Source organism: Shewanella sp. SM29 (assembly GCF_025654245.1).
GTDB classification, from domain to species: domain Bacteria; phylum Pseudomonadota; class Gammaproteobacteria; order Enterobacterales; family Shewanellaceae; genus Shewanella; species Shewanella oncorhynchi.
In genome coordinates this window covers 1-57,671 of record NZ_JAKKRN010000009.1, presented here as the reverse complement: position 1 = coordinate 57,671, position 57,671 = coordinate 1, and the positions used below count along the sequence as shown (strand labels likewise).

43 protein-coding genes, 1 tRNA gene and 6 pseudogenes (1 of these 50 running past the window's edge) are annotated in these 57,671 nt (G+C 44.1%); 25 read left to right on the top strand and 25 right to left on the bottom strand.

Going from position 1 to position 57,671, the window contains the following annotated elements; genetic code table 11:
- Nucleotides 1-411: the 5' portion of a GNAT family N-acetyltransferase gene (locus L5L77_RS08215; protein WP_105252433.1), read on the bottom strand. Its footprint begins 60 nt before the window's first position; the window shows 411 of its 471 coding nt (coding positions 1-411); it begins with the start codon at nt 409-411; its stop codon lies off the left edge, out of view.
- A 321-nt stretch (nt 412-732) separates the two neighbouring features.
- On the opposite strand from L5L77_RS08215, the gene L5L77_RS08210 reads away from it, so the two are divergent.
- Complete coding sequence (locus L5L77_RS08210; RefSeq protein WP_263222534.1) at nt 733-1,746, top strand: D-alanine--D-alanine ligase; 1,014 nt, start codon at nt 733-735, stop codon at nt 1,744-1,746.
- A 212-nt stretch (nt 1,747-1,958) separates the two neighbouring features.
- On the opposite strand, the gene L5L77_RS08205 is transcribed toward L5L77_RS08210, so the two are convergent.
- The 4 genes from L5L77_RS08205 to L5L77_RS08190 form a co-directional block, all read right to left on the bottom strand.
- The gene (locus tag L5L77_RS08205) at nt 1,959-4,223 is read right to left on the bottom strand and encodes an EAL domain-containing protein (RefSeq protein WP_263185563.1); all 2,265 of its coding nucleotides are present in this window, start codon (nt 4,221-4,223) and stop codon (nt 1,959-1,961) included.
- A gap of 148 nt (nt 4,224-4,371) precedes the next feature.
- On the bottom strand, nt 4,372-5,586 hold the full coding sequence (locus tag L5L77_RS08200; RefSeq protein ID WP_263185562.1) for an RsmB/NOP family class I SAM-dependent RNA methyltransferase: 1,215 nt from the start codon (nt 5,584-5,586) through the stop codon (nt 4,372-4,374).
- A gap of 143 nt (nt 5,587-5,729) precedes the next feature.
- On the bottom strand, nt 5,730-7,001 hold the full coding sequence (locus L5L77_RS08195; RefSeq protein WP_028760037.1) for a sugar MFS transporter: 1,272 nt from the start codon (nt 6,999-7,001) through the stop codon (nt 5,730-5,732).
- 141 nt (nt 7,002-7,142) lie between these two features.
- Nucleotides 7,143-8,765 (bottom strand): alpha-glucosidase family protein, encoded by a 1,623-nt coding sequence (locus L5L77_RS08190; RefSeq protein WP_263185561.1) that lies wholly within the window; start codon nt 8,763-8,765, stop codon nt 7,143-7,145.
- Between the two features lie 495 nt (nt 8,766-9,260).
- On the opposite strand from L5L77_RS08190, the gene L5L77_RS08185 reads away from it, so the two are divergent.
- The 5 genes from L5L77_RS08185 to L5L77_RS08165 all read left to right on the top strand — a co-directional run bounded on the left by L5L77_RS08185 (nt 9,261) and on the right by L5L77_RS08165 (nt 17,555).
- Nucleotides 9,261-12,080 (top strand): TonB-dependent receptor, encoded by a 2,820-nt coding sequence (locus L5L77_RS08185; protein WP_263185560.1) that lies wholly within the window; start codon nt 9,261-9,263, stop codon nt 12,078-12,080.
- A gap of 120 nt (nt 12,081-12,200) precedes the next feature.
- Nucleotides 12,201-14,465 (top strand): glycoside hydrolase family 13 protein, encoded by a 2,265-nt coding sequence (locus L5L77_RS08180; RefSeq protein WP_263222532.1) that lies wholly within the window; start codon nt 12,201-12,203, stop codon nt 14,463-14,465.
- Nucleotides 14,462-16,633: an alpha-amylase family protein gene (locus tag L5L77_RS08175; protein ID WP_263222530.1), complete on the top strand. Its 2,172-nt coding sequence runs from the start codon at nt 14,462-14,464 to the stop codon at nt 16,631-16,633. Before L5L77_RS08180 ends, L5L77_RS08175 begins: the two co-directional genes overlap by 4 nt.
- Nucleotides 16,634-16,776: 143 nt before the next feature.
- Nucleotides 16,777-17,160, top strand: a complete 384-nt coding sequence (locus L5L77_RS08170; protein ID WP_219233647.1) for a VOC family protein — start codon at nt 16,777-16,779, stop codon at nt 17,158-17,160.
- A gap of 185 nt (nt 17,161-17,345) precedes the next feature.
- Complete coding sequence (locus L5L77_RS08165; RefSeq protein ID WP_263185556.1) at nt 17,346-17,555, top strand: hypothetical protein; 210 nt, start codon at nt 17,346-17,348, stop codon at nt 17,553-17,555.
- 91 nt (nt 17,556-17,646) lie between these two features.
- Here L5L77_RS08165 and L5L77_RS08160 read toward each other — a convergent pair whose 3' ends face one another.
- Both L5L77_RS08160 and rhlP read right to left on the bottom strand, forming a co-directional pair.
- Nucleotides 17,647-18,273 (bottom strand): LysE family translocator, encoded by a 627-nt coding sequence (locus L5L77_RS08160; RefSeq protein WP_263222529.1) that lies wholly within the window; start codon nt 18,271-18,273, stop codon nt 17,647-17,649.
- A 225-nt stretch (nt 18,274-18,498) separates the two neighbouring features.
- Entirely contained in the window at nt 18,499-19,344 is an 846-nt protein-coding gene (gene rhlP, locus L5L77_RS08155; RefSeq protein WP_263185554.1) for a rhombotarget lipoprotein, read from the bottom strand.
- 180 nt (nt 19,345-19,524) lie between these two features.
- Between rhlP and L5L77_RS08150 the strand changes: the two genes are divergently transcribed.
- Complete coding sequence (locus L5L77_RS08150) at nt 19,525-19,707, top strand: hypothetical protein (RefSeq protein ID WP_263185553.1); 183 nt, start codon at nt 19,525-19,527, stop codon at nt 19,705-19,707.
- A 132-nt stretch (nt 19,708-19,839) separates the two neighbouring features.
- Here the strand turns inward: L5L77_RS08150 and def are convergent, their stop codons facing one another.
- On the bottom strand, nt 19,840-20,331 hold the full coding sequence (gene def / locus L5L77_RS08145; protein WP_011789520.1) for a peptide deformylase: 492 nt from the start codon (nt 20,329-20,331) through the stop codon (nt 19,840-19,842).
- A 545-nt stretch (nt 20,332-20,876) separates the two neighbouring features.
- Here def and L5L77_RS08140 point away from each other — a divergent pair.
- Both L5L77_RS08140 and L5L77_RS08135 read left to right on the top strand, forming a co-directional pair.
- On the top strand, nt 20,877-21,305 hold the full coding sequence (locus tag L5L77_RS08140) for an MGMT family protein (RefSeq protein ID WP_263185552.1): 429 nt from the start codon (nt 20,877-20,879) through the stop codon (nt 21,303-21,305).
- 215 nt (nt 21,306-21,520) lie between these two features.
- Nucleotides 21,521-22,312: a DUF3108 domain-containing protein gene (locus L5L77_RS08135; RefSeq protein ID WP_263185550.1), complete on the top strand. Its 792-nt coding sequence runs from the start codon at nt 21,521-21,523 to the stop codon at nt 22,310-22,312.
- Between the two features lie 305 nt (nt 22,313-22,617).
- On the opposite strand, the gene L5L77_RS08130 is transcribed toward L5L77_RS08135, so the two are convergent.
- On the bottom strand, nt 22,618-23,397 hold the full coding sequence (locus tag L5L77_RS08130; RefSeq protein ID WP_263191906.1) for a class II glutamine amidotransferase: 780 nt from the start codon (nt 23,395-23,397) through the stop codon (nt 22,618-22,620).
- 244 nt (nt 23,398-23,641) lie between these two features.
- On the opposite strand from L5L77_RS08130, the gene fadE reads away from it, so the two are divergent.
- Nucleotides 23,642-26,089: an acyl-CoA dehydrogenase FadE gene (gene fadE / locus L5L77_RS08125; protein ID WP_263185546.1), complete on the top strand. Its 2,448-nt coding sequence runs from the start codon at nt 23,642-23,644 to the stop codon at nt 26,087-26,089.
- 117 nt (nt 26,090-26,206) lie between these two features.
- On the opposite strand, the gene L5L77_RS08120 is transcribed toward fadE, so the two are convergent.
- Complete coding sequence (locus L5L77_RS08120) at nt 26,207-28,186, bottom strand: cation:proton antiporter (protein ID WP_263185544.1); 1,980 nt, start codon at nt 28,184-28,186, stop codon at nt 26,207-26,209.
- A gap of 508 nt (nt 28,187-28,694) precedes the next feature.
- Nucleotides 28,695-29,114, bottom strand: a complete 420-nt coding sequence (locus tag L5L77_RS08115; protein WP_028760076.1) for a PRC-barrel domain-containing protein — start codon at nt 29,112-29,114, stop codon at nt 28,695-28,697.
- Between the two features lie 285 nt (nt 29,115-29,399).
- Here L5L77_RS08115 and L5L77_RS08110 point away from each other — a divergent pair, with 285 nt between their 5' ends.
- Nucleotides 29,400-29,561, top strand: a complete 162-nt coding sequence (locus tag L5L77_RS08110; RefSeq protein WP_081729035.1) for a DUF3309 family protein — start codon at nt 29,400-29,402, stop codon at nt 29,559-29,561.
- Between the two features lie 39 nt (nt 29,562-29,600).
- Entirely contained in the window at nt 29,601-29,942 is a 342-nt protein-coding gene (locus tag L5L77_RS08105) for a BON domain-containing protein (protein WP_028760077.1), read from the top strand.
- Nucleotides 29,943-30,237: 295 nt separating this feature from the next.
- On the opposite strand, the pseudogene L5L77_RS08100 reads toward L5L77_RS08105, so the two are convergent.
- Both L5L77_RS08100 and L5L77_RS08095 read right to left on the bottom strand, forming a co-directional pair.
- A pseudogene (locus L5L77_RS08100) lies at nt 30,238-30,531 on the bottom strand (transposase); the annotation flags it as partial.
- 13 nt (nt 30,532-30,544) lie between these two features.
- A complete protein-coding gene (locus tag L5L77_RS08095; protein WP_263192002.1) occupies nt 30,545-31,786 on the bottom strand; it encodes an IS4 family transposase in 1,242 nt (413 codons plus the stop codon).
- 94 nt (nt 31,787-31,880) lie between these two features.
- Between L5L77_RS08095 and L5L77_RS08090 the strand changes: the two are divergent.
- A pseudogene (locus L5L77_RS08090) lies at nt 31,881-32,436 on the top strand (IS5 family transposase); the annotation flags it as partial.
- A 719-nt stretch (nt 32,437-33,155) separates the two neighbouring features.
- Complete coding sequence (locus tag L5L77_RS08085) at nt 33,156-35,411, top strand: nitric-oxide reductase large subunit (protein WP_263138401.1); 2,256 nt, start codon at nt 33,156-33,158, stop codon at nt 35,409-35,411.
- A 118-nt stretch (nt 35,412-35,529) separates the two neighbouring features.
- Here L5L77_RS08085 and L5L77_RS22785 read toward each other — a convergent pair whose 3' ends face one another.
- Nucleotides 35,530-35,778: an IS110 family transposase gene (locus L5L77_RS22785; protein ID WP_411569159.1), complete on the bottom strand. Its 249-nt coding sequence runs from the start codon at nt 35,776-35,778 to the stop codon at nt 35,530-35,532.
- A gap of 325 nt (nt 35,779-36,103) precedes the next feature.
- Here L5L77_RS22785 and L5L77_RS08080 point away from each other — a divergent pair.
- The 3 genes and pseudogenes from L5L77_RS08080 to L5L77_RS08070 form a co-directional block, all read left to right on the top strand.
- Nucleotides 36,104-36,187, top strand: a pseudogene (locus tag L5L77_RS08080) (MBL fold metallo-hydrolase); the annotation flags it as partial.
- Between the two features lie 146 nt (nt 36,188-36,333).
- A complete protein-coding gene (locus L5L77_RS08075) occupies nt 36,334-38,073 on the top strand; it encodes a methyl-accepting chemotaxis protein (protein WP_263138399.1) in 1,740 nt (579 codons plus the stop codon).
- A gap of 344 nt (nt 38,074-38,417) precedes the next feature.
- Nucleotides 38,418-38,775, top strand: a pseudogene (locus L5L77_RS08070) (IS3 family transposase); the annotation flags it as partial.
- 23 nt (nt 38,776-38,798) lie between these two features.
- On the opposite strand, the pseudogene L5L77_RS08065 reads toward L5L77_RS08070, so the two are convergent.
- The 5 genes and pseudogenes from L5L77_RS08065 to dnaQ all read right to left on the bottom strand — a co-directional run bounded on the left by L5L77_RS08065 (nt 38,799) and on the right by dnaQ (nt 42,995).
- A pseudogene (locus L5L77_RS08065) lies at nt 38,799-39,874 on the bottom strand (ISAs1 family transposase).
- Nucleotides 39,875-39,951: 77 nt separating this feature from the next.
- Nucleotides 39,952-40,251, bottom strand: a pseudogene (locus L5L77_RS08060) (helix-turn-helix domain-containing protein); the annotation flags it as partial.
- A gap of 163 nt (nt 40,252-40,414) precedes the next feature.
- A tRNA-Asp gene (locus L5L77_RS08055) sits at nt 40,415-40,491 on the bottom strand.
- Nucleotides 40,492-40,882: 391 nt separating this feature from the next.
- Nucleotides 40,883-42,256 carry a TIGR03503 family protein gene (locus L5L77_RS08050; protein ID WP_263186745.1) on the bottom strand — a complete coding sequence of 458 codons (1,374 nt, stop codon included), beginning with the start codon at nt 42,254-42,256 and terminating at the stop codon, nt 40,883-40,885.
- A 10-nt stretch (nt 42,257-42,266) separates the two neighbouring features.
- Nucleotides 42,267-42,995 (bottom strand): DNA polymerase III subunit epsilon, encoded by a 729-nt coding sequence (gene dnaQ, locus L5L77_RS08045; RefSeq protein WP_173496648.1) that lies wholly within the window; start codon nt 42,993-42,995, stop codon nt 42,267-42,269.
- 70 nt (nt 42,996-43,065) lie between these two features.
- Here dnaQ and rnhA point away from each other — a divergent pair, with 70 nt between their 5' ends.
- Nucleotides 43,066-43,536 carry a ribonuclease HI gene (rnhA, locus tag L5L77_RS08040; RefSeq protein WP_006081489.1) on the top strand — a complete coding sequence of 157 codons (471 nt, stop codon included), beginning with the start codon at nt 43,066-43,068 and terminating at the stop codon, nt 43,534-43,536.
- 161 nt (nt 43,537-43,697) lie between these two features.
- On the opposite strand, the gene L5L77_RS08035 is transcribed toward rnhA, so the two are convergent.
- Together L5L77_RS08035 and L5L77_RS08030 are read right to left on the bottom strand one after the other, a co-directional pair.
- On the bottom strand, nt 43,698-44,606 hold the full coding sequence (locus L5L77_RS08035) for a LysR substrate-binding domain-containing protein (protein WP_263186746.1): 909 nt from the start codon (nt 44,604-44,606) through the stop codon (nt 43,698-43,700).
- Between the two features lie 35 nt (nt 44,607-44,641).
- Complete coding sequence (locus L5L77_RS08030; protein WP_105252336.1) at nt 44,642-45,379, bottom strand: class I SAM-dependent methyltransferase; 738 nt, start codon at nt 45,377-45,379, stop codon at nt 44,642-44,644.
- 154 nt (nt 45,380-45,533) lie between these two features.
- Between L5L77_RS08030 and gloB the strand changes: the two genes are divergently transcribed.
- Together gloB and L5L77_RS08020 are read left to right on the top strand one after the other, a co-directional pair.
- Nucleotides 45,534-46,325, top strand: coding sequence for a hydroxyacylglutathione hydrolase (gene gloB / locus L5L77_RS08025; protein WP_263222527.1), 792 nt, complete (start codon nt 45,534-45,536; stop codon nt 46,323-46,325).
- 232 nt (nt 46,326-46,557) lie between these two features.
- Complete coding sequence (locus L5L77_RS08020) at nt 46,558-48,105, top strand: LysM peptidoglycan-binding domain-containing protein (RefSeq protein ID WP_263222526.1); 1,548 nt, start codon at nt 46,558-46,560, stop codon at nt 48,103-48,105.
- A gap of 124 nt (nt 48,106-48,229) precedes the next feature.
- Here the strand turns inward: L5L77_RS08020 and L5L77_RS08015 are convergent, their stop codons facing one another.
- The 3 genes from L5L77_RS08015 to L5L77_RS08005 are packed head-to-tail and all read right to left on the bottom strand — an operon-like array spanning nt 48,230 to nt 51,228.
- Nucleotides 48,230-48,850 carry a BsuPI-related putative proteinase inhibitor gene (locus L5L77_RS08015; RefSeq protein WP_263161005.1) on the bottom strand — a complete coding sequence of 207 codons (621 nt, stop codon included), beginning with the start codon at nt 48,848-48,850 and terminating at the stop codon, nt 48,230-48,232.
- A complete protein-coding gene (locus L5L77_RS08010) occupies nt 48,850-50,676 on the bottom strand; it encodes an AsmA family protein (protein WP_263186747.1) in 1,827 nt (608 codons plus the stop codon). Before L5L77_RS08010 ends, L5L77_RS08015 begins: the two co-directional genes overlap by 1 nt.
- Before the next feature lie 57 nt (nt 50,677-50,733).
- On the bottom strand, nt 50,734-51,228 hold the full coding sequence (locus tag L5L77_RS08005; protein WP_028760092.1) for a putative 4-hydroxy-4-methyl-2-oxoglutarate aldolase: 495 nt from the start codon (nt 51,226-51,228) through the stop codon (nt 50,734-50,736).
- 220 nt (nt 51,229-51,448) lie between these two features.
- Here L5L77_RS08005 and L5L77_RS08000 point away from each other — a divergent pair, with 220 nt between their 5' ends.
- The gene (locus L5L77_RS08000; protein WP_028760093.1) at nt 51,449-51,769 is read left to right on the top strand and encodes a hypothetical protein; all 321 of its coding nucleotides are present in this window, start codon (nt 51,449-51,451) and stop codon (nt 51,767-51,769) included.
- 251 nt (nt 51,770-52,020) lie between these two features.
- Here L5L77_RS08000 and L5L77_RS07995 read toward each other — a convergent pair whose 3' ends face one another.
- Nucleotides 52,021-53,793: a DUF885 domain-containing protein gene (locus L5L77_RS07995; protein ID WP_263186748.1), complete on the bottom strand. Its 1,773-nt coding sequence runs from the start codon at nt 53,791-53,793 to the stop codon at nt 52,021-52,023.
- Nucleotides 53,794-54,105: 312 nt separating this feature from the next.
- On the opposite strand from L5L77_RS07995, the gene L5L77_RS07990 reads away from it, so the two are divergent.
- The 4 genes from L5L77_RS07990 to L5L77_RS07975 form a co-directional block, all read left to right on the top strand.
- Nucleotides 54,106-55,509 (top strand): DEAD/DEAH box helicase, encoded by a 1,404-nt coding sequence (locus tag L5L77_RS07990; RefSeq protein WP_263186749.1) that lies wholly within the window; start codon nt 54,106-54,108, stop codon nt 55,507-55,509.
- A 61-nt stretch (nt 55,510-55,570) separates the two neighbouring features.
- Nucleotides 55,571-56,071 (top strand): peptidylprolyl isomerase, encoded by a 501-nt coding sequence (locus L5L77_RS07985; RefSeq protein WP_105252328.1) that lies wholly within the window; start codon nt 55,571-55,573, stop codon nt 56,069-56,071.
- Nucleotides 56,072-56,742: 671 nt separating this feature from the next.
- On the top strand, nt 56,743-57,429 hold the full coding sequence (locus L5L77_RS07980) for a DMT family transporter (RefSeq protein WP_263222525.1): 687 nt from the start codon (nt 56,743-56,745) through the stop codon (nt 57,427-57,429).
- Between the two features lie 69 nt (nt 57,430-57,498).
- A partial coding sequence (locus L5L77_RS07975; RefSeq protein WP_263148818.1) for a transposase occupies nt 57,499-57,671 on the top strand: 173 nt, incomplete at its 3' end.

Below are 57,671 nucleotides of genomic sequence, written 5' to 3'. Positions count from 1 at the left end.
ACTTTCATAGTATTGCTGTGTGGCAATGCGCTGCATCGATGTAGTGAGTTCGAGTAACTGGCAATTCTCTTGCTTTCCCCTCTCTTTCGCAAAGGCAATCAACTGAGAGCCAACGCCCTGACCCCGCATGTCGGCATCCACCACAATTGCGGTTATACGACAGATACGACTCAAGGCGGGGAAATAATCAAAGAACATTAAGGCCATCACAGCGACAACTTGCAGGTCCCCCTGCGCATTATGTTGCTCATACACCAGTAATTCATCACTGCGGCGCAAAGAGTCATGCTGATATTGGCTTAACGTCTGGGCTAAAGCGGCATGGGGCAAAGAATAACCGAGTTGCTCAAGTAATACCTGCACACTATCTGTATCCTGTAAGCGGGCTAACCGAATGTTTTTATTCACCATGAGATACCATGCTGTAATCTGCCTAAAGTCAATGTCACTCGTACTGGGTTGCACAGTTTAGATGACGGTGACGAAGCAATAGTCCAACGACATTGCCATCTCACGCCACAAAAATCAAAATAAACCCGACAAAGGCACAACCCAATATTTGCAATGCGATGTAATGCGTTAAAATTCACCACTTAATAGCCATCAGTCAGCAAAACCTTGCACTCATAGGGGCAAGAAAACTAAGATGACAGCGGCTGTACTATAGGATGATATTCGTATTGCCACAGGCCGATGTCATCCGATTTTGCTCACTTTGAGGAGTCACTCACAATGTCTAAGATCAACCTGCTTTTGCTGTGCGGCGGCGGAAGTGCCGAACACGATATTTCACTCATGTCGGCCAACTATTTTGAAACCTCACTGGCAAAATCCGAGCAGTTTTCCGTCTTGCGAGTCGAACTGGATAAATTTGGTCAATACCGCACCGCTGCGGGTGATGATTGTGAACTGACCAATAGCCGTGAAATTCGCTTCCGCGATGAGAGCAAAGCCCCATGGCCGGTCGATTATGTCATTCCCTGCATCCATGGCTATCCCGGCGAAACAGGTGACATTCAATCCTATTTTAACCTGATCCAACTGCCCTATTTCGGCTGTGAATCCGAAGCGAGCAGTAACTGCTTTAATAAGATCACCGCTAAAATGTGGTTCTCGGCCTTAGCTATTCCGAATACCCCGTATATTTTCCTAAACCAATTCGATGATGCAGCAATAGAGCAAACCCAAGCCGCATTAACACTATGGGGATCCATCTTCGTCAAAGCGGCCTCACAGGGTTCCTCTGTTGGTTGTTATAAAGTCGATGACAGCGATAAAGTCGCTGGCGTGCTTAAAGATGCTTTCGGCTATGCGCCCTATGTTATCGTTGAAAAAACCATTAAAGCCCGTGAGTTAGAAGTCGCAGTATACGAGTACAACGGTGAAGTGGAGGCGACAGTACCAGGTGAAATCATCTGTGATACCAACACCTTCTACACCTTCGATGAGAAATACGCCAAAAACAGTAAAGCACGCACCGATGTGGTGGCACAGCATGTGTCAGCTGAGATCAGTGAACAAATCCGCGCCTATGCAATCAAGGCATTTAAAGGCATGAAATTGCGTCACCTGTCGCGCATCGACTTTTTCTTAACCGCGGACAATGAAATTTTACTAAATGAAATCAATACCTTCCCAGGTTCTACGCCGATTTCTATGTTCCCCAAAATGCTGCAAAATCACGGTCATGACTTTACTGAATACTTGAGTCTAGTGATTAACAGCCAGATAACCGCTAAATCTTAGCGCTCACCCATCTGACTCAATGTGAACGCAGAGACTCAGTGCAACACCTGTTTTCAGTAATAAAAAGAGCGCCTCGGCGCTCTTTTTATTTATTATGTTTCAATGTGTTATATCTAAAACTTGAATTATTACCTTACATCTAAACCCAATATTAAAATCAGACTGTCACTGATTAAGCCGCCCTCACATCTAATCTAGGTCAAACATCAAGGTCAAACGTCAAAACCCTTATGCAGCTCAGCTTGCTTTGCCAACAGGGCAAAGAATGCAGCTTTGGGCATAGGCTTATAAAATAAATAGCCTTGAATTTCTTGAATATGATTCGCCATTACAAATTTAAGCTGGGACTCAGTTTCTACCCCTTCTGCCGTCACAGTTAAATCTAACGCATGGCTTAAACGCACTATGGCCTCCACCAACGCTTCGTGACGTTTGCCTTCATCTAATCTGTCGATAAAGCTCTTATCGATTTTAATTTGATCGATAGGGAAATTAGCTAAATAAGATAGAGATGAGTAACCCGTCCCAAAATCATCTAAGGAAATTTTAATCCCTTTAACTCGCAAACTATTAAGTACATCAATAAGATACGTATATTGCTTCATCAATAAAGATTCAGTGATCTCAAGGGTTAATCTGTCATAGGGGAAATCTGTCACCTCAAGTTGCTCAGTAATCGCAGCAAAGGACTCCACAAAGGCATCTTGTAGTTCATGGGACCAAAACTCAAAGGTCGAGACATTCACGGATAAATTAATGGGCCAATTTCGCTCCTGCATCTCTAAAATAGTCTGCATAGCACCAAGGCGAACATCTCGACCAATATCAACGATTAAACCACTGTTTTCAGCGATGGGAATAAATTCATCGGGTGGAATAAACGTTCCCTCATGCTGCCAGCGCAGCAGCACTTCAGCACGGACAATCAGGCCAGTGGTCGCATTGACTATAGGTTGGTAATAAAGCTCGAAGGTATGCTGATCTAATGCCTGCTTAAGCTGATTATGAAGGCTAGCAACACGCTCGGCATTTAGCTGCATTTGTTCAGTAAAAAAATGATATCGATTGCGACCATTTGCCTTAGAAATATACATGGCCTGATCGGCACAATTTAACAACTGTTCAAGATCGAGGGCATCTTCAGGAAAACGTGCAATCCCTATACTTACCGAGCTATAAACACCTTTTCCATCGGCTAGCACATAATGTTTTGCCACATTTTTGTTAATTGTATCTGCAATTTGTGCCAATTCTTTCTGGTTAACAACCCCGGGTAATAGCAAGGCAAACTCATCCCCTCCTAAGCGTGCAAACACCATAGTGTCATCGACACACTCGCTGATCTGTTTAACCACTTGCACTAACAGTGCATCACCTTTGTCATGGCCATGGGTGTCGTTGACTTGCTTAAAGTTATCTAAATCCATCAACATAAAACTAAAGCCGGGTGTCAAACTATCGGAGGTAATTAACGCTTGGATCTGCTTGAATAACGCATTGCGGTTAGCAAGTCCCGTAAGAGAGTCATTATTGGCCTGATACTTAATCAGCTGCGCCGCTTTCTTACGTTCACTAATGTCTGAAAATAGCCATGCAAAACAGGGTTGCTGACCATTGGACTCTCGGAAGGTCGTGACGATAAGGTCAAGATAAAACTCCTCACCATTTCCCCTAAGACCCACCAACTCACCCTGCCACATTCTGTCCTGAGCTAAATGCTCAAATAACCCCACTAATTCATTAAATTGGGATGATGCTAAAAAAATCTTAGGGTGAAAGTTAGCGATATCAGTATCTTGAGGGATAACTATATGTCTGAAAGCGGGATTAGCATAGAGAACTGCATCGTCAGAATTGGAAATAACCAGAGCAAGGGGTAACCGGTCAAAAATTTTCACAGCTAAATGCTGAAATTCCATTGCACGACTGCGTTCAATGGCTAAACTCGCCAGTCTTGCCGCCTCAGAAATGAGCTCCAAATCCTGCTCTGTTGGGGATTTTATCGTGTCATAATACATGGCAAATGTGCCTAGCACTTTGCCATGAGTATCTTTGATAGGTTCTGACCAACAAGATTTAAGACCTGCACGTAATGGCAGTTCTTTATAATTAACCCAGTAAGGATGTTGAGCGATATCTTCAACGATGACACGCTGCGCATAATAGGCTGCCGTGCCACAAGAACCCACATTGGGGCCAATTTCGACACCATTAATGGCTTGATTGTAACTGTCGGGTAAATTGGGGGCGGCACCTAATAACAGACGTTTACCGTCAGCACTGAGCAGTAACACAGACCCTCTGGTTCCTACTTTTTGAGCTTCGATTTTTAAGACTAAGGCGTGCAAGATTTCATGTAGCGGTGCGCCATTGAGCAGCATAGAAAGAATACTGCTATAACAAGCTATGCTGACATTGTGGGCGAGTTTAACGTCTGCATGATCGAGCAGATCTGGAAGGTTAACGCCGTACGCCATAATTTCCTTAAGAGCAAAGTTGCAATATAAATACTGATTAACAATGTTAAATATTTATAACTTATAAGAAATTCTAGGCATTAATGTTAATTAAGTAAACCCTTTACCTGCGCAGTAAAAGGTTTACTTTAGTCTAAAAAGCAATGCTTTATTCTTGAATACGTTCAAGTTTGGCAAGGTAAAAGCCATCAAAGCCGCTATCGGCTGGGCTGATACTTTCATCCTCAATCAGGCGAAAGTTGGGGTTCTCGGCTAAAAACGCATCCACTTGACCGCGGTTCTCGCAAGGGAAGATAGAACAAGTCGCATAGACGACTATGCCACCGACTTTGACCATGCGGCTGTAACTGCTCAAAATGTGTTTTTGCAGTTCCATTAACACGGGTAAACGCTCTACGGTATCACGCCATTTTGCATCGGGATTACGCTTTAATACACCCAAACCAGAGCAAGGCACATCAAGCAATACCCTATCGGCACTGAGCTTTAAGCGTTTAATGGTTTTACTGCTGGCGATAACACGGGTTTCGACATTGTGTGCCCCATTACGACGGGCACGCTCCTTAAGTTTGTCGAGTTTCCATTGCTCCACATCCATGGCCAACAAGCGTCCTTTGCCCTGCATTTGCGCAGCTATGTGTAAGGTTTTACCGCCCGCACCCGCGCAAGCATCGATCACTTTCATGCCAGGTTTAGCATCAAGCGCCGCCGCCACGCGCTGAGAGCCCGCATCCTGCTGCTCGAATAAACCATCTTTAAAGCTTTGTGTACGGAACAAGGCTGAATCGGAGGTCACTTCAAGGGCTGAATCGACCCCATCAACACAGAGCGTGCTCACAAACTCGGCGGCAAGCTTAGCGGCCAGTTCATCACGAGTCACCTTAAGGCCGTTAGCGCGTAAAAAACGTTTCGGCGCAGTACTTAACGCGGCGCGCTCTTTTTCCCAAGACTGACCTAGTTGCTCACGGCCCATAACATCGAGCCACTCAGGGCAACCGTCCCATAACACAGGCTTAGTTTTCGCTTGCTCGATACGCTCAGCTAAACGCGCCTCATCAACTTGCAACGAATATTGCATTTTAGGCAATTCAAGCCCGTGGAATAAATGCCAGGCATTAAGCAATTTAGAGCCAAAACGCTCCATCTCATCTGGACTAATTTCCGCCAGATAACAATATAAATTTAAACGACGTAGAATATCACCCGTCGTTAATGCGATACGCGCCTGCTCGGCGGGTACCAATTGCAACCCAGAAAAATGCTGAGAATAGGCCCGATCTAAGGGTTTTCCTTGGCTCAGTACCATAGTTAAGATACTGATCACTAATTCGTTCGAGCTGGCAGAAAGCGGAGAATTCAACATTTAAAAGGTCACCATGAATGATAAAACCGGAGGATCATAGGAGGTCAGGCCCTAATACGCAAGCGCGCTGGCGCCGAGTTAAGGTTAAAGCCATAAAAAAAGCGATCCTAAGATCGCTTTTTTGCCACAGTCAGTTTAATCCATTACATTTTTGAGCCTTTAGCCCCGTAGAACAGGATAAACCCATAACAAATCACGGGCAGAATAAAGGCGAGCTGAACGCCAAGATTATCCGCTAACATGCCCTGGAATAAAGGCAAAATCGCGCCGCCCACAATCGCCAAACACAGAATGCCACTGCCCTGTGAAGTGTGTGGACCTAAATCACGAAGTGCTAAGCTGAAGATCGTTGGGAACATAATCGAGTTAAATAACCCCACCCCAAGGATTGCCCACATAGCAATGCTGCCACTGGTTGTCATCGCTGCAACCACAAGTAGTGCCGCCATAAAAGCATTAAATGCAAGCACTGAGCCCGCTGGTACTTTTTGCATCACCACAGAGCCAATGAAACGTCCCACCATAGCGCCGCCCCAATAATAGGCGATGTAATGGGCGGCTTCGGCTTCTGGCATACCCGCTATATGGCTTTCACCTAAGAAGCTAACTAAAAAGCTACCGATAGACACTTCTGCGCCTACATACACGAAAATACCCACAGCACCGAGCACTAAGTGCTTGCTTTGCAAGGCACTGGTTTTACCAAGATGGGTTTGAACTTCACCTTGAACACTTTCATCATGCTCACGGATCACAGGTAAATCTAACTTCGCAAAAATCAGCGCTAAAATTGCCAAGGCGCCAGAAAGTAACAGGTATGGCAGTTTAACCACTTCTGCTTCAGCGCTCGCTTGGGCTAAATCGCCTGATACTGAACTGGCAACAGAAAGAATTAACATAGCACCAAAAAACGGTGCAACCGTTGTGCCTAAGGCGTTGAACGCTTGCGTTAAGTTCAAACGACTCGACGCAGTTTCGCTACTGCCTAAGGCATTGACATAAGGATTGGCTGCCACTTGCAGGATTGTGATGCCGGATGCCAAAACAAATAATGCACCGAGGAACAAGTTGTAAGTAGCGAGGGCCGCCGCAGGATAAAACAGCGCACAACCAATACTTGCAATCACGAGACCAGTAACAATTCCCTTTTGATAACCAAGCTTTTTCACTAAGTTACCCGCTGGGATTGAGACTAGAAAATAAGCACCGAAGAAACAAAACTGGATCAACATGGCTTGAGTATAATTCAGTGAAAACACCGCTTTAAGATGCGGGATCAGAATATCGTTCAAGCAGGTGATAAAACCCCACATAAAAAACAGTGAAGTCAATGAGATCAAGGCAAAACGATAACTGCCCGACCCATTTTCGCCAGTGCTGCTCGTGTAGCTACCGGTATTAATTGATGACGCCATAGTTATTCTCTCTGTATGTTTTTATTATCAGGAACTAATTAAGGTTACATTCCCCATGGTGCCCGTGGGCGGGTTTATATCAAACTGTGGGCTTGGGATCCCGTATCTATAACACTTCAACCGAATAAAAATGAATCATTTTCACTTTAACACTGCATAAAAGCTGGTAAATGCCGAAAACTTCAGCTGATTGTGTTCTATTTGTGCGGTTTTAAGGCCGTGTCCCGTCAGCGACTCACTGATTTCAAATGCAGAGAAATCAAACTCGACCTCGGTATCACCTAAATTGAATCCCACGAGCACTTTTATATCGCCTAAGGTGCGAACAAAGGCCAAAATGGGCTCCTTTGTATCAACAAATTTAATATCACCTTCAACTAACACTGGGTGTAACTTACGCCAAGCCAGAAAACGTCGATAACCATTGAGCATAGAATCAGCATCAGATTCTTGTAGATCCACAGCTAACGCTTGGTGCGCAGGTGCAATTGGCAGCCAAGGAGAAACATCACTAAAACCACTAAAGTCAGCGCCTTGCTGCCACGGCATTGGCGTACGGCAACCATCACGCCCCTTAAACATAGGCCAAAATGTTTTGCCAAAGGGATCTTGCAGCTCATGATATTCAATTGGCGCCTCAGTTAGACCGAGTTCTTCACCTTGATAACTACATATACTGCCGCGCAGCGAACTTAGCATGGCATTGAGCATTTTGACCATGTCTGAATTCTGCTTACCTTGCCCCCAACGACTCGCTACGCGCTGCACATCATGATTGCCGATAGCCCAACATGGCCAGCCATCACCTATGCTCGCTTCCAAAGCCTCTACGGTTTGGCGAATATAACTTGCGCTGTAATCATCAGTCAGCAGCTCAAAACTGTAGGCCATATGCAGGCGATCTTCGCCCTTAGTGTAGGCAGCCATTACAGCCAAAGAATCTTCGGCAGAGACTTCGCCTAAGGTCACCGCTCCTGGATAGCAATTGATGAGCTTTCGTAAATCTTCAATAAAAGCGATGGTTTGCGGACGGTCATTATTGTAGTAATGGTATTGATATGCGTAAGGGTTATCTTCACTGAAACCACGGCCCTGACGTTTATCCTTAGGTTTTGCCGGATTATCCCTGAGCAGTTCATCGTGATAACAAAAGGTAATGGCATCTAAGCGGAAGCCATCTACCCCCTTTTTAAGCCAAAATTCAACGTTATCCAGCACAGCTTGGCGCACTTCGGGATGATGGAAATTAATATCGGGCTGACTACGCAGGAAGTTATGTAAATAGTATTGCTGTCTGCGCGGTTCCCACTCCCAAGCACAACCGCCAAAAATCGCGAGCCAGTTGTTAGGCGCTGTACCGTCTTCCTTAGGATCGGCCCACACATACCAATCCGCCTTGGGATTCGTACGGTTTTCGCGGCTCTCGATAAACCACGCATGTTGGTCCGAGGTATGACTTAATACTTGATCAATAATGACCTTAATGCCTAAGCCGTGAGCTTTTTCAATCAATTCATCGAAATCATGCATAGTGCCAAAAAGATGGTCAACTTCGCGGTAATCACTGATGTCGTAGCCAAAATCTGCCATAGGAGATTTAAAGAAAGGTGAAATCCAGATGGCATCGACATTGAGACTCGCAATGTAATCCAGCTTTATGATAATGCCGCGTAAATCCCCGACGCCGTCACCATTAGTATCTAAAAGGCTACGCGGATAAATTTGGTAAATCACAGCACCACGCCACCACGTTAACTCACTCATTGTTGCCCCTTTATCATTATTCTACAGCGAACTTTCCCTAACACACTCAAGCAAACAGTTATCGTTTTGTTACTGCAGAGTAAAGTCATCGCGGCTTATTTTGTGTTACCGAGCATACGTGAAGAGGGAAATAAGGTTCAATACACCTGCATACGTATGCAGAAGATGCAGCCAATAGTCACATGGCATCACAATGAAATTTACTTTTTAGTAACAGTCACTTGATTACAAAATAAAATCATTTTATTCCCTGAGTTCACCCTCTATCACAGTCTATTCTTAACTCTGCTAGGCATTGAATACGTATGCACTCTGTTGTTCAGCTAAGAAACTCGGGAGTAGTATCTTCACCGTTGCATAACAATTTGGTCATAAACGCAGCACTTATGCAGTCAATTAAGCGCCCATATACCAAAAAAAGGCCGCAAACATAACGCGGTGATAACGATAAAACGCTCTACAAAGCGATAAAGCGACTCCAAGGGGAAGAGAGATATGATGCGATTTAAACCCAGTTTGCTAACCTTAGCGCTCATCGCCGCAGGTGCCAGTATGCACTCCTATGCGGCAGATGAAGTGACCACAGATAAGGAAGCAAAAGCAAAAGAAGCTGCTATTGAGGTTATTGAAGTTAAAGGCTTTAGAACCAGTGTAATCAAATCACTAAATGATAAACGCTTTGGAGATACCGTCTCTGAATCGATTTCGGCAGATGATCTTGGCGCCCTTCCCGATCAGTCAATCGCTGATGCACTGACTCGCTTACCAGGCGTGACCGCAGTGCGCACTGGTGGACAAGCAAGCGGCCTCAATATTCGAGGTCTTGATGGTGATTTCGTCTTTGCAACACTTAATGGACACGAACAAGTGACAACGGGCGGTAAACGCGCGATTGAGTTTGACCAATATCCATCCGAATTAATTAGTCAAGCCGCCGTCTATAAAACACCAAAAGCCTCGCTGATTGAAGGTGGCGTCGCTGGTACGGTAGAATTAAAAACCGCAGATCCCTTAAAAAGCGACAAAGACCAATCATTTAATATCAATGCTCGCGGCAGTTTTAATGACAGAGCGGATGAGATTTCCGATGCCGATCAATATGGCAACCGTCTTAGCTTTGCCTATCAAGGCAAATTCCTTGAAGATACACTCGGTGTGGCACTAGGCTATGCCCATTTGTACCAACCTTATGTTGCCAGTCAATTCATTGGTTTACGTTTCAACGACGATAAAAAAGATGTCAATGGCGACGGTGCTGCCGAATCAATCAGTGAAGGTTTTGAGTTACAGCAAAAAGGCGGTGATGATACACGTGATGGTTATATGGCGGCTATCCATTGGCAACCAACAGACAATCTCAGTGTAAAAAGTGATTTATTCCATTCAAAATTCACTTCCGAAAACTTTGCCCGAGGCTTTCGCGTTAAGTCATTAAAAAACGGTACTATTAGTGATGCGGTTGTCGAAAATGGTTCTATGACAGGCGGAACGGTATCAACTGATGGTACTGATAACTTTGCCGTTTTTGTTATCAATGATAACGACTCAAAATATTCAGAACTGACATCAGGCTCAGTCAATATTGAGTGGAACAATGGCGGCGCATTAACTGTCGCAGGTGATGTGAGCTATTCAAAAGCCGATGGTGAGTTCGTCAACGGCGGTACTCGTGCCGTTTTATATGATGATATAGGTAATGAAGTACGCTCAGCCGAATCAATTAATTATCAACTACATGGTTTAAGCCCAGCCGATGTCAGTTTTTCAAACGACTATACCAATACCGCGACCTTGGGTTTAAAAGAAGTGGGTATGTGGCCATACGATCAACAAAATGATCTTGTCGCCTACAAGTTAGACTTTAACTATGCATTAGATTCTGGTTTCTTAACTTCAGTTGATTTTGGTCTGCGCTACTCAGAACGTGAATTCAACGCCCAGCGCTCTCAAGCAGGCTACGGCTTCGAATTTGACACTAACCCCGCCAATCAACCAGTGTTGGTGTTAAATGATGACATGACAAATATAGTCAATTTCGGTGGTGAACTTTCAGGCTACCCCAGCTTCCTATCGATCGATTTCGACAAGGCTGTGGAGCTGGTCAACAATCAATTGGCAGCGACGGGTCAAGGCCCATTTAATCCGACGGCTAACTGGTCGGATAACTGGACCATGATCCAAAGCGGTGCCGTTAATGAAGATATACTGGCAGGATATGTACAGGGCAATCTAGAGTTTGATCTGGGTGATGTCAAAGTAACAGGTAACCTAGGGCTGCGAGTGGTTCACACGGATCAGAACAGCACAGGTCTGCAACAAATCGGCTTCGGTTTGGGCGAGCCTATCGCGGACGAAAAGGGTGTTATCAGCACTGACTATATCCGCAATGAAATCGGTCAGACCTACACAGACTACTTACCATCACTCAACCTCAACTTCCACTTGACGTCAAATGATCAACTGCGTTTCGCCGCAGCCTCTGTGATGGCTCGTCCACCGATCAATAAGCTGAAGTCAGGACGAGGCAACTGGTATTCCGACGAAAACAAAGGCTATAAGACATACAATGCCTGGGGTAACACCAGCCCTTTGCTTGATCCTTTCTATGCCGATCAATTCGATCTGTCTTACGAGCATTATTTCGAAGACAGTGAAGGCGCCGTGGTGATAGCTCTGTTCTATAAAGACATCAAGTCTTTCATCAACGATTTCACTATCACTGAATTTGATTTTGAATCTGAAGGTTTTATTGTCCCAGATACAGTAGTTGATAATGGCGTCACTTATCCTGTTAATAAAAATTTGGGTCAATATCAAACTGCAATCAACAACGACAATGGCGGCTACATTCGTGGTGTTGAGTTAGGTTATACCCAAATATTTGATTTCTTGCCCTCGCCACTCAGCGGTCTTGGCTTCACTGGCAGCTACTCGTATTCAGACAGTGAAGTGGAATTTACCACAGATTTAAGTGGTTCAAACTTAACCATTCCATTACCAGGTTTATCAGAAAGCGTACTCAACACCACCTTGTTCTATACTCTGGATGGTTTCGATACTCGCGTAAGCATGAGATATCGTAGTAGCTATGTTTCAGAACAAGTGGCAGTTGAATCACAACTCGCCTTCTTCGATGCCGAAACGATTGTGGATTATCAAGCTTCATACGCACTGGAGAATGGACTTAAGTTCTTATTCCAAATTAATAACTTAACTGATGAACCGAACAAAACCTATTTTGGTGAAGAACATCAAACAGGAACAATCCAATACTTCGGTAGACAGTACTTCCTAGGGTTAAGTTACTCTTTATAAACTACCCCAAATAAAGCCTGCTTCAATTAAGAAGCAGGCTTTTGCTTATGCAGATTTCAGTATTTCTAACATTCATCATGCCAGCACGTTTTACTTATTTATCTTTAAAAGGCTTACATTATGATCCGTCAAAACCTAATGATAGTGCTTTATTTATGTTTGGTTTGCTCTTCATCTAATACGGCCTATGCAAACACCTTTAAGCAAGATATATCGACGGACGTTAAGCTTGAACCCGCGTTTTGGTGGGCGGGGATGCAGAACCCTGAGTTACAGCTGATGCTGTATAGCCGCGAACTTCCAAGCTTACCGCAGCAGATTAAGGTTGATATACAAGGAAAAGGCATCACACTTAAAAGCCTTGAGCACACTGATAACCCTCACTATCTGTTTATCAATTTAGATCTGAGCCAAGCTGCGCCGCAAACCTTTGAGCTGGTGATTTCCAGCACTGATTTGGCTTCAAAAACCAACGCTTCAAAAACCAACACGCCTCTTTATCGCCTGCCCTATACGTTGCAAGCGCGTGCTGAGGGCAGCCGTGAACGCCAAGGATTTAGCAATAAGGATGTGATTTACCTTATCACCCCAGATAGATTCGCCAATGGCGACACGAGCAATGACAATCAGGCCGATATGCTAGAGCAAGTCGCGGCTAACTCTCCTAGCAATTCCAGCAACCCCTATTATCCCGATGCTCGCCATGGCGGCGATATAGCAGGGATCAGCCAGCACTTAGATTATCTGGCAAAACTTGGCGTGACTCAGTTATGGATCAATCCACTGCTTGAGAATAATCAAGCCCAGTATTCATACCACGGTTACTCAATTACCAATTTATACCGCGTCGATCCCCGCTTTGGCAGCAACAAGGATTATAAAGCCTTAGTCGCTAAGGCTAATAAGCTTGGCCTAGGGGTGATTAAAGATGTTGTGGTGAATCATATCGGCTCTAACCATTGGTGGCTCAACGATTTACCCAGCCATGACTGGCTGAACGATGCCACAAAAACGCAGCTAAAGAATCAAGAATCCAAGCCTAATTTGACTCAGTCTGCCGATGCTAAATCCAGCGCTATTAAATCCAGCGTTACCAGCCCCCGTTTCACCAGCCATAGGCGCACGACAGTGCAAGATCCCTACGCGGCAGCGCAAGATCATATTGATTTTGTCGACGGCTGGTTTACCGACACTATGCCAGATCTAAATCAAAGCAATCCAAAACTGGCAACCTATCTTATCCAAAACAGTATTTGGTGGGTCGAGTACGCAGGACTTTCGGGGATACGTGAAGATACTTACTCCTACGCCGACAAAGGGTTTCTCGCTAAATGGTCTAAGGCCGTAATGGCTGAGTACCCAAATTTTAATATTGTTGGCGAAGAATGGACCGCAAACCCCATCACAGTGTCCTATTGGCAAAAGGGCAAAATCAATGCCGATGGCTATACCTCAGATTTACCCAGTTTGATGGACTTCCCGCTATATGAAAAATTGATTGCCAGCCTTAATGAGCCAGAAAGCTGGGATACGGGTTTTATCAAGCTTTACGAGATGTTAGCCAACGATGTTGTGTATGCAGAACCTAGTAAGCTAGTGCTATTTGAAGGCAATCACGACACCAATCGTATCTTCAGTTTAGTGAAAGAAAATATAGACTTATACAAGATGGCCCTCACCTATGTGCTGACCGCCAAACGCATTCCGCAGCTGTTCTACGGTACAGAAGTGTTGATGACAAGCCCAACCGAGGGCCGTCACGATGGCGTTGTACGCAGTGATTTTCCCGGCGGGTTTGCCAACAATGCCACTAACGCCTTTACCGGCCAAGGACTGAGTGAACCTCAACGACAAGCGCAGCAATTTATCCGTACCCTACTGAATTACCGTAAACAATCCCTTGCGCTGCAATCGGGCGAACTACTGCACTTTGTGCCGCAGGATGGCATCTATGTGCAATTTCGCTGCTTATTGAATGACCCATTATCAGCTGACCTAAATGCTAAAGAGCTTAAGTCACTAACTCAACACGATTCTCAAACCCAACACAATGCCTGTACTCAGCCCTTAGCCGATAAAGTCATGGTGATTTACAATAAAAATGACAAAGCAGTCACGCTAGATGTAAACCGCTTTGCCAGTGTACTTGGCGATAACCGCGCCGCTACAGATATCATCAGTGGCAACACAGTTTCACTCAATCAAGCGCTAGCATTGCCCCACGCAGGTGTCACTATCCTTGAGCTTAAAGCCAGACCGCAGCTAAATACTGGCTTACCTAGCCGTCAAACCTCTAATCATATGAGTTACTCAGCTAGCGATTTAACTCAGGCTCAAACAACTCACCCAATCAAAAACTCAACCCTAAAAGGAATTCAGTCTTGAGCTTTTTATCACCTATCTATTCCAGAGTTATTCAGTACCCCCAAGCGGCGAAATTTCCCATAGTGGCTTTACTTATAACCCAAGCAGCGAAAGCCCCGCAGCGCCGACAGTCATCACTCAGCTTATGTTTAAACGCTCTATTCAGTGCCTCTTTATTAACTGCCTCGCTTTATAGCTTCTCGATCAATGCAAATACATCAACGCAGACGCTTGATAATGAGTTACTACCAAAGTCTGAGAGTGAGGTTATGACGCTTAAACCTGTGGTGTATCAAATCTTTACTCGCCTTTATGGCAATAAAAATCCAACCAACAAACCTTGGGGCACGATTGCCGACAATGGCGTCGGCAAGTTTAATGATATCAATGATATTGCACTCAATAGTATCAAGGACCTAGGCGTTACCCATGTGTGGTACACGGGCGTTCCCCACCATGCATTGATTGGTGATTACAGCGCGATTGGCGTGAGTGCTGATGATCCCGATGTGGTCAAAGGACGCGCGGGCTCACCCTACGCAGTCAAAGATTACTACAACGTCAACCCAGATCTGGCGGTCAATCCCGCCAACCGTTTAGTCGAGTTCGAAGCGCTCATTGCCCGTACCCATCAACACGGCTTAAAGGTGATTATCGATATCGTGCCAAACCATGTGGCGCGCCATTATCAATCCGTTAGTAAACCCCAAGGCGTGCGTGATTTTGGCGAAGATGATGATACCAGTCTGGAGTATGCCAAAAATAACAACTTCTATTATGTCGTTGATAAAGTTGATGTTAATAAGGGCTCGGAGGGGGCAAAGGGAAAAGCGCATGCCTTTGAAGTGCCAAGCTTACCCGCAGGACTTAAACCGCTGGGCGGAGAAGCTCACCCCTTAAGTGACGGCAAATTCAACGAATTTCCCGCAAAATGGACTGGTAATGGCTCACGCTTAGCCAAGCCCGATGCCAATGATTGGTACGAAACAGTCAAAATCAATTACGGCGTACGCCCCGATGGCACCTATGACTTCCCTCGCCTGCCAGCCAATTTCGCCACTTTAACGCAGGCGCAGCATTACGCTTTTTGGCAACAACACTTAGCCGAGCTCCCGAGCTCTTGGATTAAATTCAATCAGATTGCGCAATACTGGCTAGCGAAAGGGGTCGATGGCTTTCGCTATGATATGGCCGAAATGGTGCCAGTGGAGTTTTGGAGCTATCTCAACAGCCAGATAAAACACACAAATCCCGATGCCTTTATCTTGGCCGAGGTCTATAACCCTAACTTGTACCGAGATTATATCCAACTTGGCAAAATGGATTATCTGTACGATAAGGTAGATCTTTACGACACCCTAAAAGCCGTGATGGCAGGAAAAACCAGCACAGCTAATATCGCGGCAGATCAGGAAAAAGTGCAGGATATTGAATCTCACATGCTGCACTTTTTAGAAAACCACGACGAGCAACGTATTGGTAATGCGGCATTTTTAGCATCGCTACACACAAATAAGCCCACGGCAACCCAAGCCGTGAATCCACACTATGCCCTACCCGCTATGGTAGTGTCGGCAACGATAGGCACTTCACCGACGTTAGTGTATTTTGGCCAAGAAGTGGGAGAAGCCGCCATCGACAACCCAGGATTTGGTCATGCATCACGCACCAGTATTTTTGACTATGTTGGCGTCCCCGCCCATCAGCGCTGGATGAACAATGGCAAGTTTGATGGTGGACAATCAACCGTAAAGGAAGCCACTTTGCGGGCTTATTATCAAAAATTACTGAACCTAAGCACAGGTAAAAATGTACCTGCACTTTTAGGAGAATATTACTCACTCGATGCCGCCAACCGCAGCGCACAAACCGCCACAATGGATACTCATGGCAGTGCAACGGGTTATGATGACAGCACTTTTGCCTTTGTGCGCTTTGAGGAAAATACAGCCAATAAAACGGGCCAAAAACTGATTATTGTGAATAACTTTAATCAAACCCAAGCAAAGCCATTATCCCTTAAGCTGCCAAAGCCACTTATCGACCAATGGCAGTTAACGGATGGGACCTATCCACTTAAGGATTTGCTGGAAGACAACAAAGCGCAGTTGGTTGTCAAACAAGGGGAAGGACAAGTTCAGATGCAACTTGCACCGCTGTCTTCAGCCATATTCGAGCTGGAAGATTAAACGAGCAAAAAGCCTAGGTGAGCTAAAAAGTGAAATCGACCGATAGCGTCATGTTAAACTGTGACGCTATCTTTTTTTAACCGTTATACTCTCAAACCTTTCTATCTTATTTGATCACCCTTTAAAAATCACAAAGGAAAGCGATGTTACTCGGCATTCACCATGCTGCGATTATTTGCAGCGACTATCAAAAGTCCAAACACTTTTATGTAAACATTCTTGGCCTTACCGTGCTTGCAGAGCATTTCCGTGAGGCACGTAAGTCCTATAAACTTGATTTACAACTGGCCGATAAGAGTCAAATTGAGTTATTTTCATTCGATAATCCACCCAAACGACCAAGCTATCCCGAAGCCTGTGGACTTAGGCATCTCGCCTTTCGCGTAGCATCGATTGAAACCGCCATCGAACATCTTCATAGCCATCACATTACCGTTGAACCCGTCCGCATTGACGAATACACAGGCAGAAAATTCACCTTCTTTAGCGATCCCGACGGCTTACCCTTAGAGTTATATGAGCTATAGCACGAGTGAAATAAGGCAACATCGCAGCAATAAGATGCATAAAGCTTAATTACGCTACGGGATAGTCAGCATTAGACTCAATAAAACGACGCAGCCGTTTAACCAATAGTTTAAGTAATCGATTGACCGGTTTGACGCTGCGATAAGGTCAAAGCCTACCTAGGCTAACCATTTAGGAACTCAAGATGTTTGATAATCCAGCATTATTACTATGGAGTTTAGTCTTTAGCCTCTTTGGTCTTGGCTTTTTCACCTATGGCAAACGCCAAGCGGCCCCCATCCCTTTAGCCGTTGGCCTCACCCTGATGATTTATCCCTATTTTGTCACCAATCTCGCGTTACTTATCGCCATCGGCATCGCCCTGATCGCACTGCCGTATTTTGTGAAGTTGTAACAAGCGATCTTTGTCATAGCTAGATTGAAAAGCTCATATCTATCAGAGCAAAGAGGACTTATGTCTTACTCGACAAAATGACCTTATTCCACTATCTATCACTGGTCATGACTTTACTGGCCAAGCCAATAAGCAACACACCTGATATCCCCTCTAAGGCTCTCGAATAACGCAGGGAATTGGGGCGACTAAATACCCAGCTTCCTGCCGACGCATAAAGGATGTTACACAAGGTCGCTAACAAACTGAAAATAAGACCAAGGGTTAACAGCTGAATTGACGTTGAACCCGCTAACGGGTCAATAAACTGCGGCAAAAAAGAGAGGAAAAATAAAGCGACTTTAGGATTAAGTACACTAACGACAATGCCTTGGAAAACTACGTTGCCGTTTGGTTTGATATTGTTATCAACCACAATTTTATTATTGCCACGCCACATTGATATTAACGCTTGAATGCCTAAATACACTAGATACGCGGCCCCTAACCACTTCACAATACTAAAAGCCAACGCTGAACTGAGAATGATGGCAGATAATCCCAAGCTAGCAGCAAGCGTGTGAACAAAATAACCCACACCTAAACCCATCGCAGCTTTAAGCCCACTGATCATTTTCCCTTTCATTGTGTTAGATACAATGTAGATGACATCGGGTCCAGGGATAAGATTGATAGCAAGGCAAGCAACTGCAAACAGTAATAGTGAATTTAAATCCATTTAATTTTTCTCCTTGTTAAACGCGTAATCTATCGCGCCGCTTAAGTGGTGTCCGACGCAATACCGTAGCCTCTGTAAACCACTTTAAAAAAATCAAAACGTTAACTACAAGTAAATTGGTAACCAGAACCTGTGCTCAACTTTATATACTTTTTGCTCACGTCTTGATTCAAAGCAAACTTCAATTTGCTCATCCTTAACGATCTTAATTTGCGCTTAATTTTTTTATTCACGGCAAATCGTTAAACGGCGCATCGCAAAAATGCCCAATAGTGAAAGTATTAATAAAGATAAGCTGCCACCGCCGCTGTAACCTTGTTTATGTTCTATGGTGGCGACGTGCTCTTCCTTAACCCGAGTTTTAAAACGGGCAAGCTCGTCATCTAAATTGACTATCATGTCGTTCACCGCAAGATCAAAGCCCTCGTAGGATTTCTCTCTTAGGGTTGTCGTCACGCCAACAGCGGTTGAACTTTCAGTTAACTGATTAATGCCTGGCGCCCTAAATAGCATCTTCTGGCTACGCATATCGAAAACGGCTGTATCAACAAAGGTTTGAATCGCATTTTCATTGCCGGGGATTAAATACATGCCCACGATAGTCCAATAAAGGATGGCGGATTTGTTCTCGTGGCTTTGCATCAATTGATCGTAAGAAACCAATGCCATCACATCGACATCATGCAGGCGAGCAACCTGCTGCAAGGTTTCAAAACCTTTACCATTTTTAAGATAGGTACTTGGGATCACTTCGATACGATCGATATAGTCATATTTAACAAAGGATTTTTTCACCTTATCAAGTAATGCCATCTGAGTTCGGCTATCAATTGCATCGCCTTGCCAATGGGACGAAGGCAAGAAAGCGATGCCGACGGTAATAGGTAAACGCAGCACAGGTAAGGATGGCTGCTGGGCTTGGCGACTCTTCTCATCAGGGTATAAATATTCAACTAAGCTACTTGATACCGCATTTTTCTCAGTAGTATTACCGTTAAAAAATGCACTACAACCACCCAGTGAAAGCATTGCGAATGAGGCTATACCACAGGCTATTACCTTAAGTTTCATTTGTTTCCCTACCGTATCCATACACTTGCTGTTAATGATGAAAACTGAACCTACAATAATACCAATCACATTAAATATCTAATCAGTTCAGAGCCTCACAGACATCTCAATCCAAGGCGCATTGACGCAGAAATGGTCATTCCCTTTTAAGTCAATGCAACACCGGAGTGGGATGCCTGTGTGGCTCCCGAAGGGCGGGTTTCAACGCCCTTTATACTGCGTTTAAGGCTTTCGACAGAGCACCACTATGCCTTCAAGCCTTCGCCTTGTCTAAAGCGCGTTGAACTCCCGCTGAATGAACAGATATTTAATACGATTGGTATAATGCAGATTTTGGGTTACCTTATCCACTCATCAGAGTAAAAACAAGCTGTTATGTTAACATATCACAGCATTAATCTTCTTTGATTAGATTTTAAATACAAAAAAGCCGCACTATAAATGCGGCTAGTCAATAGGTACAACCACCTTCTAAAATACAACTTAAGTCAAAAGTTAAGCGTATTTACGCACTTTTTTAAGGGCAATTTGTTGTTTTAGCATGGATAAATGTTCGATAAATACTTTGCCATGCAAATGGTCGATTTCGTGCTGCAACACTATGGCTAAAAACTCATCAGTCTCGATTTCGATAGCCTTGCCAGTTCTGTCTAAGGCTGTCACTTTAACCTTTTCAAAACGTGACACTTTAGCGCGATAACCGGGGATAGACAGACAACCTTCTTCACCGACGAATTCACCTGACTTTTCAACAATCTCAGGGTTAATCAGCACTAAAGGCTGATCGCGACCGTCAGATAAATCGATCACGATAATTGCATCTGTACTGCCGACTTGAGTTGCCGCTAAACCTATACCATCGTCAGTGTGATACATGGTTTCGATTAAATCATCGATAAATCCCTGAACAGCTTCAATATCTTTTACAGGTTGCGCTTTACGTTTAAGGCGCTCATCGGGAATAGTTAGAATATCGAGTACAGCCATGCCAGTTATCTTCTCTCATCGAGTCAAAAAAATTGGCGCTATTATGGACTATTTGACCATTTACACAATATTTAAGCTAAAAACAGTTTAAATATTTTGTTAGTAATCGAGCTAGCCGATAAAAATATCGAGAAGTGCTTAATCCTTTAAATACCAAATACTCTCACATCTTCCGCTAAGCCAGGCTTTACCGTTACACTAGCGTGAACTCATCAAGCAAAAGTTTTTGAGCGTGATTCTTTGTGAGTCATACCAATCGTATTAAATATCTGTTCATTCAGCGAGAATTCAACGCGCTTTAGACAAGGCGAAGGCTTGAAGGCATAGTGGTGCTCTGTCGAAAGCCTTAAACGCAGTATAAAGGGCGTTGAAACCCGCCCTTTGGGAGCCTCACAGGTATCCCACTCCGGTGTTGCATTGACTTAAAAGAGAATAACCATTTCTGCGTCAATGCGCCTGAGATTTAAATACCTGTGAGGCTTTGAACTGATTAGATATTTAATGTGATTGGTATCAATACCATTAAGCTGAGGGTTAACAATTCAATGGCATCGTTTCCTAAAGAAAAATCACCACTGTATCAATACCTTGAACAAGATAAACAGAGTGTAGCGAAAAAACAGCCCCAAGCAGTGGACTTGTCTCCTATGGCGAAAATCTGGCATATCGTCGCCATGATCCCGCAGGGTAAAGTCAGCAGCTATGGCAAAATTGCCGATTATGCAGGATTACCGGGACGAGCGCGTTATGTGTCAAAAGCGCTGAAAGCAGCTCCCGAACATTTGTCACTCCCTTGGCATAGGGTACTCAATAGTCAAGGCAAAATATCCTTCGAGAAAAATTCAACCTTCTTTCAAGAACAGATGGAATTATTAAGAATTGAAGGGATAACAGTGAACTGCGGCAAAATTAATTTGTCTGAATACGAGTGGCGCCCGGATCTGGTGACTTTAGTCATGGCAATGCCATTTTAGTTTAATATATTGATCCATAAACTATTTACATCTCTATTTACAGAAACGTCGTCCTCGGCTATAACCTGCTTACAGTCGATCCGATAATTGATTTATGCTCAACTGATTGACCCAGAACTGTGTAAGTAAGCATGCTACTCGACACTTTTTTATCAACCACTACCGACAATTCTGTAGTGATACAAGGTGAAAACCTGCGACCCAAGGAGCATTCTTTGCGTACCATTCCCACATTATTAGTGAGTTTTACCGTCCTCACTCAAAGTATGTTTGCCATGGCAGCGCCAACGCCGCTAACACCGCAGACGGCCGAATACCAAGTCAACTATGGAGACATTGAATTAGGAAAAGCCAAATACACGCTACCCAATCCCGAAGATGGCGTGTTTAAGTATCGTTTTGATAGCGATCTCAGCCTGTTATTGTTAACCGATGTGCGCCACATCTTGAGTGAATTTACTCAACATGATACGCAGCTCAGTCCTTTGCGTTACTTACAACAACGCCAAGGTGTCGGGCCTAATTACACGGAGCAAACCGCATTCGCCAAAGCTCAAGGCTTTATTCATACCCGTTACAAAGATGAAAAAGGCAAGTTTCCCTATGATGATAAAATCTTTGATCCTCTTATGGTGCAGTTGCAATTTAGGCTAGATATGATGGCGGGCAAAGAAGTGCTCGACTATAAGATGGTCAAGGACAACGAAGTCGATGAATACAAGTTTCATGTGATCGGTAAAGAACGAATGAACATCGACAGCGGCAGTTACGACACAGTCAAAATTGAAGTCGTGCGTGACAATAAAAAACGTCAAACCTTCTTCTGGATGGCGCCTGACTTAGCGTATTTGCCCGTGAGGTTAACTCACTTTGAAAAAGGCAGTAAGCAGCTCGATATTAAGTTACTTAAATATCACTTCGATGAAGTGCCGCACCAAGCAACCATACCTGCAGACATTGCAGAAAAACCGCTAGTGCCTAAACTGCTCGGCACGACTGAAGGTTAATCGGTAAGGCATTGAGTTAAGATGTATAAACTTAACCCAATGATACAAAGCCTTAGCTTCACAATACTGAACTAAAGCCAAACTCATATCGAATAAAGCCCAACCGAACTATATTTAACTGAACTATATCTAACTGAACTTAGGGCCTACCTCTAAGTTCAGTTAATGTTCATGGCTAATGGTTCATCACTGATTGCTAGAAGGTATGTTAGATACTGACTCGAACTTTTTAATAAAGTGACCTGAACAAAACAAAGTCAACCGTAAATCCGCTTGCCCTCATTATTTAGCTCAGTGGTATCACATCAGAGATCGATTAACAGCTCACCCAATCTGAACAGCTTCCAGTTACCCGGCTGCATAACGCGCCACTGTTCATTCTCGGTCAATGGGCGAGTCGCAATCACAGTCACCACATCATGGGCGGTAGTTTCCTTATCAAAATCAATCACCACATCGGTATCAATAAGTTTCGCTTTACCAAACGGCGCGCGGCGAGTGATGTAACATAAGTTATTACTGCAATAGCTCATCAAATGCTCGCCATCGCTCAATATCATGTTGAACACACCTAAGGTACGGATTTGCTCGGCCAACGTTGCGACGTAATGGAAAACTGCCAACATATCTTCAGGTTTAGTACCGCCAAACTTCTGGGCGACTTGTTCCAAAATCCAACAGAAAGCAAGTTCGCTATCGGTATCGCCTACGGGTTGATAGCGCGAGACATGAAACTTGGGCAGATAGTCCGTCAATTGACCATTGTGGGCATAGGTCCAATAACGTCCCCATAATTCGCGGGTAAAAGGATGAGTGTTCTCTAAAGACACACAGCCGCGATTCGCTTGGCGAATATGGCTTATCACCACCTCACTTTTAATCGGGTAGGATTTGATCAATTTTGCAATATGCGATTCGCTACTCGGGCAAGCATCTTTAAAAGTACGGCTACCTTTCCCCTCGTAAAAAGTAATACCCCAGCCGTCCACGTGGGGACCAGTTACACCACCACGTTGTGCTAATCCCGTAAAACTAAACACAATATCGGTCGGCACATTGGCGCTCATCGCCAGTAACTCGCACATATTTCTCGCCTATCATCAATCAAAAAAACTACTTATTGGCATTGTAACTAGTTGATGACATTTGTGGAATGATCAAAGCTGACAAATAATTTAAACAATTGTTTGAAAAATACTTGTATTAAAATTCTCTTAGGTTTAACTTTTATGCGACACAGGTCTGACCACAAACTATAATTGTGATCGCAATCAATAAAACACTCTATGACCTGTGGTTGGCACTCGGTCATATTTAAGGAGAATTACAGTGACTACCCTACTTTGGATCATCGCCATGATCTTAGTGCTAGGAGCCCTAGCTTACCTTCGGGTATCTTTGCTCACTGCCACTATTACAGCCGCTGTTGTGATGACAGCAGGATGGACACTCGATGTTGTCGGCCCTATCTCTTGGATCGTTTTCCTCGTGATCGCGCTGCCGTTAAATATCAGTGCATTTAGACAAAATGTGATCAGTCGTCCACTGATGAAGGTATATCGCGGCATCATGCCGGAAATGTCTTCAACAGAGAAAGAAGCGATTGAAGCCGGCACCACTTGGTGGGAAGCGGATCTGTTTGCGGGTAACCCGAACTGGAAAAAACTCCATAACTACCCAGTTGCGCGTTTAAGTGCAGACGAACAGGCCTTCCTCGATGGCCCTGTTGAAGAAGTGTGCCGCATGGTGAATCAACACCAAGTGTCACATCAACTTGCCGATCTGCCTGCCGACGTATGGCAATATCTGAAAGATCACGGTTTCTTCGCCATGATCATTAAGAAAAAATACGGCGGTTTAGAATATTCAGCTTATGCCCAATCTCGCGTGTTACAAAAACTGGCGGGCTTAAGTAGTGAATTGGCTTCAACTGTTGGCGTACCTAACTCTTTAGGCCCTGGAGAGCTGCTGCAACATTACGGCACGCCAGAACAACAAAACCATTATTTACCGCGTTTAGCCAAAGGCTTAGAAGTCCCCTGTTTTGCACTGACCAGCCCAGAAGCCGGTAGCGATGCAGGCTCGATTCCTGACTTTGGTATTGTGTGTAAAGGCCAATGGGAAGGTGAAGAAGTTCTGGGGATGAAACTGACCTGGAACAAGCGTTACATCACTTTAGCCCCTGTCGCGACAGTATTAGGCTTAGCCTTTAAACTGCGCGATCCAGAGCATCTCCTTGGCGATAAAGAAGAACTCGGCATTACTTGTGCTTTGATCCCTACCGATGTGGAAGGAGTAGAAACGGGTCGTCGTCACTTCCCGCTCAACTGCATGTTCCAAAACGGTCCGACTCGCGGCAACGAAGTATTCGTGCCATTAAGCTTCATCATTGGCGGCCCGAAAATGGCTGGTCAAGGCTGGCGCATGCTGGTGGAATGTTTATCAGTGGGTCGTGGTATCACTCTGCCATCAAACTCAGCTGGCGGCGTGAAAACCGCGGCACTAGCAACAGGGGCTTATGCTCGCATTCGTCGTCAGTTCAAATTGCCTATCGGCAAGCTTGAAGGTATCGAAGAGCCAATGGCACGCATCGGCGGTAACGCTTATCTGATGGATGCGGTAACCACGTTGACCACTACAGGTATCGACTTAGGTGAAAAACCGTCGGTTATCTCTGCGATTGTGAAATATCACCTGACAGACAGAATGCAGAAATGCGTTATCGATGCCATGGATATTCACGGCGGTAAAGGCGTGTGTCTTGGCCCCAATAACTATTTAGGCCGTGGCTACCAAGCTGCGCCTATCGCAATTACTGTTGAAGGTGCAAACATCCTCACCCGTTCTATGATCATCTACGGCCAAGGCGCAATTCGTTGCCATCCGTATGTACTCGCAGAAATGGAGTCAGCGTTTGATACTGAATCGGGTCAAGGTTTAGCTAACTTTGATGCGGCTATCTTTGGTCACATTGGTTTTGCGACCAGTAACTTCATCCGTAGCTTCTGGTTAGGTCTGACATCAAGCCGTTTCTCTAACGCGCCTTATTCAGATAAAACCAAACGTTATTATCAACAGATGAACCGTTTCAGTGCCAACCTTGCCCTGCTTTCTGACTTAGCCATGGCAACCTTGGGCGGCAACCTTAAACGTAAAGAACGTATCTCTGCCCGTTTAGGTGACTTACTGAGCCAACTGTATCTGGCATCCGCCACACTGAAACGCTATGAAGATGAAGGCCGTCAAACCGACGACTTACCATTAGTACAATGGGCAGTTGAAGATGCGCTGTACAAGCTGCAAGCTTCTTTAGACGATTTACTGGATAACTTCCCTATGGGCCTTGGCGGCGCATTACGTGTGGTGATGTTCCCATTCGGTCGTCCACTGAAACGCCCAAGCGATGTGTTAGATCATAAAGTTGCTAAGATCATGCAAACACCGTGTGAAAGCCGTAACCGTTTAGGTAAAGGCCAGTTCTGGACTAACTCTGAGCACAATGCTGTGGGTATCCAAGAACAAACACTACTTGACATCATCGCGTCTGAACCACTACATGACAAAGTCTGTAAAGCCAGTGGTAAACGTCTACCATTTATGTGGTTAGATAAAGTTGCCGCCGAAGGTAAAGCCTTAAGTGTGTTAAGCGATGCCGAAGTGCAATTACTGGAAAGAGCAGAAATTGGTCGTATGAAGTCAATCAACGTTGATGACTTTGACCCAGCAGAACTGCGTCCAGAAGTAGTTTCAACCACTTCACAGGAACGTGCTGCGTAATCCACTCAGTAAGATTTAAACCACAAAAAGGAGGCTAATTAGCCTCCTTTTTTATTACCTATAACCAATCACACGACTCAAGTTATTAGGCAGTATTAAACGCAATAGCAGCCTAGGTTAATTCTTTACTAAGGTCTCATCTACAGCTTGTAGTGCATCAGCGGTATTATCTTCAATAGCCACCTCAGCTTGAGCCTTTTCAAGCTTTAATTGCTCGGCCTCCTCTTCCGCTTTTACCTTTGCTAAAGCAGATTCTGCTGCTTTTTCTTGGGCTTCCCGCTCTGCAATCGCTTGCTGCACTTTGGCTTCTTCTAAAGCTTCAATTGGCAATAGACTGATAAGCTCAATGCCATTCGGAAATACGGTATCATTACCCGAAACAACGACGACCTTACCTTCTTTTGTCAGGTAAACCAGTGGTATTGCCGTCTCACCGTAACGTTTACGAAAATGTTCAAAGCTGAAGTTTTCGGTTAAATTCGTTACTTTAAGTTGAGCGCCTTTCGCCATTAGGCTGGCTATCTTGGCATACGACACTGCATCACCAAACAAACATAAACGTTGCTTATAACTTTCAGAGAGCTGGTGGCGTGCACTGCCTACTTCGGTATTATTAAGACCAAAAACTTTTTTAGCACCAAAAAAGTCTTGGAAATGAAAGCTCACTAACGGGTTTAACTGTCGGTAAGGTGAAATAATCAACACGCGGCCAATTCCAGTTAAATCCATATAGGTTTCAGCATGTTCCGAAACAGGATTACCAAAATACACTGGAATATTATCCATACGCGCGAGCCTAATGTTATCCCAGTTATTATCAGCCAGTAGCACTTTGACATCTTTGGCTTTTAAAATTTTCGCTAACTCTCTGGAAAATTTAGAGGCGCCAAAGATCAATAAACCTTGGGCAGAATCGGCTTTAACACCAAGAAATCGTGCCCAACGTCCCGCAGTCAAACTTTGGATCACTACAGTGCCGATAATAATTAAGAACACTAAGGGCACAATTGCATCTGCGCCCTGCACATTGTTGGCTTCTAACTTGATTGCAAATAAAGAAGATACCGCCGCGGCCACAATACCTCGAGGGGCAATCCAGCATAAAAACCACTTATCCGCTTTCGACAGAGATGTGCCGATACCAGAAACCCAAATACTCAGCGGTCGTGCCAATAACATGGTCACAGCTAAAACCCCCAGTCCACCCCAACCTAAGCCGAGCATGGCATTAGAATCTAATCGCGCCGCCAGTAAAATAAACAGTGCAGAAATCAACAGTACGGTTAATGTTTCTTTAAATTCAAGGATTTCAGCAATATCCACACCACGCATATTCGCAAGCCAAATGCCCATAACCGTCACAGTCAATAAGCCCGATTCTTCTTGTAATAGGTTCGAGCCGACAAAGATACCCAGCATTAAGGTCAAAACGGCGGTATTACGCAGATAGTGTGGCAATAGGTTGTGTCTTAAGATTTGTCCCGTTAGATAACCCGCCACTGCGCCAAGTCCTAATCCGAGGGACAACATAGAGCCTAAGGCATAGAGCACATGCGTCGTTTGATCGCTGGCAACGGTTATGTATTCAAAGACTAACACTGCGAGCAGCGCGCCTATTGGATCAATCACTATGCCTTCCCAACGCAAAATACTCGCTAGCTGGGATTTAGGACGCACACTTCTGAGCATTGGCACGATAACCGTAGGCCCAGTCACTACCACTAGCGCCCCAAAGAGCAATGCAATTTCCCAACTAAAATCCAGTAAATAAAAGGTGGCCGTACTGATACAGGCCCAAGTGATCACGGTACCGATAGTCACAAGATGCGTCACCATACGACCATGATCTTTGATTTCTTTGAAGTTAAGAGTCAAAGCACCTTCAAATAAAATCACGGCAACCCCGAGGGAAATTATCGGGAAAAGCAAATCACCAAAAATCGCATCAGGATTGAGGAATCCAAGCCCAGGGCCTAAAGTGAGCCCACATAGTAACAAGGGTAAAATCGCTGGTAACCGCAGTTTCCAGCCAAGCCATTGACAAAATAACGATAGCACTCCAATTAGCGCTAGCATGCCAGTAATGTGTTCAACCATATAAATCCTTTAGATAACTGAGCTAAATACTAATGAGCTTAGCTTTAATGACGCAGATGACAACAGCATGAACAGTAAGCTGAAATTATCTATTCGATATATCCACTGTTAAATATGACTCTTCCCTCATCACCTATGGAGAAAAAATCAAGAAAACGGAGCAATCTAGCGACATCAAGTAAAATAAGCTGTAGTACAAATCCGAAAACATCAGATTTACCTTAAATAGGGATTTAAACTTAAAATAGAAAAACAAAAAAGCCTTATCTTTCGACAAGGCTTTAATCATTTGATGAAGCGAAGACATTGATCAGCGATACACGCTGGTGACTTTCGATAATACGCTAGCTCAAACTTTTATCGTTACTAGGTTACAACCATGGCAATAAGTAAATCCCTAACAACTAAAATGCGTATGGGCCTACTCACTTGATAGACACAACCACACTTATACATATTTACCGAATCCAAATAATAACGCAGGGGATAAATCCCCTGCTTAACACCATTAATCCCTACGGCTACCGTAGTAATCGTGCAGTTCGTTTTCCCATTCAACATCTTTCATATTGGGCCAATGGCCTTTGTCAAAACCCGGCGCCGTTTTGAGTCGCTCTAATGATATATCCATGACAAAACATTTTTGCTCATGATTAAGTGTCAGCATCTTCCAAGGCACTGCAAACAGCTTTTCTCCAAAACCAAAATAAGTACTGAACGACAGTACCGCATACCCGACGTGGCCCGTTTCCACTTCAAGCATAATTTCTTTGATATCCCCTAAGGTTTCACCAGAATTATTAACAACATTATTGCCGATCAGTGTTTCAGCGCCCATCAGATATGGGCCGGGTCCTTGTGCCAATGATGGAGAAGCGAACTGTGGATTGTTGTAAATACCGTAAACATCGCGATCATGATAATTCATTTTGTTGACCTCTTTATTAGCGCAGCCCATGAAACTGGACAACGGAATAAGTGAAATACCAAACGTTGGTTTCGAATTGAACATGTCCGTCATTGGACATAAGTTAGAGTATGCATCTCTACAATCACTCGCTCTGTTCGGCATACCGCTTATCAGGTAATGCGAATATAAACACATCGACTCGTCAGATCCCTGTAAGTGCGCCAGCGTACCGACATCCCATTTGCTAGGGCACAGACTCATGTTACCCAGTGCAAAATTGCCCCGGTATCAGGAAGATTAGCCATGTCAATTGCGACTATTTTATTGATTATTTTAATTTTGTTATTTCTCGGCATGCTCCCCACTTGGCCCCATAGCCGAAACTGGGGTTATCGTCCTGGTGGACTTATAGGCATAGTGCTACTGGTGCTGATTATATTGCTGTTAACGGGACGCGTTAGCTAATGCGCCCCATTTTTACTCTTTATCAAAAAGGATAATCTGATGAGAACAATTAAAATGTTAAGTATCTTCCTGCTGGCTCTAGGCTTAGTCGCCGTGGCCAGTTGCAGTTCTGCATACAACAAAGAAGGTACTGGCGAGTATTTAGACGACAGTGTGGTCACCACCAAAGTGAAAGCTGCCATTTTAGGTGATAAAAACTTAAGTGTGGCCGAGATTAATGTTGAAACCTTTAAAGGCGTGGTCCAGCTCAGCGGGTTTGTTAAATCGCGTGAAGATATCAATACTGCGGTAAAACTAACAAGCAAAGTCCCCGGCGTTATTTCAGTCAAAAACGATATGCAACTAAAATCTGGCGCACCTTCACCGCAACTAAAAAACTAGTCATTTAATCTCCATCATTCCGCAGCCCCGTTCTGATGCTGCGGCCCTTCTTTTTGCAGCAGATTTTCTGGTGCCAAGTCAATGCCACCACAGGTTGAACCGCTATGCCCACTCAACACCAAGACACATTAGCCCCACAAATTCAGAACCGATTAATCCGTCATCTGCCAGTGGTGGAACAAGCAGATTTATTATCGCAAGCTGAATTAGTCCAACTTAACTTTGCCGACTTACTGTGCAAGCCTGGCGAGTCATATCAATATGTCTATTTTCCCTTAACGGCTTTTATTTCTTTGTCGTGTTTCAAGCTACCAAAGAAACGCTCAACAACGGCATTATCCCAACACGCACCCACATCACCCATGCTGGCTCGGATACCATAGCTCAATAGCAACCAACCGAATTGCTTACTGGTATATTGCGAGCCTCGGTCACTGTGAAATACCAACCCTCGCGCAGGTTGTCGCAGGTTGTAGGCTTTCATTAATGCCTTGAATATCAAATCCGTGGTCATGCGTTTGTCTATGTACCACCCAATCCTGCGTGAATATAAATCCATCACCACAGCCAAATACATCCAGCCTTCACCTTATGCCGTTCACTTAAGAGTGAACGGCATTTTTCTTTGGTCTAACCGGAAACTTGTTTTTGCTCATTTTAAGGACTCTTGGATATGCCCTTTCCCGTTTACCATCCAATTTAAATTGCCGTGCATTTCGTTCTATATCCAATACGTCTCTCGGGACATTCCCCGGCGTTTGTGATGGCAGTTGCGTCAACTTAAAGATGATATAACTCGCCGCATCCCTAAAACTCAGTTGATTAGGATGGACCGATGGCAAGCTTTTAGCCATCAGCAACATCTTATATCTAATGAGATTGTAGGCCAGTAGCACGCCCCACAGCTCTTGAGTCACCAGCTCCGGTAGTTGACTGCGTAGCGTAAAACGACTCTCCAACAGATGTTGTTTCATCTCTCTGTAGCCCAGTTCGATTTCCCATCGATGGGCATATAAGTCGACGATGTCTTCGCTGGGGTAACGCATCGGGTCAGTCAACGAGGTCAAAATGGTAACTGACTTACCTTTCACTGTCTTAGTGAGTAAACGCGCTTCAAGGGTATCTGGGATCTGCGGCCATTTCTTTCTGGCTTGAGGCATGGTGGTGAGTTTCACCCACTGGTCATGTTTTCCCAGCGTTCGCACCACCTCATATTGAGTGCCTTTCTTCAATGGTAACAACCAGTGGCTGTCAGGTTGCGCTTGCTGCCAAGCATGTAACAGGCCTAGCGAGTAAAATCCTCGGTCAAATAGGGTTAGGCTGTGATTGGGAATGCTAGGAATGAGTTGAGATGCTAAGTTCATTTCATTTTCGGCAACCGAATCAAAGGCGCTGTTGACCAACAAATGGCTGCTTAACTCCATCAAGCAAACCATGCGAATTTGCGGATAAGCCGCTTCGCCTGAAGCGTTTGCGGTACGCGCAAAGGCGGCTTGATTTTGGACACTATCGGGTGTCCGCCACACTACACCGTCAACACCATACAAGTTAAGACCGCACCAATGAGGGTGTTCAGCTCTCGCGTGCCAGGTATTGGCGCTGCGACTAAACACTTCTCGAATAACCTCACTGCCCAATCGTTTACGCGCCTGAGTCACGGCGCTGCGTGCAACATAATCAATCTCTTGCGGCAAAACAATGTCGAGTTTGTTGATGAGTGACCGCACAGACTCCCCTCGGAACAAAGCCATTCCGATAACGGCCCAAATCATCGCGTCCATCGGCAATTTACGCCGTCTTAATGTCTCAAAATGAAGTGTCCGATGGGAGATGTGCAGATGAATTCTTCAGCCTTATTTAGGAAAGTCTGCATCTTTTTTTTAAAATGCAAACTTTCGTTACGAATTTATAAGAAGGAGTATCTTATTCCTTTGTAGTGCCACAGGGCTAAAAGTCTTCGGTAAAGGGGAATAGAAAACGCGCAAGCATGGCAGCGAAAAACGCCGCACGTGGCGCAAGTTGCACTCAGCCATAGATGCAAGCACTCACAAAGTTGTTACAGCTAAAGTCAGTCTTGTGTCAGTTGGCGATAATGAAGTACTGCCGACTTTGCTCAATCCTTTACGGCGAAAGATAATGCAGGTATCGGCAGATGGGGCTTATGATACAAAAGGTTGTTATCAATTACTGCGACGTAAAGGCTGCAAAACTACCATCCTACCTCGCTCGAATGCGGGGTTATGGGGAAAAAGAGCATACACGCAATGAAGCTGTTGATGCACTGAAAGCGGATCAGCTTAAACAATGGAAAATCGATAACGGCTATCACCAACACTCTCTAGCAGAGACCACCATGGGCCGATATAAACAGTTGAATAGTCCAATGCTAAGTTTAAGTGATTACAATGGGCAAGTTGTAGAGGCATTGGCTGGTGTGAAGGCAATGAACAACGTCATTAGACTGGGTATGCCCGTTCGCCAGCAAGTTACTTAATCGGCCAGAAGCCTTGAAATGATTTAATCAACAACGCCGTTCAATACTGACTTGTAGCATTAAGCCTGATCATTGCTTCGGACATGTTAAAGAATTGAGCAACATTTTGGCAGTTTATGCTATGGTGTAAAAATGGGCATATGAATGGTAACTGAGGTACTTTTATATTCAAAGCTAATTAACAGTCAGGCTTTGTGTGACCGACGTCAATCATTCACATACCAATGATATTGAAAATGGGCTAGCAGGATGAATATGGAATGTATGGAGTGAAAGTCACCGCCGTACTCGTTTAAAAAACGCAATTTAGGCTTCTGTACGGCTTTGTTTCCTAATAGTGAAATCCAATGTTTGTCGGGTTTAAATCAAAATAATATTCTGATTACAGATAAACGACTGACGATGAAACAAGGGTTTTATGCGCCATACTGGCGATCAGGAAGCACTCTGTAGTTATTTCTGCTTTTAGGAAACAAAGCCCTTCTGTACCCATAAGTAATGCTGAGTGGATAGACATGAATAAACCTTCTATCCGCTGTCTTTTTGTTAAAGTAATTTCCACATTAATTTCAAATAAAATTAACTCGAAAGTTTAAATGCATAAATCACTGCAACATCTATAGTTAACTTAAAGACGTGAGTACTGATACTTATACTTATACTTATGTAGAGTGCAATATTATTTTAAACAATACATGCGTATTCGCAGGAGAAATATTATGGGTGAGTATAGAAAGTTGTGGTGGACCTTATTAAGTGTCTTCGCCGTGACATTTTCGATATTAGGTTATTTTGGCACTGAAATATACCGAAGTGCCCCGCCAATTCCCGCATCATTTGTCTCGGCAAATGGAAATGTTTTAACAACCGAAGAACAAATATTGGATGGACAAACGGCTTGGCAATCTGTTGGGGGCATGCAATTGGGCTCAGTATGGGGGCATGGGGCGTACCAAGCACCGGATTGGACAGCTGATTGGCTACATCGAGAACTTCTTGTTTGGTTGGATTTAGCTGCCAATGATGAATTTCATCGTCCATATGCTGAACTCACTGGTCAGCAGCAAAATATGTTGCGTTACGAGCTCAAGCATGAATACAGAACGAATACATATGACGTTGAAATGAACACAGTAACGTTATCGCCAAGGCGTATTAAAGCAATTGAACAAACCGGCGCTTACTATAGTGCACTTTTTGGTGGGGCACCTGAACTGCAAAAAACACGCGAAAGCTATGCGATGAAAGAAGTTACGCTGCCCAATCCTGAGCGACGAGCACGCTTATCGGAGTTCTTTTTTTGGACCGCTTGGGCGGCTGCCACTGAGCGTACCGACGGAAAGGCAACGTACACGAATAACTGGCCTCATGAGCCATTAATCGACAATGAACCTACCACTGAGAATATCGTTTGGTCCATCATCAGTGTGGTTATTTTAGTCGCTGGCATCGGTGCACTTGTTTGGGCATGGGCTTTTTTACGTAAAGAAGATGGCGAGCCTGTCGCTCCAGAGCATGATCCTATCTTGTCGTTTAGCTTAACGGCATCACAAAAAGCCTTAGCTAAGTATCTATTACTCATTGTGTCTTTATTTACATTTCAAGTGTTTATTGGTGGATTTACCGCACATTACACGATCGAAGGGCAAAGTTTCTACGGTATCAAAACCTCAGAGTGGTTTCCTTATAGTTTAGTCCGTACTTGGCATATTCAATCTGCACTGTTCTGGATTGCATCTGGGTTTCTTGCTGCTGGGCTGTTTCTTGCACCTGTGATTAATGGCGGCAAAGACCCTAAATTCCAGAAAATGGGTGTTGATATATTATTCTGGGCATTAGTTATTGTTGTTGTTGGTTCGTTCATCGGTAATTATTTAGCAATTGCACAAATCATGCCTGCGAACTTGAGTTTCTGGCTAGGACACCAAGGTTATGAATACGTTGATTTAGGTCGTATTTGGCAAATTGGTAAATTTACTGGGATCGTTTTATGGTTAGTGTTAATGATGCGATGTATTACCCCAGCATTACAGCAAAAAGGCGATAAAAACCTTTTAGTATTATTTATGCTGTCGGTGATTGCGATAGGTTTATTTTACGGTGCTGGATTCTTCTATGGTGAACGTACTCACATTTCTGTTATGGAATACTGGCGATGGTGGATTGTTCATTTATGGGTAGAGGGCTTCTTTGAAGTATTTGCAACAACTGCATTGGCATTTATCTTCTTTAACATGGGATTAGTTACCAAACGCATGGCAACAGTTGCTTCGTTAGCATCAGCCTCATTATTTCTGTTAGGAGGCATCCCTGGAACGTTTCACCACTTATATTTTTCGGGTACAACAACCCCAGTAATGGCTGTAGGTGCAACGTTTAGTGCACTTGAAGTTGTACCTCTAATCGTGCTCGGTTACGAAGCGTGGGAACACTATAAATTAAAGAATAGAGCTCCTTGGATGGCAAATGTTAAATGGCCGATCATGTATTTTGTTGCTGTTGCTTTTTGGAACATGTTGGGTGCCGGTGTATTAGGTTTTATGATCAACCCACCTATTTCTCTATATTACATTCAAGGTCTTAACACGACGGCAACGCATGCACATGCTGCACTGTTTGGTGTGTATGGTTTCTTAGCACTTGGCTTTACATTACTGATATTGAGGTATATTCGACCACACTTGATACTTAATGAACGTTTAATGAAAACATCATTTTGGTGGATGAATATCGGCTTAGCCTTAATGTTATTTACCAGCCTTTTACCTGTTGGCATTATCCAATTTATTGCCAGCGCATCTGAAGGTCTTTGGTATGCGCGTAGCGAAGCACTACTACAGAGCGATACACTGGTAACATTACGCTGGATACGTACAATCGGTGATGTCGTATTCATTGTTGGGGCACTAGCAGTCACTTTGCAGGTCTTTAAAGGCGTATTTAGCGCTTCTGGTAAAGAGGTACATTTGAAATAAAGTGAGATATGAACGATCATCTCTCGGTCAAAATACAGGCCTATTAACTATTAAGGCCTGTATTTTTATGAGATAAACTTAGAGGGAGCAAGATGGTCAAAGTGCACCTAATTTTCATTCAGATTTGGAAGCCCATAGAGTATAAATACAGTGCTATTGCTTCATGATAAACCCCTGTGGATTCCATCGTAATGACAATGTCATTACGCTGACATTTAGATAGCTTCGAGTTCCAATCATTGATGGCTAAATAGTCAATCTTTCTGTTTTTGAAACATTTAAATTTGCTGCCGCTCTTGGCTTGATTTAGCAATAAACAGAGATCGAGCGTTTCTTTGCTTACATCAATTCCAACATTTAATCTCATATCAATGACTCCACTTGCACATACAGCATCATTAGTAAATCACTAAGTGCTCGGATACCATCCAGTATTAGAGAAAGTAAAATCAGGGGATAATCTACAGCTCAATGTTAAACATTACGTGGCGCAACATCCTCACTGATTTTATAGTTTGGAGATAGCTAATCATCCAAAACCTCACCTACAGCGTTTGAACATTCTCAACAAATAGTTGTCCAATTTGGGTTGACCAGAAAAAATGACGGGTTTCAACTTGTCAGCCAAGACAAACTGAGCCGGAGAATGCTCTGTAGAATATTGCAAAACGGGTTTTCATTATAACTAATATTTCATTCCTGAGCACGGTCCTATGTCGACCTTTGGTGAAGAGCGCGAGCATAATCCCTTTGTCGCGGACCAACTTTTACTCTAAGTGTCACGTCATTAAGAACTGTTTGATTTGTGAGCGATAATCACTCGCAAATCAAACGATTATTTCCGTTGATTGTTCCACTTTTACCCATGTTTTCTGGTTTTCCTTCTAGACTTAAAGCAGTTCTTCTGTCTATTGGGGTAAGTATGAAAACAAAAACCATGATGAGTGTGGTATTTTCGACCATAGTCGCGAGTGCCGTGATTTCTGCGGCACTGAGCTTCAATGTTAAGTCTAAAATCGATCTCTTTAATGATGCTGCCAGCATCCGATATCAGTCCTATCAAGTCGCCGATGAGTTAAGGCAAAGTTCCGATGACTTAACGCGTCTCGCTCGCACCTACGCTGTCACAGGCGATGAAAAATACGAAAAAATGTATATGGATATTTTAGCTATCCGTAATGGTGAGAAATCCAGACCCGAAAAATATCATCAGATTTATTGGGATTTAGTGCTGAATTATGGCGATAAACCTAAGCCAGACGGTGCGAGAATTGCAATTAAAGCACAAATGCAGTCCCTCGGTTTTTCCGATGAAGAATTTCATTATCTCGAACAAGCCCAACAAAACTCAGATGCGTTAGTTGCCCTCGAAGTGAAAGCCATGAATGCCGTCAAAGGTATCTTTATGGACCCCAACACCCAAACTTACACGATCAAAGGCGAGCCTAACTTAGCCATGGCGCGGGAGTTATTGCATAGCGACCAATACCATAGAGAAAAAGCCAAGATCATGCAGCCGATTGATGAGTTCTTTACGGCGTTGGATAAACGTACCGATGGTGAAGTTAATGGTCGTCTCGACTCCTTACATGCGGCATTAAACTGGTCTCAGTTCGTGTTATTTATCGTGATTTTAGCGGCCGTTGGTGGTTTCATTATCGTTAAGAGCCGGATTGTGACTCCCTTAGTGCAGACCTGTAGTGAGTTGCTCGACATTCAGCGCTCTAAAAATCTTGCGCGGCGGATTTCTGTTACCACCGAGGGAGAGATTGGCGAAATCGTTAATCAAATCAACTTGTTTATCTCTTCCCTTGCCAGTTCCTTATCGACAACGGATGGCATTGCTAAAGAGGTGGCTGATTTAGCGAAGCAAACTAAAGCATCCATTCAAGTTTCGCGTGAAAGTTCCAATCGAGTGGCCAGAGAACTGGATGCCAGTGCCAGTGCGATGGAAGAAATGACCACGACGTTGGTGCATGTAAGTGAGAGTACGTCAAACGCTGAAAGCCGCGCCGCTGAAAATGAAGCGCATGTCACTGTGGGTAAACAGACGGTATCGGAAGCGTTGAAAGCCATGTCGGTATTAGAAACTGAGTTTACCAACACTCAAGATTCTATGTCGCATCTAGTGAACGAAAGCACCCAAGTCAGTAATGTGTTGAGTGTGATTAAGGCGATTGCAGAGCAGACGAATTTGCTGGCACTGAATGCCGCGATTGAAGCCGCAAGGGCCGGTGAGCAAGGGCGAGGCTTCGCTGTGGTGGCCGATGAGGTTCGATCATTAGCCCAGCGCACCCAAGATTCCACTAAGGAAATCGATGATATTGTCGCAAGCCTTCAAAATCGTACGAATCAAGTGGGTACATCTGTGACTCAAGCGGCGACGCTTATGCAAAAGGCGGGGGTAGAGTTGCAACGTATCGTAGCTGTATTTGAGGATATTCGCCACAGTACGGAAGCGATTCATGGGATCAATACTCAGGTTGCCGCTTCGACTGAGGAACAGTCCTTGGTTTCTAAAGAAATCGCTTCGAGTATGATGGTGATCCGCGATAATTCCCGTGAAGTATCACAGATTATCGAACAGATAGAATCGACCTCTATTAGCCTAGATAATCAATCCCAGATACTGCGCACTAAGGCGGGGGAATATCAGTTTTAGATGACCGCTACAAGAATACTCCATTCAAGACTTGGATAATGACATGGAATCATCCACTTTTAATCGGCCTTGCAATGGACAAAGATATAATAGGTAGTAATTAAAATTCATCAGAAAGATAACGGGTCCAACTATGAAAATAAATGAAATATTTAGCTAACTTCATAGCGCTATGTGGATAACATTGCCAACATCACTGATTCGAAAAAATGTGCACTGTTCTGGTCTAATCCCATCGTACATTTAATTTTGAGACAGTATAGTCAATAAATTATGAGGTTAATATGAGTCTGAAAAAATAACATAAGAGTTATCCGCAGGCATTTAAAGATGAAGCCGTCTTGATGATGCGAGAACAAAGTTATAGCGTTGCCGATGCGGCAAAGTCTCTTGGAGTTAGCACTACTCCGCTTTACAATAGGAAGGAAAACACCAAGCCCTGCAACAAAGCATCACCTTAGAAGAGTCTGAGCGTGATGAGTTGAAGCGATTGCGTAGAGAAAACAAAGAATAACGTATGGAGAAAGAAATTCTAAAAATACCCAAGGGGCACGCCGAGGCCAGCGCCTTCTTTACGAGAGAAATGAAGTAAAATTTCGTTTCATCAAACTGCAATCCAACCTGTTTCCCTTAGCACTGTTATGTCGAGTAATGAGTGTCAGTCAATCAGGATATTACGATTGGCATAAGCGGCCTGCAAACCAGGGAAAGAGCGTGAATGTTTTTTAAGCATTTATTATTTTATCCAAATACGCTGAATTCATTGCAGCTAGGCGTCTCATGCGGCGAAGACTTAATTTACTCGGTTCTTTTTTGAGAATGTTGACGGTAACCTGCTGCAGCCTTGCGAGATTTTCTGCACCATCGCCTCGGGATATCTGACATGCATCCTCATTCATGATCACATCCAGTCCCCAATGAAGCTGATTTTCAACAGCCCAATGACCGCGTGCGGCGGAGGCTAATTCTTCAGCCGATAATTGGCGGAACTGATGTAGTAACGTGTCTGCAGCGTTCCTTTGCCTTTGTTTACCCGACAACTAATAACTTTGCCAAAGCTGCGTATGGTCGGCAACTTGGCATCAATTAGCTCCGTGGGTGCATCTATAATTTGGTGTTCCCGATATTCTTTTCGGCCATGCTGCGCCTCGATTTCAGTGGTGTTTTCGACATCCTCTGACTGAACGGCAAAGGCCTCTTTTACGCGCTGATGTAAAGCACTTTGATTACCTTTTACGGCTAACAGGAAGTCGGCACCTTATGGTATGCGCAATATCTGCTTGAGTACCCATAGCATCAATGGTGACCTGTGTGCCTTTAATATTCAATAAAGCTAATAATTCAGGGATCTCATTGGACTTCGCATCAGTTTTAAGTTGTCCCATCACCACACCATTGGTGACAGAGAAAGCATTCACCATATGAATAGCGGATTGACGCTCTTCTCAGTTATAAGAACCGCGTAAGGTTTTGCCATCAATGGCAATGACTTGCCTTGGATCAATTGTTGGGTTGCCTGCATCCATGAAATAAAAGCTTGTCGCAACACTTCTGGATCAACTTTGCTGATAATTCGTGCGATAGTGTCATGAACAGGAATACTTTTGCTGAAATAACCATACCTCTTCAGTATTTCCAAGTGGCAATGGCCAAAGTCTTCAATATCTTCCCAGCCCTCAGAGCCACCGATGACCGCCACCACGGTTAGGAACAACACATCGAACAAGGGATAAGTCACTTTGGCGGCCTGTCGGTGGTCTTCAATAAGTTCAAAGTGTTTGGTAAGAGAAAGAAGGCTCATGATCGTGTCTCGGCAAAAGAGAATATAAGATCACAAAGCCGTCAAATTGAGAAGTATTGCCCGTTTGAATGGCTGAAAATTGTTCGCGACCTCACCCTGCCACCCAGTTCAGATAGGCTTTGGTGCTGTACGAACGCTTTGAGCTTGGCTTGCTGTGCAATGGACAATGTCGCAGGACGGCCTGGATTAGGCGTATCGTCTAGACCACTCAAACCTTGAGCTAAATAGGTGGATATCCATCGATTGACACTGGTTCTACTGACCTTGAGCATGCTTGCGATAGCGGTACGAGAATGACCTTCGCTGAAATAGAGCAAGGCAAGATACCGCATACGTTTACGTGCGCTCTTCTCCGATTTCACTAAATAAATATAAATAGTATTTCGTGGCAAAATGCTAAAAATTGACCCTCGGTTAAAATTGAGTTGAGGTCACAAAATGGTCACGTTTTGGTCACAGTCACGAAGAGAGAAATAGGAATATTGGATGAATTAAAATCAAAAAGCCCAAGCTATTTAATAGCTTGGGCTTCATGAATGTTGGCGGAGCGGACGGGACTCGAACCCGCGACCCCCGGCGTGACAGGCCGGTATTCTAACCAACTGAACTACCGCTCCAAATTCTTCCATACCCAAATATTTGACGGGTATCTAACCCACTAACCCCAGCGTGACAGGCCACTGATGTTAAAACGATAGTCTAACCAACTGAACTACCCCTCCAAATCTTTCCATATCTAACTATCTAACGGGTATCTAACCCACTAACTCCAGCGTGACAGGCCGCTGATATTAAAACAGAACGATAATTCAACACACTTATCAAGGCTCTGCTTAAGATGCGAAGAATAATACGGTTGAGCCCTGCAGGCGTCAACCGTTTTTTTACTTCGATTTATCATTTGATTAAAAAAAAGCCAAGTCAATTGCAGACCTTGATTTATATCCCAAATATCGCTGCAACGTTCCAGTTCAAAGTCATAAATCAAACACATTAAGTAACGCTTGGCTAACGGTCTTTATCTGCCTCATCTGGCATAGTGAGATCGATTTCATCTAATGAAGGCGCTGCGGGTGGATTTGCAGATGCTTCATTCAATAAACGTAACTCCGCGGCAGCTAAGGCCTGCGCCAAACTTTGGCGCTTACGCCACACAATTAATCCCACCACGCCTAAGACTAATAAGATAGCGTTGACTGTAATGATCCAGAACATTGCATCTTTCTTCGCAAGCTCTTCTTCCTCTGCCGCTTTTTGTGCAGCAACAGCAGCCAGCTCTTCGGCACTTGGTGGTGGTTCTGGTGGTTCAATTAAGTTAAAGAAAAGCTCAGGTAAATCCAGCACGATTTCACGACCAGTGACAGTCGTCGTCGCCACAAAACCTTTAATTCGATAACTACCAAACTCTGTCACTGTAGGTAAATCTAACTCAGAGTCAGGCTCAGTGAGACCATTAACAACCAAAGGCAGTTGCAAGCCAGCAGGGCCGACTAACTCAAAGGAAAAATGCGTCTCAGCCAGCTGCAACACTGTCTTATCCACGTGTAACATGACTTTCCATTGCCCTGTTAGCGGATCGTCAGGGGTAATAACTTCTAGATTAATTGGCCGAGGTGACAATTTAAACGGGAATGAAACCTGCCGTTCAAACACATTATTACGTGCCTGCACGACAAACTCATAATCACCCCAAGGCTGCTTTATATTGATATTGCTGGTAAATACACCATCGTCGGGTTTTTCATCGTAATCTTCACCATTGTCTTTATAGGAACCAACAATAATGTCACCAGCAGCAAAATTTTCATCGCCCGCCTTATGTTTACTCACAAAATGTGCCGTCCATTCGACTAAATAATCTAACCCAGGCATACGCACACGCTGCTCGTCACCCATTAACTGCGCGACAATTTTAACTTGTTCACCTTGGAAGATTGGCTGTGGTAAAGGCTGGACTTCGATTTCGAGTTTAGAGAGCTTCTTAAGGGTTGAACCTGAGACAACCTTGCCCACCAACTGCCAAGGTCCGGGCTGTGGCGACTCAATGTAAATAATATCGCCCGTTATACCATCAACCCACTTAACGGTTGCGGGATGACGATTGGCGTACCATTTACTGCCATCGGGTAACACTATGACCACAGGCGCAGAGCCATATTCACGCTCCACTAATAAGGTCATGTTATCGACCATATGATCAATACGAAAACGGTTTTTAAGCTCGGAAGCCGTCTCCAATCCTACAATCGGCGTAGCCTTAGGTGGCTTGACGACTTTTTTGGCTGGATCTAGGTCAGCGGCCAATACACTCGCCACACTTAATAACAGCGTAGTGGTAAGAAGGCAAAAAGCTAAAATGGGTTTATGGCGCGACATCGGCATAGTAATTCTTCTATCCTCTCCAGAGGCATTTACCTGATTTTGCGACTAAATCAAGGCGTTGTTCATGCATTGTCAATTCATCGGCCGATGCGCCAATCACTTTAAGATTAAGTGATTGTGGATCAAAACGTTGAATTCCCCCCGCTTCCTGCCCCGCTTCTTCATTAGACAAATTAAACTTTGTCTGTCCGCCAGTCATGATCAGATAAACATCGGCGAGGATCTCGGCATCGAGTAATGCGCCGTGGTACTCGCGGCGAGAAGTATCGACGCCGTAACGCTTACAGAGCGCGTCGAGATTGTTTTTCTGGCCGGGATGTAAAAACTTAGCAATCTCTAAGGTATCGAGGATCTGACAAATATCAGCGGTTTTCGGACCACGCGGCTGCAGCAGTGAAAACTCATGATCCATGAAGTTCACGTCGAAGTTCGCGTTATGTGCGACGATTTCAGCGCCATCGATAAAGTTGATAAACTCTTGAGCAATTTGATGGAAACGCGGCTCTTTAGCCACGCGCTCATCGGTAATACCGTGAACGGCGATGGCTTCGGGATCGATTGCTTGACCTGGATTGATATATTGGTGGTAATAACGCCCCGTCAAACGACGGTTCACCACTTCCACACAACCTATCTCGATGATCCTATGGCCTAAATAGATGGCGCCGCTGCCCTGGTTCATACCTGTGGTTTCGGTATCTAAAATAACCTGACGGCTAGCATTAGAGATAATATTCATGTTTTTATGCGCTTCTTATGACAATTTTTAGTTATACTCGGCCGAAATTCCCGGCTATGGTAACAATTTGATGACTGAACTAAAACTGATCCACATCTTCACCGACGGCTCTTGCTTAGGCAATCCCGGTCCTGGCGGCTATGGCATTGTAATGAATTATAAAGGCCATACAAAGGAGATGTCCGACGGTTTTGCGCTCACGACCAATAATCGCATGGAATTGTTAGCCCCAATCATAGCGTTAGAAAGCTTGAAAGAGCCTTGCCAAGTCGTGCTCACCAGCGACAGCCAATATATGCGCCAAGGCATAATGACATGGATACATGGCTGGAAGAAAAAAGGTTGGATGACATCAAACCGTACCCCAGTCAAAAACGTTGACCTATGGAAACGATTAGATAAAGCCTCACAGATGCACACTATCGACTGGCAATGGGTCAAAGGTCATGCAGGCCACGCCGAAAACGAACGTTGCGATGTGTTAGCTCGCACCGCGGCAGAATCTAAACCAACCCAACCCGATTTAGGTTATCAGCCTTAACCCAGTGCCACTCAGTGTAAACTCGCTAAGTGCGAAAAAGTAAGTTCGATGCAATCACGCCTAAGTTAAACATTTGGGCGTGATGATTTATTTCACTACTCACTGTCAGCTCACCGTTAACATTCATGCTCACTATTTATGAGCCATTGCTATCAAACGGCTTATTTTAGTTCCACACCTGCAATATTGAAAAAATTCTCACAAAACAGCACAAAAGCTTGACCTAGGGATGTCGCCTGACGGCTCTTATGGGTGATGCGATAAAACTGCCGCTCGAGTACGAGTCCCTCAATCGTGACTAACGCCAACTCTTTACGACTGATTTCTTTCTCCAGCGCCAACTCAGATAACACCCCAAGCCCAGCACCTTGTTTCACGGCCAATTTAATCGCATCCGGCGTAGTAAAGCAGAATTTAGCCTCTGGCTGCATATCCAACTCATTGGCGGCATTTACAAAATATTCGCGAGTGCCCGATCCTTCCTCACGTAGCACCCAAGACAGGCCTTTAACAACTGCAGGTTTAACCACTTTCCCCGCCAGAGGATGCGCCGGATGACAAAACACCAGCAGCCTATCCTTATGCCATGCCTCGACACTCAAACGATTGTCAGTGCAATGGCCTTCAATAAAACCCATTTCAGAGCGGAACTGAGCTACCGCTTGGATCACATCTTGAGTATTTGTGATCGCCACATCCACATGGGTTTGAGTGTGCTGCTGACAAAATGCCACTGCGGCTTTCGCCATCAGATAGTTACCTATGGTCGAACTGGCACTGATACTTAAGCGCCCAACCAAATCGCCACCATGGTAGGTAAATGCCTGCTCAATTTGCTCAACACGGTGCAATAAATCCGTCGCCAGTGGCAACAGTAAATTGCCCTGCGAGTTCAGCTGTAATCGATTACCAATGCGCTCGAATAGGCGGGCATTGAGCTGTTTTTCTAACTCAGCCAAAGCCATAGAAGTGGCAGGTGGTGATAAATTAACCTGATCCGCCGCCTTTGCGACTTGGCCGCTACGTGCCACAGCTTCAAATACCGCCAGTTGTCTCAAGGTGATCCGCATATAAAAAAACCTGTACTTAAAAAGGAAATGGCTTATCAGTTTTCCGAATGCTCTGATAAATGCCCTGAACGTCCCGCGGTCGGTGCCGTGGTCCAATTCGTTTGCCGCACCTTACGTTTATCGCGAATAGGCGTGAGTGGCGACTCGAGTTTACGCGCCACAATCAAATACAAACTGCCCGCGCTAGGAAGCCATGACGCTAAACTCTGTTGAAAAAATCTACCTTGGGTAAACTCGCCCATTAATGGGTGGTAGACCAAACGCTCATCCCCCACCACTTGATAACCTAATAAACCTAACCAATCTCGCACCCTCGAAGGCATAAAAAAACGGCCATTCCAAGGAAGACAATCCTGATATTTAGGCCATAACTTACCCAAAAATACCGGACTCAAGGGATTAAAACCGACGATAAAAAGATAGCCTCCGGCGATGAGTACCCTATCGGTTTCGCGAAGAATACGGTAAGGATCGGGTTCAAATTCGAGCAATAGACTCATCACCACCGCATCTATCGCCGCATTCTGCAGGGGTAAATGACAAAAATCGCCTTCAATCGAGGCGCCTTTGGATGGCGAGAGTGAAAAATGATGGGCGACTGGCGATGCCATGCTCGACAATTCGGCACTCAAAGGCCCTAACTTTAATAAATGATAACCAAAGACTCTTGGCCACCAATCTTCAAGCTGTTTAGCGACGGCTTGCTGTAGTGCCTCACCATTGGGTAGGTCACTCCATTGTTCGGGCTTGAGCTCAGTACTAAAATGCGACACAGAGTTCCTCCGTTAGTTGGGTAGACAAGTATCCAATTGGGTCAAAGATGACCAACATTCTGCCACAGGGCAAAAGCGGCAAAGGTCGCCAAGGGCCGTTCACTCATGGATAATACCTTTATCTTCAAATTGAAATACGGACATAGGCAGTTCTATGCTCACTATAACAGCGATCAAAGCCTTTAATGACAATTATATCTGGGTGTTACAACAACAGCCCCATACTCAGGTTTATGTTGTCGATCCCGGCAATGCAAGTGTGGTCATTAACTACCTGCAAGCCAATCAACTCACGCTAGCGGGTATTTTACTGACCCACCACCACAATGACCATACGGGTGGCGTAGCAGCGCTTCAAGCCTATAGTCATAATAGACTCAGAGTTTATGGTCCAGATAATGAGAAGATCGAAGGCATCACACATCCACTGCACGCAAAATCCAAGCCCAAATTCACGCTGGAGTATCTCAGCGCTGATCTGCAAGTCTTAGATGTACCAGGCCACACTGCAGGACATATAGCCTACGTTGTTGAAGATGCCTTATTTTGCGGTGACACCCTGTTTAGCGGCGGCTGCGGACGCTTATTTGAAGGCACGCCAGCGCAAATGCTTAACTCACTACAGCAACTTGCCCAGCTTCCCGCCGACACTCGGGTTTATTGTGCCCATGAGTACACACTTTCAAACCTCAAATTTGCCCTCGCGGTCAATCCCAACAATCGCGAGCTCCAAGACTATAACGAACGCGCGATGCAGTTACGTCGCCAAGACAAAGCAACTGTTCCCTCCACCATCGCTTTAGAGCGTGCCATCAATCCCTTTTTACGCCCCAGCGACACTGAAATTGTCGATAACATAAAACAGCATTTTAGCGGTCTAAATCACGCAAATTTAGACGAACTCAGCGGTTTTACCTTACTCAGACAGTGGAAAGATAATTTTTGATCACAAAAGCAATATTATAGATTGAAATTCAAACAGTTTTTCTCATTTTTGATGATGTAAGTCAAAAATGGCCTTACATTATGTACGATAATTAAGGGACAAGATCGAAAAGATCCCATAGAATGGCTCGTTTTGCGTGAAAACTTTGCGCGCTGCGTCGTCTTTATCTTCATATAAAACATACTGTTACTATAAAGAAAAGCGATGCACTAACAGAGGACTACCGTTTTCAATGAGAGTATCACTTTATGTTGTTGTAGGGGGATTTGCCCTACTCACAGGCTGTCAAACATTAGACAACCATGGCGTTAACCAAACAGAAGTTGAAGCCGTCACAACCGAAAATACAGTCCCAGAATATTACCTCGCAACCGAGGCTCCATCGGCGCAAATTACCGATGTGTGGGAGCGAATTCGTCAAGGCATGCAGTTACCGGTTCCAGATCAAAAATTGGTGAATCAATACCGTGATTGGTACATCAAAAATCCACAGCATCTGGCGATCATCTCGGAACGTGCTGCACCTTATATGTACATGATTGTAGAAGAACTTGAAAAGCGTCATCTTCCTATTGAGATAGCTTTGTTACCAATAATTGAAAGCGCCTTTGATCCTTCCGCATCATCGACTGGCGCGGCATCGGGTCTGTGGCAATTTACCACACCTATGGCCAGTCATTTCGGTTTAGAAATGAACTGGTGGTATGACGGTCGTCGTGATGTCCCCGCATCAACGACTGCGGCGCTCGATATGCTGGAATACCTCTACGATAAAACCAATAACAATTGGCTTTATGCTATTGCTGCCTATAACTCGGGTGAATCACGGGTGCTCAATGCAATCAAACGTAACGAGAAAAAAGGCTTAAAAACGGATTTTTGGTCATTGGATTTGCCCAGAGAGACGGAGCGCTATGTGCCGCAACTGCTCGCACTGGCAGAAGTCATTAAACACGCTGATGAATATGGTATTTCTTTAGCGCCAATTGACAACAATCCGACTATTGAAGTGGTTGATATTGATAGCCAAATTGATTTAGCCATGGCGGCAGGTTTTGCCAATATGACCACGCTTGAGTTACAAAAACTCAACCCAGGTTATAACCGCTGGGCTACGTCGCCACTTGGTCCGCACACCTTAGTGCTACCAATTGATAAATCGGAAGAGTTTAAAAAAGCGCTCGCTGAAACAGAAACCGAAGATAGGATCAGCTGGTTACGTTACACGATCAAATCTGGCGATAGCATTGGCAAGATTGCTACGCAGCACCATACGACCGTTGCCGCTATTCGCGCCGCCAACGGCATGAAAAGCAACACGATCGTCGCAGGCAAGCATTTGATTATTCCTGTCGATGCGCAAGACAAGCAGCTTTATGCCCTGTCAACTAAGCAGCAATTGCCGAAAAAATCACATGCTGCAGTTGAATCAACAAAAATTGCTTATCAGGTTAAGTCAGGAGACACACTCTCAGAAATAGCCCAAGCCCATAAAGTGACGGTGAAACAACTCAGCACTTGGAACAAATTGGCTAAGAATAGCAAGCTACAAAACGGTCAGAAATTAGTGATCTTAGCACCAAAGGAGCTTGAGCAAACCGCCCAAATTCGTACTGTGAATTACAAGGTAAAATCCGGTGATTCACTTGCCCGTATCGCCAATAAATTTAACGTAACTGTTGCCGAGCTACTCGAGTGGAATAGCCTAGCGCAATCACAGTATTTACAACCAGGCCAAGTGATCAAATTAGTGGTTGATGAAACTAAGTTGAGTGCGTAGGGACTAAACTGGCACATAGTTCGAACGGATTAGTGCTATAAATCCTAAGCAAAATTGAGCCATAGATAACAAAAAGGCAGCAACCCTATCGGATTGCTGCCTTTTTCTATTATGAGAGGCGACGTTATTCCATCGTCAATAATAAAACAACAGGCGCCATAACAACGGCATCAGACTCTAATGCTTTAGCGGCAAAATGCGCTTCTAAGCGAGCACCATCTGCAGGTATTCCTGCAAATGCTTTAGGCGGAATACTAAATGAAGTCGTGATCACTTTCCCTGCCGCCAATTGGCTATCACGTAATGCTTGGGTAAACATCATATCATCCGACCAAGCCCACAGACGTTTGCCCTCCTGCGTTACCAACCACAAATCCGCCGTCATCCCAGAGTTATAACGTAGGCCGACTGCATAGGTTTGTGGATTTGTCACAGTCAATGTCGCCTTAACCGGCTGCTTAAAATCGATAAAAGGTTCTAAAGTTAATTCACCGCGAAGCAGGCCTTGTGCCTTTTCTGCCATCACAGGTTCAGCCTTTAATGTCGGAGTGCTTTTAAGCCCAGAAACATCGAGTGCCAGATCGGCAGCGCGAATAATCTCAGGCTGAACGGCCGCAGCTGTTGTAGTCTCACCCTTGGTTGACTGACTCGTGTCAGCGGCTTCGGGCGCCGAGCACCCAACAAGTTGCCCGCCAACAAAAGCACTCGCGCAAACAAGTAATGCGTAACGCGTTGAAGCAACCATTAAAAACCGCCTAGTTTTTTCAATAAGGAGTCTTTTAATTTTTCCTTAGCTTTGTCGGTTTCTTCCTTTAGCTGATTATTCAGTAAGGCTTTAGTATCCAAAGCATATTCAGGTTTTTGGAAAGTGCCTGTAATCGCCAACGGAATGTCAACTCCAGCCAGCGCATCTTTGTCGCTACCACCCTGACCCTTCAATGAATTCACTAGGCTAGCGGTTAGTCTGTAGTCCAAGGCTTCAGTCAATAAATTCGCAGTGCCTTTACCATCCAAACGCAGTAAAGGCGAAGACAAGGCAAGATCTGGATTCGTGGCAACGCCATTATCCAACGAGAAACTGCCCGTCAGACTCGAGAAGTCAGTTTTGCGCTCCGCCTTCGTTTCTGGCGATAAGTCGCCCTTTAACTTAGCTTGTGCGCTGCGGATCATCTGTGGAATATTTACCCCGTATAGAGCACCGTCATTAATATCAAAATGACCATTCGCTAACAAGTTTTTCTTTAACTGCTCAGGGATCAAACTCTTACCTTTCCCCTTCACATCAAAGTTGGCTGTACCGGCCAATAAATCCACATCCGCCGCATCTTTCAGCAAAGGACGAATTTGTACGCCCGTCACTTGTTTATCAAATTGATAACTCGCCACTGCTTGACGAGCATCAACCTGAGCGCTCACCAGCAACTGACCTTGATATAAATCCGCATTCAATTTCGTCAGATCTAACACGCCATTTTTAATGCCCACATCCATTAACCAATTTTGAGTCGACAGATTCGCGACCTTAATAGACTTAACAGTCAACTTGAGTTTTACATCAAGCTGCTTAAGGGCTGAGAGATCAGGCTCAACTGCCTGAGTGTTTGCTGCTGGCGCTTGTTCAGCGGTGGCGGTGGCCTCTGTTTTAGGTAACAGCGTATCTAAATCAATATCGCCGACTTGAAAATCAGCATTGATTTGCGGAATTTTTGTGGCGTAATTCACGCCAACTTTACCCGCAGCGGTAATGCTCGCCGCGGTAAGCTGCGCAATATCGACGGACAATTGCTGTTTATCAAGGGCGATTTGAGTTGCTAAGCTGACAGATGTTTCGAGTTTCTTGTTCGGAATACTCTCACCTTCCACCACAGTATCAATTTTCAGCCCATTGATAACGAGTTGTTTAAAGTCTCGACTGAGTTTTAGTTCACCTTTAGCTTCGCTACTTATCGTCATATCCGGCATAGTTGCACTGAATTCAAAGGCGATAGGCGCAAATTTATCTAAGGAAAACTCACCTAGGGTGAAGCTACTTAAGGTAAAGACTTGAGTCTGCTTATTAGCTTCGTCAATCAAATTAATTTGGGTATTGGTGATAGAAATGCCACCAATATTAATGTCGTTAAGTTTGGCATTCGATGAAGATTCGGCGGCAGCTGGAGACGCAGTTTTTGGGCTATTATCGCCGCTCAACCCATCGAAACTGCTAGTGCCATTTTTACGGGTGACTAAATTGATCGTTGCGCCATCGAGACTCAATTCTGCAATTTCAATTTTCTGACTAAACAATGGCATTAGCGCCACTTCAGCAACGGCTTTTTTGACTTCTAACATAGCCTTAGGCGTAAAGCCTTCAGGGTTAGATAAAGACACCCCTCCTAAATTAATACCTATGACAGGGAAAAATGTCCAAGATAAATCGTCAGTAATGACTAATTCACGACCCGTTTGTTTTTTTACGGCATCGACTATTTCAGGTTTAAAATCATTAGGGTCGAAAAAGACGGTGAGATAAACGGTAACTAAAAGAATGAGCGTCACCATTAAGGCTAAGAGCCACTTAATGAATTTCATATAAATATCCTTATCAAAAACAACTTGAATTTATAGCAACTAATGCATTTAGAAATGTTAATTTAAAAATGCAAAGTTCAACATTTCATCACTTACTGCAATACCATTTTCATCTGCATAGAGCATCATACCGGGCTTAACCGTCACGCCCCCCATATCGACAGCCACATTAATTTGGCCTTGACCTAACTTTTCGGTTTTTATCGGCATAGCCCCTAAGGCAAAGACACCTAAGCTGAAAGTATTTAATCTCGCCACATCGCGAACACAACCATTAATCACTATCCCTTGCCAACCATTATCTAAGGCGCTCTGCGCTATGAGGTCACCTAATAGTGCGCGGCGCAGAGAACCGCCGCCATCGACAACGAGCACTTTTCCATGCCCATCCTGTGCAAGTATCTCTTTTACCTTTGAATTATCCTCGAAGCACTTTACTGTGACTATCTCGCCCCAGAAGAGCCGTTTACCACCAAAGGGTTTAAATGCAAGGGGAAGTAACTGTAATTTAGACGGATAGTGGTCGAATAAATCTGGTAGTAGATCAAGCATTTGAATCTCCATGATAGTCTATAACTTTAGACTACTCATAATTGTAGACCCCGACAAGGTCAAAGCAAAAATCAGCGGAATTTTTTATTTCATTTTAACGTGCAAAGGCTTGGTGTATATTGGCATAAGCATTATAATCTGCGATAGTTAACGTCCTATGACACTATTTAAAGTTTCATACATTTGTTCCCACACCTCTTTGTTATAAAGCGAAAACCAAATGACAACTGATCTTGATTTACAGAGCGCAATCGCAGCTCTTGATGAGTATGGATATGATAAGAAAGTCTCAACGGATCTTGAGCAAGCACGTAACAAGCAACAAATGGGTAAATATATTAAATCTCTCGACTATAGTTTACGTCGATTATTGATATTACAAGAAACCGTTAATGAGTTAGTTGAAGAAAAGAAACATCAATTAGCTCAGCAAGAGAATATTCAAACCTACAAAACAAAAATCATTAACTTGTCGAGAGAATTTAACATTTCTTACGATGAAGTATTAGCGCTGATGGCATCATCTAAATCTAAGAAGTAAGTTTATCGCTATTGTGCTCTATCACCACGCAGTTAAATTGTTTGATTAACATCTGCATATGCCATATAACGAAATATATACTTTTTCGGTTATATGGCAGAGTTTTCGACTTTTCATTATTCGCACAGTGTTAACGATTTCATTTCATAAGTAACAATGCCAACTTATGTTAAGCTCACACTATACCTGTCTAGCTATTTGGCATAAAAAAGCAGAGCCTAAGCTCTGCTGATTTATATCAATATGCGAACTTATTTGCTCTGCATTAATTGGCGAATATATTTCACTGGTGCACTACCATAACTCAAGAATGTTTCGTGGAAAGTTTTAAGGTCAAAATCTTTACCTTGCGATTTTTTGTATTCTTCACGGAAATCATAGATTTCTCGATAACCTGAATAGTAACTCGTCAGTTGCACTTGACTAAGTGTCGCACGGCGCCACTTGCCTTCAGCTTCAGCTTGCTGTTGGAAGGCTTCATTCATCATCAGGGCAATAGCTTGGTCTTCGGTCATGCCTTTCACATGAATGCTATAATCCAAAATCGTGTTACAGATAACACGTAAATTCCACTTGTAGTACATCAACCACATTTCAGGCTCAAAATTGCCATAGCCTTCTTCTAACATCATACGCTCGGTATAAACCGCCCAACCTTCAACCATAGCGCCATTGCCAAATAAACTTTTCACTAAACTCGGAGATTGATTAGAGTAAACGAGTTGAGTGTAGTGCCCTGGGATGGCTTCATGAATATTGAGGATTTGCAGGATCCAGTGATTATATTCACGTAAGTAACTCTCAGCAGACTCATCACTCATGCCATCGAGCGGCGTCACGTTATAATAAGTATTACCTGACTTCTCATAGGGTCCAGGAGCACTAATTGACGCACCGGCATAACCACGCATATATTCGGGCGTTTCACGGACAACGAGTGGCTTTTTAGGATCTAATGTGACTAGGTTTTTCTTATTTACAAATTCAATCAGCTCTGGAATTTGCTTACGCACTTCATTCACGAATTCATCGCGCTGAACATGCTGAGTCGATAATTTATCGATTAATTGGCGAATGGCAAGCTTACTGTCAGCAGGCTTTGGCGTAGTAAAATATTTAGGCCATAACTTATCGGTAATTTTGGCCATTTCTCCTTGAACACGATCTTTATCAGCTACGGCTTTTTGATATAGCTGTTTCGCCGTCATCCCCGCTTGGATATCAAAGGCAAATTTTTGCTCATATAACGCCTCGCCAATTCTAAAACTACGTGCTCCATCTTTTTTAAGTTGAACCACTAATTTGTCTAACCAAGCGATATGGCCGTTAATCGCCGCAGTGGCCGCATCGAAACGCGTTTTAAATAACGCTTTTTCCGCATCAGTCAGACCAGAGTCGGCGACCTGTTTTAATAAGTCATCGGAAAAAACCGAAAATGCACCTTGATTCTGCAGCACTGCTAATTCAGTGTGCTCCAATGTTGGTTTGCTAATGTTCGCCTGCGCGGCAGCATAATAAGCTGGCACATTTTCTAAACGCGCTAATACCGAACGTAATCTGTCATCTAATGGAGCGAAATTTTCATTGATGATTTGGGCAAAACCGCCCGATACGTTGTAACTTGAAGGATCCCACTGCCAGGATTTAAAACTGTCAATTTCCCATGCCATGCTACCGAGTAAATTGTCGATCAGATGGTAATCAATCAGCTCATTCGGCGTTAGCGACTTTTGCTCGAACTGAGTCAATTGCGCTTGCTGAGCTTTCACAAACGCTAAGGTCTTTGCTCGACCTGCTGCATCGGGGATTTCAAGGTAACCATCGTTAACATGCTTGCCACTGTATAAGGCCCAAGTCGGTGACAATTCCCACAATGAATCAATAAAGGATGCTGAAAATTGCTCAAATGAGTGGGCTTTAACTTCAGGTGCGACCACGGGCGCGGTTTGACTCGTATGGGATTGACAACCAGCAAGGCTGGCCAGCGATAGCACTATCGCAAGGGAAATAGCGTTTTTTTTCATTATTATGGGTCCTTTGTTAAGATTTATCAGGCATACAAAAATTACCTCAGTTAATCATATTGCCCCAATAATTGCAGCTATGTTAGCCATGAATACATGCGCGGTTACAAAATTGTAAGTTCTCAATATTTTACCGCCTATCATTCGCCTATTCGACGTATAAGCCCCTCTTTACCAAACACACACACAAATAATGATAATCGCCTATTCTGTTTCACCTCCTGCTATAATATCGCCCTGCTCTACTGTTCATGCTTTAGCGTAACAGTTTGCTTATACATTATTGACCTGACCCTTTACCTGAGACATTCAATGCCATTTTCCAAACTTGGATTAAGCGATCCGATTTTAAGAGCCATCACTGAGCTCGGCTATTCACAACCTACTCCGATCCAAGAAAAAGCCATTCCGGTGATCTTGAAAGGCAAAAACCTGCTTGCTGGCGCGCAAACAGGTACAGGTAAAACCGCCAGTTTTGTGTTGCCAATACTGCAAATGTTCGCCGAGATGCCGAAAATCCGTGCTAAACGCGTTCGTGCATTAATCTTAACGCCAACCCGCGAATTGGCCGTTCAGGTAGAAGACAATATTGCCAAGTACGCAAAATACCTGCCGCTGACGTCTATGGCCATGTATGGTGGCGTGGATGCCACACCGCAGAAACAGCGTCTTATTGAAGGCGTCGATATTCTGGTGGCAACACCCGGTAGATTGCTCGATATGTACACCCAAAGAGCGATTCATTTCGATGAAATCTCGGTATTAGTCCTAGATGAAGCCGATAGAATGCTCGATATGGGATTTATCGAAGACATCAATAAGATCATCGAACGTCTGCCAACAGAACGCCAAAATCTGTTGTTTTCTGCAACCTTATCTAAGCAAGTGCGCTTTTTAGCGAAAACAGCGGTTGAAAACCCTGTCGAAATTGAAATTGCCCGCGACAGCGCAAATGCACCGCAAATCGACCAATGGTTGATCACTGTCGATAAAGATAAAAAGTCGGCCCTGTTAAGCAAACTCATCACTGAACAAGCGTGGAAACAGGCACTGATCTTTATCCAGACGAAACAAGGCGCCGCCAAACTGGTTAGCCAACTCGAAAAACGTAGCATTGCCGCCGAAGCCATTCACAGCGGTCGCAGCCAAGCGGTACGCGAGCAATTATTAGTGGATTTCAAATCTGGCAAACTACGCTTTTTAGTCGCGACTGGCGTTGCTTCCCGCGGTATCGATATCGACGCCCTCACCCGTGTGGTCAATTATGATTTGCCCGATGAAGCCGATGATTATATTCACCGTATTGGCCGAACCGGTCGTGCTGGCGCCTGCGGCGAAGCCATCTCCTTTGTTTCTAAAGATGATTTTAGGAATCTATGTGCTATCGAGCGCCGTCTAGGTCACCTCATAGTGCGTAAAGAAATTGAAGGCTTTGTGCCGAACAAAGAAGTGCCTGTGTCTATTCTCGATTTTGTGCCCAAAAATACTACGCCAAAAACCTTTAAAGCCCGGGCACCTGAGGCCAGATACTCGCGCCCCGCGAAAGAAGGCTCCTTTGAAACCGCCCATGCGAAAAAGCATCGCAGCGCGAAATCAAAGCCAGAGGTTAAAGCCAATGTAACACGGCCGCAAGCTATTCAGACTGACAATGATAACGATACAACGGGTCGCAGCGCGCCCTTTAATCCGTGGAATAGCGGCCCTAAAACTAAGTAATGACTCAGTACAAGTCGTGACTTATTAGATATAAAAACTCATTAAGATAGAAGATATTAGCATGATTACATTTAGCACCAATCTAGGCGACATCACTATAGAACTCGATTTTGAACATGCGCCTGTCAGTTCAAAAAACTTTGTCCGCTATTGTGAAGAAGGCTTCTTTGAACACACGATTTTTCACCGAGTGATCAAAGGCTTTATGATCCAAGGCGGCGGGTTTACCGCAAAAATGAAGGAAAAACCGACCCACGAGCCTATCGTTAACGAAGCCAACAAAGGCCTAAGTAACACCATAGGCACAATCGCTATGGCTCGCACCGATGCGCCTCACTCGGCCACCGCGCAATTCTTCATCAACACAGCCAATAATGACTTTTTAGACCATACTGCCACCACCAATAACGGTTGGGGCTACGCGGTATTTGGTAAGGTTACGGCGGGAATGGACATTATCCAGCAGATTGAGAAAGTCAAAACCACCACGGTCGCTGGCCACGAAGACGTGCCCCGTGAACCTATCGTCATCGAGAAAGTAACGATTAATATCCAAAGTTAATTTTTAAAACAATAATACTTTTTCGTTAATATGATTAATCGCGCAGTTTTAATTGAGCGATTAATCATTTCCCCAAAGTTATTTAGTTAACTTTCCCGTACTATTCAACGCAAATTCATTTTATATAAACCTAAAAACACTAAATCCCCAATACAAAATCACTTAGTATAAAATCAACTGATGGATTATTTAAGCGTTGCCATTATTGACTTAAGACTACTACATATAAAATTAACCTCACAATATAGACCTCTTTCAAACAATGTTATTCATCATAAAAGCTGAAAAACAGCAGCACATACCTGACATCAATATCTTATACTAGCCGCACAAGTTGATAATATTAAAACAATACACCAACCATAATCCTTATGGTAAAAAGAGGCTTAACTTGCCATCTGATATAGATAAAAAAACCATATCTGTATCTATTATCATTTCTTGCTAATGCTTATTATCCCTATTTATTTTTAAGCCAGAATCATTACTACCTTAAGCAGCGAATCCTATTCAGATAAGCAGAGAAAGCTTGCTATAGTGATCAGAAAATGATGTTTCTATTGGATTCTAATAAGCTATATCGTAACTTCTGTGCCTTTGTTGATGAAACCAGAACTCTCATGACAAAACTTTTGACTAGAGATAGCGTCTAAGCATTTAGGGAATTTATTTTGAATAATAGAAAAGGTAGTCTGTTTATGGTTGCTGCGATGGCAGCATTTTCTATTGAAGACATGCTGATCAAATCCGCAGCAGAAACCACCTCTATCGGCCTCATTTTAGCGCTATTTGGCCTAGGTGGAATGTTGATTTTTATACTGTTAACCTGGCGAAAGGGTGAAACTGTGCTTCATCCTGCAGTCTTGTCTACCCCCATATTAGTACGTGCACTATGTGAAATCGTCGGCCGATTCTGTTTTGCTTTAGCCATCACGTTAACGCCACTCTCAAGTGCATCCGCTATTTTGCAAGCCACACCTTTAATCGCCATGCTTGGCGCGGCATTGTTGTTCGGTGAACAAGTGGGTCATAAGAGATGGCTTGCAGTATTGATTGGTTTTATGGGCGTGCTGATGATCATTCGTCCAGGACTTGATGGTTTTGAGGCCACATCTTTATTCGCCGTTATCGCTACCTTAGGTTTTGCAGGACGCGATTTAGCAACACGCGCAGCTTCTCCCGTGTTATCTAATATGCAGCTTGGAGTGTATGGTTTTTTTGTGTTGATTCCTACAGGCTTAGCGATACTGATTTACCAAAATGAAGCAATACAGTTTAGTGCTACCGCAGCAATACAGATAATTGGAGCAATCGTCTTTGGTGTAATGGCTTATAATGCGCTGACAATCGCTATGTAGTGGCACACTAATTTTGGCCACCTAAATAGAGGTGATATTATTACCTCGTAGATGACTTTAGGTGAACACATGAGATCGACAACCAGAAAAACATTTAGTGCTGAATTCAAACTTGAAGCTGCCCAATTAGTCCTCGATAAAAACCATAGCATCATCGAAGCTGCAAAGGCGATGAACGTAGGTAAATCCACTATGGATAAATGGGTGAGACAGTTAAAACTAGAACGCCAGGGTGGCACACC

Bases quoted from the DNA above. Each gene is read 5' to 3' on its own strand.
- L5L77_RS08105 (WP_028760077.1), top strand. From the start codon at position 29,601: ATGAGAACAATTAAAATGTTAAGTATCTTCCTGCTGGCTCTAGGCTTA.
- L5L77_RS08210 (WP_263222534.1), top strand. From the start codon at position 733: ATGTCTAAGATCAACCTGCTTTTGCTGTGCGGCGGCGGAAGTGCCGAA.
- L5L77_RS08160 (WP_263222529.1), bottom strand. From the start codon at position 18,273: ATGGATTTAAATTCACTATTACTGTTTGCAGTTGCTTGCCTTGCTATC.
- L5L77_RS08195 (WP_028760037.1), bottom strand. From the start codon at position 7,001: ATGGCGTCATCAATTAATACCGGTAGCTACACGAGCAGCACTGGCGAA.
- rnhA (WP_006081489.1), top strand. From the start codon at position 43,066: ATGACTGAACTAAAACTGATCCACATCTTCACCGACGGCTCTTGCTTA.
- L5L77_RS08205 (WP_263185563.1), bottom strand. From the start codon at position 4,223: ATGGCGTACGGCGTTAACCTTCCAGATCTGCTCGATCATGCAGACGTT.
- L5L77_RS08170 (WP_219233647.1), top strand. From the start codon at position 16,777: ATGTTACTCGGCATTCACCATGCTGCGATTATTTGCAGCGACTATCAA.
- L5L77_RS08015 (WP_263161005.1), bottom strand. From the start codon at position 48,850: ATGGTTGCTTCAACGCGTTACGCATTACTTGTTTGCGCGAGTGCTTTT.
- L5L77_RS08110 (WP_081729035.1), top strand. From the start codon at position 29,400: ATGTCAATTGCGACTATTTTATTGATTATTTTAATTTTGTTATTTCTC.
- L5L77_RS08075 (WP_263138399.1), top strand. From the start codon at position 36,334: ATGAAAACAAAAACCATGATGAGTGTGGTATTTTCGACCATAGTCGCG.
- L5L77_RS08085 (WP_263138401.1), top strand. From the start codon at position 33,156: ATGGGTGAGTATAGAAAGTTGTGGTGGACCTTATTAAGTGTCTTCGCC.
- L5L77_RS08190 (WP_263185561.1), bottom strand. From the start codon at position 8,765: ATGAGTGAGTTAACGTGGTGGCGTGGTGCTGTGATTTACCAAATTTAT.
- L5L77_RS08130 (WP_263191906.1), bottom strand. From the start codon at position 23,397: ATGTGCGAGTTACTGGCGATGAGCGCCAATGTGCCGACCGATATTGTG.
- L5L77_RS08165 (WP_263185556.1), top strand. From the start codon at position 17,346: ATGTTTGATAATCCAGCATTATTACTATGGAGTTTAGTCTTTAGCCTC.
- L5L77_RS07995 (WP_263186748.1), bottom strand. From the start codon at position 53,793: ATGAAAAAAAACGCTATTTCCCTTGCGATAGTGCTATCGCTGGCCAGC.
- rhlP (WP_263185554.1), bottom strand. From the start codon at position 19,344: ATGAAACTTAAGGTAATAGCCTGTGGTATAGCCTCATTCGCAATGCTT.
- L5L77_RS08005 (WP_028760092.1), bottom strand. From the start codon at position 51,228: ATGCTTGATCTACTACCAGATTTATTCGACCACTATCCGTCTAAATTA.
- L5L77_RS08185 (WP_263185560.1), top strand. From the start codon at position 9,261: ATGATGCGATTTAAACCCAGTTTGCTAACCTTAGCGCTCATCGCCGCA.
- L5L77_RS08050 (WP_263186745.1), bottom strand. From the start codon at position 42,256: ATGCCGATGTCGCGCCATAAACCCATTTTAGCTTTTTGCCTTCTTACC.
- L5L77_RS08200 (WP_263185562.1), bottom strand. From the start codon at position 5,586: ATGTTGAATTCTCCGCTTTCTGCCAGCTCGAACGAATTAGTGATCAGT.
- gloB (WP_263222527.1), top strand. From the start codon at position 45,534: ATGCTCACTATAACAGCGATCAAAGCCTTTAATGACAATTATATCTGG.
- L5L77_RS22785 (WP_411569159.1), bottom strand. From the start codon at position 35,778: ATGAGATTAAATGTTGGAATTGATGTAAGCAAAGAAACGCTCGATCTC.
- L5L77_RS08180 (WP_263222532.1), top strand. From the start codon at position 12,201: ATGATCCGTCAAAACCTAATGATAGTGCTTTATTTATGTTTGGTTTGC.
- L5L77_RS08140 (WP_263185552.1), top strand. From the start codon at position 20,877: ATGGCATCGTTTCCTAAAGAAAAATCACCACTGTATCAATACCTTGAA.
- L5L77_RS08010 (WP_263186747.1), bottom strand. From the start codon at position 50,676: ATGAAATTCATTAAGTGGCTCTTAGCCTTAATGGTGACGCTCATTCTT.
- L5L77_RS07990 (WP_263186749.1), top strand. From the start codon at position 54,106: ATGCCATTTTCCAAACTTGGATTAAGCGATCCGATTTTAAGAGCCATC.
- L5L77_RS08120 (WP_263185544.1), bottom strand. From the start codon at position 28,186: ATGGTTGAACACATTACTGGCATGCTAGCGCTAATTGGAGTGCTATCG.
- L5L77_RS07985 (WP_105252328.1), top strand. From the start codon at position 55,571: ATGATTACATTTAGCACCAATCTAGGCGACATCACTATAGAACTCGAT.
- L5L77_RS08115 (WP_028760076.1), bottom strand. From the start codon at position 29,114: ATGAATTATCATGATCGCGATGTTTACGGTATTTACAACAATCCACAG.
- L5L77_RS08035 (WP_263186746.1), bottom strand. From the start codon at position 44,606: ATGCGGATCACCTTGAGACAACTGGCGGTATTTGAAGCTGTGGCACGT.
- def (WP_011789520.1), bottom strand. From the start codon at position 20,331: ATGGCTGTACTCGATATTCTAACTATTCCCGATGAGCGCCTTAAACGT.
- L5L77_RS08000 (WP_028760093.1), top strand. From the start codon at position 51,449: ATGACAACTGATCTTGATTTACAGAGCGCAATCGCAGCTCTTGATGAG.
- dnaQ (WP_173496648.1), bottom strand. From the start codon at position 42,995: ATGAATATTATCTCTAATGCTAGCCGTCAGGTTATTTTAGATACCGAA.
- L5L77_RS08020 (WP_263222526.1), top strand. From the start codon at position 46,558: ATGAGAGTATCACTTTATGTTGTTGTAGGGGGATTTGCCCTACTCACA.